Origin of the sequence: Rhodobacter maris, from assembly GCF_900217815.1 — a bacterium.
Lineage (GTDB): Bacteria > Pseudomonadota > Alphaproteobacteria > Rhodobacterales > Rhodobacteraceae > Rhodobacter > Rhodobacter maris.
Genome location: NZ_OBMT01000018.1, coordinates 1 through 51307 on the forward strand (window position 1 = coordinate 1; position 51307 = coordinate 51307).

Below are 51307 nucleotides of genomic sequence, written 5' to 3' on the forward strand. Positions count from 1 at the left end.
CTCGTCCGTGCCCCGCATCATGATCCCCTCTCGCCGTGAGAAGGGGTGAATCATGTTCTGCATCCAAGGTCGAGGCCGACTATTTCAGCGACCTGCTAAGCTGCAGTTGCCACATCCCAACCGCCAGCGCTCCCTTGCCAAAGATCAGGCCAAACCGCCCCACCTCGGCGTCGATCATGTCAATGGATGCAGCGGCTCGCCTTTTGCCGCTGGCAGCGACCGCCTCAATGGTCGCTCCAGCCAGCGGCAATACCCCGCCGCTGCTACGCTCTACGGTAATAAGCATCCGGAAACTGTCGGCGCTATAGATAGTGTATTTCATGCTGCCCATGCGCCTTTAGCCTCCCGGTCTTGCCAGATGGCTTTGGCGACGAAAGCCCACGATCCCGCTCCGGTCTCGGCCCGCCCCTCTGCCGATCCGGAAATTTCGATCTCCCCCGAAGCCTGTCCGGAGACGGAGGAACGACCGATCGCCGTAGCCAAAAGATCGAGCGCGCCGCTTGCCTGCCCGACCGCTGCGCCGGCATCGGTCACGGAGCCGGCGGCGGCGCCCGTGACGTCTATCGTGCCGGATGCTGTGCCCTTGACCAAGGCACCGCCGCTCCCGGTGCCGGTGATGTCGATTGAACCGGATGCCTGTCCAGCTGCATCGACCCGGGCGCTTCCATCAGCTGCGATATCGAACACACCGGAAGATTGTGCACGCACATCTGCACGACCTGCACCTAATCCGCTGAAGTCCAGTGATCCTTCGCCCCGCCCGGAGACAGTCGCGGCACCGCTGCCGCTCCCCGCGATGTCGAGCGCGGCCGAGGCTTGCCCTTCGGCATCCGCATGTCCGGTGGCGGATCCCGTCAGCTCGAGCGCCCCGCTTGCCGATCCGGTCGCTCCGGCAGCAATCGGCGACGCGACGCGCAGGATGACCACGCCGGAGCCGCCGGAATAGCTGACAGCACCCGCGCTGCCACCCGCGCCGCCGCCAAGGCCATTTGTGCCGCCAGACCCAGTAAACGTTGTGCCAGACGAATTGACGTAGCCGCCAGCCCCACCGCCGCCAGCACCGCCCGCGGCGCCTGATGTGGCCTCGCGGCGCCCGCCAGCTCCACCGCCACCGTAATAAACCGCGGTGCCGGTGATGCCGATTGAGACGCCTGTACCGCCCTGAGACCCGGTGCCGCTCAGGCCGCTATCATAGCCTACAGCCCCTGCGCCACCGCCGCCGCCGCCACTGCGGTTTGCGGCGCTCACAAATACCCCGGCACCACCAGCATATCCCTGACCGGTCACGCCAGCGCCGCCAGTCATTGTGCCGCCGTTTCCCGGCGCCCCGCCACCGCCGCAACCGCCATCCGCGCCAGCGCCGTTGTAGTTAACCGCGCCGCCGCCGCCGTAAGCTGTAAGGCCTGCGAAAGACGAATTCTCGCCGTCGCCGCCGTAGACGCCACCTGCGGTAGCAGCCGCGCCGCCCGCGCCGACCGTGATTGGATACGCAGATGCAGTTGCGGATAGCAGCCCGCTCAGCACCCCACCGCCGCCGCCGCCGCCAGCGGCAGACCCAGACCCGGAACCACCTCCACCGCCGACAAGCAGGTAATCAACATCGCCACCAGCGCCGAACGTGATCGATCCGCCACCGGTGCTTGAGAACGTGTAGATATCGTAGGCCGTCCCGCCGATATTGACGGTCGTTTTTGCCGCTCCTGAATAAGCAGAGACAGCGGCGTATGCCATGCTCAGGCCCCCACTGCCTCGAATGCCGCGATCAACGCCGCGAGTTCAGGCGCGGCACGTAGGACAGCGGCATGCTCGTTCGGGATGTAACCGGGCCGCTCGATATGCCACGTGCCAGTGGTGCCGAGCGGACGATACACCATCCCGACCAGGCACGATTGCGGTAGGGTCGCCAGATATGCGGAGAGATAGACGCGCCACGCATCCGTGGCCGCGATGAACCCTGCGAGAGCGGCCTGAAACTCCGCAAGCGTGGTCGGGCCGCCGAGCGACGCCATGAAGGCAGATGCCGCTTCTGGCGCTTTGGCACCTTCCTCGATCGCCGCAAGCGACGCCTCGTAAGCCGGGCGCAGGCTGTCTTGCGCCAGCTCCAGCGCAAGCCAGGTCATGTCTCCTCCAGTATCGCGCAGATACCGGAGCGCTGCCGCCGCCGCGATGATCGCCGTAACCGCGCGCGGCATGACGGTTGGAAACTGCGAGAGCGGCATCACGCACCCCCAGCAGTGAGGGTGAACGCCGTGATCGTGACCTGTTGACCGACCGCCAGCACCGGGTTGTCGAGGGTCATGTCGCCGCCGCCACCGGTGATCGTCACAGTGCCCTGGATATCGCACGCTCCCGCGGCTTTGATGCGGTAGTGGCCGACGGTGCCCGCGGCATCGGCGGCACTGTCCTGCCAGGTGCCCAGGATTGTTTTTGCACCGGCGGCAGCATCGGCCATCCAGTCGGATGGCAGCGTCATCGATGCGAGGAGCGTGCCGGTGTCGGTTGCCGCGGCGCTGGCCGGAGGAGCGCCGGTGCGCAGTTCCAAAGTGGGTGCCGCGCCGATCGTGGTCTCAATCGCGTTGAGCGCGGCATTGCGCACCCGAGTGGAAAACTGAGTTGCCATGGGTCTCTCCTTGATTGTCGGGTCAAACCCCGAGAATTTGTGCTTTGATGGCCTCGGCGGTTTCGGCCGTCATGCCTTTGGCTTTCGCGACGGCGGTCACGGCCTGGTCGACTTTTTTCGCCATGTCGGCCTCGGCCTTCCGGCGCCGATCGGTCGAGATGTTCTGTGCCTGCACCGCATTCTTGAACCCGGCGGCGAGCTGCATGACGCCGAGCGGATCGACGCTGTCCTCGTCCGCCTCGGCCAGCATCTGCAGCACGAGCGCCTTGATCGTTTCGGCGGCCATCACGGTCAGGTTGTCGGCGTCGGCCGGATCGAACCGGTCGGCCAGTTGCGAGACGATCGCCCTGGTCTGATCGAGCCGCCGCGTCAGCCGCGCCATGCGGATGGCGTAGCGGTTGAACGAGCTGAAGGCCGGGATCTTGAATTCGAGCTCGCCACGATGCTCGCGCATCAGCGCTTCGCACTTCTCGACGAACTCGGCGTAGATGTCGGTCTGGGTACGCTCGCGGTTGCCCAGCTCCTGCGCCGCCCAGGCGATGATGCCGTCGCACTCGGACGGCATCAGATCGATCGAGGAGAGGCGCCCGCGCCCACGCGGTGTCTCGGCCATCTCAGCCCCCCGGCCGCGACGGGCGCTGGATGCCCTCGATCGCGATTTCGCGGTTGAGGTGGCGATGACCCTTTTCCGTGAGGGTCGCGACCAGCACGGAACCGACGGCGACGGTGGTGAGAGCTCCCATCTCGCGCAGATAACCGAGTTCCTCATGCACCCACTCGCGCGACTTGCGGATCCCGAACGGGCGCAGCTCGTGGATCAGAAGATCCGAGTTGAGCGTTTCGTCGATCTGCTGCAGCAGGGCCTTGAGAATGATCAGGCGTGCCTGCTCTCGGATCAGGGTTTCCATGTCGGCACTCATTTCCGCCCCTCTTTGGCTTGTTCGAGCATCAGCTCCTGCATCCGCTCGGCGATCGCCGCGACCGGGCGCAAGCGCTCGTCCATCCGGTCGATGTGGCCTTCCATGCGCACGAGGCTCAGTTCGAGCCGGTGCATCATCTCCTGATTGGGCAGCTGGTCGATCTTGTCGCCATGGGTCTGGACCAAGCGCTCCAGCTCATCGACGCGGGCGACCAAACGATCCAGCCGCTCATCGTTCTTGCGCGATCCGGACGTGAGCCAGGCGAAGATCGTCGTGCCGAGCGAGATCAGCGTGGAGAGCCCCGCCGCCCAGACCACGACCGGGCCAATGTCGAGCGCCCCGGTCATTTCGCCCCCGTCCATTTCGTGACGGCGTCCTTGATCGTGTGCCCGCCCATGTAGAGACCCATGTAGAGGCCCGAGATCTGCACGAGCTGATCGAGCGGCACAGGCGGCAACGTCGTGCCCGCCGCGGCGTTGACGATGTGGACCACGATCACCGACCAGAGCCAGAAGAGCCCGAGCAGATACATGCCGGCAGGTCGCCAGGCGCGCATCCAGGCCGGCTCGCCCGCCTCGGCGGCAAGCTGCGCTTTCTGCAGCTCCAGCCCGGCGGCATAGAGCGCGATCAGCTCGGGGCTGCGCGCCTCCACCGCCTGCAGGGCTTGGGTGACGACGGCGGGCTGATCCTCGGCCGCCTGATCGAGCTGATCGACCGGTACACCGACCTGATCGGCGATCGCGCCGAGCACATCGCCCGCCAGTTGCCCGGCGCCGTCTCCGAACTTGTTCGCGATGATTTTCTCGATGACTTTGAGACCGGCGGATCCGGCAAGTGCGGCGAGAGCGGACATTAGAAGCTCCTCAACAGGGCGGCGACGCGCGGCGCGCGGGGGGCGAGTTTGGTGGCGATCACGTCGCGGTATTGCCAGGCGCGCCAGAGCGCCCAGAGCGCGACCACACCTGCGGCGGCCGAGAGCGCCCAGGGCTGCGCGGCGAGCCAATCGGTGATCTCGGAGGTGCCCTCGGGCGCGCCGAGGGTGGAGGAGGCCCCTGCGGTGCTCACCGCAGTCAGAGCGACGGGCTTCGCTTTCGCCGCCGCGTCGATCCGGCGCTGCAGCGTCGAGAGCGTGGCGCGACCGATCACACCGTCGGGGGTGAGTGCGTGGTCGCTTTGGAAGCGGCGCACTTCACCCGCATTCAACGCATCGCCCACGGTGCCCACGTGGTAGCCGAGCGTCGTGAAGGCGGCGATCGCCGTCATTTTCTCGGCCGAGGTCATCTGCAGCGCCCAGCGTGCCGTGCCCACCGATTTCGACGTGGGCTCCGCCAGCGCGGGATATTGAGCATCAAACAGGATCTTCAGCTCGCGGTCGCGGCGCTTGACGAGACCGGGCAGCACCTTGCCGCCACCCTTGTTCCAGAGGCGGAATTTCGTCTCGATGGCAGACCGCGCGGCCTTGCGCGCCCAGAGCGGCACCCAGCTCGCCTTGTGAATCGCCCCGGTGTTCCAGTCGAAGCTGATGGCTGCGTCGAACTCGTGTTGCTTGGCAGACGGCATGACCAACGACACGCGCGGCTCGTAATTTTTCCGCAGCGCCGCCGCGGTCAGTTCGCGCGAGCACGCCTTGGTGATCACCATGCCCGAAACCGGCTTGACCACGCCCGAGGCGGCCGTCAGCCCCATGCCGATCGTCCATTTGCCCGCCGGGCACCGATAGGCCCGCAGCACTTCGCCCTCTTCAAGTGCGAGTGCCTCGATCCCTTTGTCGCTCGTCTGCATCCTGCCCCCAATCTGGATGAGGGCCGTTCGGCCCTCGGTTCGGGCTCAGAATGGGAGATCGCAAATGAGAAAACCGCCCACAACGGTGTGCGGGGCGGCTCTCAGAACAGGCGCAGCTGCCTGTCGTTTTCGTCGCGGGGAGAGTGGTGGCCAGACAGCCAGCGGCGAACAGAAACATCTGACGAATGCAATTTGCGGGCAATATCGGCTTTAGGCAAGCCCCTTGAGGCCAGCACCTGGGCGATCCAGGGCTTCGCCGTGGGAACGCGCTTGGGCAAGGTGTGCGCGATCGCGGCGAGCCGCTCGGCACCCTCACGCCCGATCTCAGCGACCAGACGAGACCGCCCATTCGGCGTGGCGGGGATATAGAGATCCGCACCCCCAAAGGCGAGCAGGAAGTCCAGGGCAGCATCAATGCCCAGGGCGCGCACATAGGGCTCGACATGGGCCGGAGGTCTGGGGCTCTCGGTCATGTCGATGCCTCGGCGAATTTTGTGGTCTCGTCGCCCCAGACGTCATGCCCCGGCCAGGGCTCGCGCGCGAAAAGCTCGCAGCAATAGGCCCGGGGGAGCAGCTGCTCGATCATCTCGCGCATCTCGGCCGGTTTGCGGGAATGCTCGCGCCGTAGCGCCTCGATCGTGTCGGGGATCTCGGCTGCGTCGATCAGGTTGGTGACAGAATGCGACCCCGGGGACGGGCGGCCGATCTTGCCCACCAGAAAGGGTTCGCAGCTGCTACGCAGAAAATAGCCCGTGCCGACCATCGCCTTGCCGGAACGGCCGCGCTTGTTCCAGGAGCCGCCCGTGATGTAGGCGAAACCCCAGTCTTCGAGCAGCTGCTGCGCGATCTTCATGTGCGGCCAGGTCGACCACATGAAGATCAGGCAATCCGGTCCCGCGAGCTGGCCGACCGGCAACGCCGCCAGTTCATCGGGACTCATCGTGCCATAATGCGCCTCGGGCGATTTGGCATGGCCCTTTTCCGAGCGCATCACATAGGCCCAGGGCGGATCGCAGAGGATCGCGCCGTATTTCATGGGCGTCAGGGTCTCGAAGGGCCAAAGACCCCCGAACTCAGACAGCATCGCCGGTCACCTCACTCCAGATGGTGCGGATCAACGCCTCATCCGCTCCGGTATGCGCGCGCACGGCGTTGACGATACCGCGTAGGTCGCTGGGCTGCGGCTCGCCGCCGATCCAGTGCGGGCGGCGGTTTTTCACCTCGACGAGGATCTCTGCGAGGATGGCGGTGCGGACATCATGCGATCCCGCAGGATAGACAACGGGCAGCGCGCGAAACGGAAGGATCGTCATTTCGCCCCCCGGATGATCTCGCCGAGGGCGTTGTTGACAGTGCGCCAGTCGGCGGCAGTCAGGGCGTCGAGATTGGCGCGCTGGCCGCCCATCACCTCCTGCAGCACCACCGCCGAAAACGGCTGCCACTGTGCCAGGCTGGCCTCGGGCCGGATCTTGCGCCATTGCGCCCAGGCAACGCGAGCGCCGGGCAGGCGCAGCCAGCTGAAGCCTTGCGTGTTGCCCCACATCACGCCGCCGTCGCGGGCGGTCCATGCCTTGAGCGCCTCGATCGCCTTGTCGGCCTGTTTCGGGTCGCGCAGCCAACGCGGATGATCGATCCCGGTCTGGCGCTTGATGAAAGCCAGAAGCGCCGCATCGTCGGCCGAGCGGATCAGGCCGAGGTTCCACCCGGCGATCCAGAGCGCCTGCAACTTCTTGGCAAAGGGGCCATCGAGCTGGCGGCGTGGCGAAGCCACCTTGAAGCCGAGGCGGCGAAGTTCGGACACTACGGCGTCCTTTTCGGCCGGGGTCATCTCGCGCAGGCGGCGCTTGCCGGTAATGCGCTGATAGAGGTCGCGGCGGTCATCCTCCTCCTCGATCCCGAGGGCACGGATTCCGGCGTAGATCATCTTGACGGCGCTCATGCTTCACCTCTGAAATACTGGGGACGGCGCGCGAGCTCGTCCGCGATGAACATTTCCGCAAAGAGCGGAAACCGTTTCTCGATCCGGCGGCGGAGGTTCAATTGTCTGACCCGCCCTTTTGCCTCGGCACTCCAGCGGCGGACAGGACGCTGGTCGATCCTTTCCCAGCCGACGGTCCAGCCGGTGCCGGGTGTGTATTCGGTGCCTGGACCAGACATCTGCAGGATCTCGTTCGGTATGGGATGCGGTCGGTCGCACAGCACCGAAAGGGCGATGCGCGGCATGCCATGCGGCGGAGACGTGTGCGGATTTCCCCAAAACAACCGGCAGCGCCATTTTTCGGTCATGCCTCACCGCCTTTCGGGAGCGGCAGCGACTTGGCGGAGGCGGGAAGTGACAAAAGCGCCTGGGCTTCAGCTTTGCGCGATTTCTGCTTGGCAGCCGCCGCCTTTGCCGCGCGCATCGCCTTCGTCTCAGTGTCGAGCTCCCTGAGGGATTGCAGCAGATAGTTGAATTCCCAGAGGTCGGTGCATTCGACCTCGATCTTGACGATCGAGACCGTGCCCTTGGTGGTCGCGGAATAGGACTTCAGACGCGTGTGCTCGGCTTTGGGAGTGATGATCAGCATCACGCCCGCCCTCCGGCTTCACCGCTGACCTCGATCGTCGTCGATTGAAAACCTTCTTCTTCGCGGTTGGTCGATCTGATGGCCTTGCGGGTCGCATCCCCCCTCGCGACACGAAGCTTCGCCATCGCCATCAGGACAGGCTTCACTTCCGGGGCAGCTTCGTCGTAGGCGAGACGACCGCGCTTCCCACCATTGAGCAACGGCAGCAATCGGCGCTCGATCACCTCCCAGTTCGTCGGGTCTGTGTTCTGGCGGTTGCCGTCACGACATTTCAGGCACATGCCGTCAGGGATAGGCCCGTACAGCGCTTCCCAGTTCAGAAGATGCACGAGGCGCCAGCGCGACTGCAACGGCAGGCCATCGTGGATCTTGCGTTCCACATAGCCATCGTGGCTGATCCGCTCGGTTCCGATCGGCTGATAATTACGCGCGGCGCTCGGGCCGCGACCGGGTTTGAACATCGTCGGTGCGCACTTGGCGCGCACTTCTGGGGCCAGCTTCTTGCCCTTGTTCTGCGACGGCGTGCCCTTCTCGAATTGCCCGGTTCGCCCGGTCAACCATCCTCGACGGCTGCAAAGAGCCTTCAAAGCTTCTTTCGTCACGTCCGTGCGGCCAAACCGAGAGCAAAAGCCCGCATACAAGGTGGCTCTGGGCCAGTCCTTATGCGCCTCGATCCACGCCAGTTCCTCCGGCAGCCATTTGATCCATCTGCCTTTCATTTCTCGATCGCCTTTCCAATGGCGGGCAGCATCGGGAGCACTGCGGGCCCGGCGGCATGGAAGAGCTTGGCCGCTTGCAACTGAAGGTTCGCGCCATCGGTAATCTGTTCCGCAACAGCGACGATCGCATTCGTCCGCGCGACCTCCGCCTCCAGCTGTTCGGGCGTAGCGGCATCCTTGAGGCGATCAAGCTGTGCAAACAAATGGTCGGTCAGGTCGGACAATTTTCCGGGCATCTTACGAACTCCCTCCAGCTGCTCATCAGGCCGGGGCCACAACACCCCGACGACGCGCCCGGTTGCCCGGGGGCGTTTCGCTCAGGGTTTCGATTTCGAGGGGCGGAAGGTCAGCTTGCGGCTCTCGGGGATCTGGACCGTCTCGCCAGTGCGGGGGTTGCGCCCGGTGCGGGCGGGCTTGGTTTTCACCTCGAAGCGGCCGAAGCCCGCGATGGCGACGGTCGTGCCCGCATCCGCCTGGGCGCGGATCGCGGACAGGGTGGCGTCGAGAATGTTCAGGACGTTGGTCTTGGCCGTGTCGGTCTTCGCGCTGACCGCGGCGACCAGGTCGGATTTCGAGAATGTCTGCGTTTTGCCCATAGGGGCCTCCTGTCTGTTTCGGTTTGGTCTTCTGGATGGTCCGCGAGTGGCGGGATGGCTCCGGCCGGGTGGGCGGCCGGGAATGGGGTCAGGCTTTGGCGAGGTCGATCGTGACCGAAGTCCAGGGCGCATCCGGCGCGTCGCGCATCTGGATGCGGTAATAGGTCTTCGAGCCGACGATCCGGATCGCTTCCCGGATCGCATCCATGGCGCGGTTCCAGCGCTCATCCTCGACATCGAGGCTAAGCAGCGTGAACAGGAGCGCCCGGTTCACCTGGCCTTCTTTGTCGGTGTTGAAGGTTTTGGTGATCAGCGCGCGGATCTCGGGGCGGCTCTCGGCGGCCCAGTCGTTCAGGCATTCGTCGAGCAGCGTCTTGCCGATCTGCAGCTCGGGGCCGAAATCGATCAGGTCGTTCACCCGGACCTCGATCTTCATCAGCCCGTTGAAGGTCTGGTAAGTGCGGTTGCCCTTCGGCCCGCCCTTGGTCGCGCCATATTCCTGCTCCAGCAGCGCATCGAAGGCGCCGAGATCCTCGTAGGTGTGTTCCTTGAACCGGGTCACCTGCGCCGAGAGCGCCAGTGCGAAGCCCATGATCTTGCGCACCGTCTCGTCCTCAAGGACATGCTGGGGTTTGATCAGCTCGACCGGCATGAGCGCGCCCTTCGCGTCGGTCATGTAGGCTTTGCCGTTGACGTCGATGATGCCCGTGGGCACCGCGGCGGGGGAGAAATCAGACATCTGTCCTGTCCTTGGTGTAGGTGGTGAGGAAGTGGGTTTTAGGGGCGTATCCGGGATAGATCGGAACGAGCCCGAGGCAGGCGAGCAGGCCCGCCATGGCCTCGATTTCTTCGAAGGAGACGAGGGTCACGCCGCGCGGGCCATGCTGATCGATCTTGCCGAGGCCGCGCGCGGCTCTCGTCATCAGCTCGTCGTTGGTCAGGCGCTCGGGAGACCGGATCATTGCCGCCTCCCGCGCGCGGGGCCGGTGCCGAACAAAAGCCAGTCGGCCGAGATCTTCAGGCCGATGCAGATCGCGGCGATCGCCTTGGTGCCGGGCAGGTTTTCGCCGGCGACGTAGCCCTCAAACGAAGTCTTGTTCATCTCGCAGCGGCGCGCGGCCTCCGTGACGGAGAGATTGCTCAGTTCGATCGCCGCGCGCAGGCGCTCCGCCAGACCATCGGTGCCGAGATGGGCAAACATCACGCGCCCTCCTTCTGGTTGCGCGCGCACATCGAACAGGCGCGGAACATCCGGACGCGATGATTGTTCGTGGGGGCGAATTTCTTCGCTCGGCGCCGCCATTCAAGGCAAGTGTCGGAAGGAATCGTGCCCATCGCCGGGCAGGTGACGGTGTCGCCCATCCAGGCGCCGCGCACAGCCTCCTCGACCGCAGCCATGTTGCCCGCATAGCTTTTGCGCAGGACATTGCTGACAAGCCCGGCGGAATAGCCCAGCCGCTCGGCCGCCTTGCGCTGCGTTCCGCCATCGCATTGGCGGGCAAGTTCGGCGATCCAGTCGGGCAGCGGTTTGCCCCAGGCTTTTTCCGCAGTGTCAGTGAAGGACATCAAACTGCCCCCCGTTGATAGACTTTGCCGGTGTTCGGGTCGAACACCTGCTTGACCCGCTGGATCTGCGGCGGCTTCGGGCCATCGTTGCGGATGAGCCGATAGACGGCGAGGCGACCCTTGACCGGATCGGCCTTCTGGATCACGCGCAGGAAACCCGTCGCGAGCAGCATCGCGCAGAAACTCTTTGCCGTTTCGTCGGTCACCGAGACCGTCGGCGTGGTGGAGTGCAGCGCGATGTCACGATAAGTGAACTGCGCCAGAACCCGCATCGAGCGCCACATGTTCAAGGTGCCTGCACCTTGCGTCACGGCCGTGCCGTCGCGCCGCAGGCGAGGAGCATGCACGCCACCATCCTTGCGCAGGATGAAGCGCGGCGGGGTGTCTTGGGTCTGTGCAAGATATTCGGCCGCCACGAGGCAGGCGAAATAGTCCGAGGTCGTCTTGCGATGCAGCCCGGTGCGGTCGACGACGTCCGTCACGGTGAAATGCTTCGCCAGATCCTCGCCTGCCAGCTCCCGGATTGCGTCCCAGATCGTCTGCCGCGGATTCGTCATGCCTTCCTTCTGCATGGTATCGACGCGCCGCCTCATTTCAGCCCCCGCGGGCGGGGCGGTTCGCCGGTGAAGAAGCTGCCGTGCCCCCAATCGGCAGTCGTGACGGTGTTCGAGCCGTTGCGCCGTGCGAGCAGCGAGATTTCGTTCAGGTTCACGCAGATCCGTCGGATCGAGTTGCGCGACTCGGTGAGCAGGCGCTCTTTCAGCGCGTCCTCGATCGCGACACCGGGGCAGTAGATTTCCTGCAGGAGCGTCACATCGGTGATCGTTCCCGGCTCGGCCGCCACCCAGGCGAGCATGCGCCCATGCACCCGCTCCCAGCGCATCAGCTTGCGCGGCAGATCCTCCTCGCCGATCAGAATGATGCTCGCCTCGGACTTCTCGTAGATGTCGCGCACGAGCTCGATCAGGCCGCGGGCGACGATGTGGTCGGCCTCATCGATCAAGAGCGGGCGCCCGGTGGCGCTGATCTCGCGGTAGATCGCCCGCACCATCTGATCGATCCGGCCCTGCGGTTCGATCCCGATTTCGAGCGAGATCGCCTCGCACAGGCTTTTCTTCGTCCAGGTGCTCTCGGCCTGGACGTAATAGGCGCTGAAGGTGTTCATCGCGTAGGTGGCGGCACTCGATTTGCCGTAACCGCTCGGGCCGTAGAAAACCGCCATGCCCGGCAAGGTGGGCGCGCGCGAAATCACGCGGTCCACCAGCTGCGCCATCGCCACCACATTGCGCAGCGGCGCGACGCTGTTGAATTGCCTGTTGCTCTCTGTCATCTTCTCCTCACTTCACTGCTCGCCGCCGCGGGGCCTGCACGCTCCCGGCGGCACCTTCCTCAGCCGAACATCCGTCGACCGTGGATCTCGAAAATCCGCTTTGCGCCCCGGTAATCGGGGTGCTGCTGATAGCTTTTCAGCCAAGCCGCATCGGCCTCGCTGATCGGATCGCCAGCCGCGATTGCCTCCTCAAGGTCGATCGCACGGCGGAACTGGTCCTGCATTTTGTCCTGCTGGATCGGGCGGCGCGGCGCGGGCATCCGCACCACCTCGGCCAGTTGGGTCTGCACCACGACCGGGTCATAAGGCGCCGCTGGCGCGGCCTTCGCGCCCTCGGCCGCTTCTCTGGCCGCTTCCAGCGCGGGCGTGGTGAAGGGCTGTGCCGGGCGCTCGATGAAGGCGAGGTTCGCTCCGCGTTTCTCGCCCTGACGCTGCAGCGCATCGGAAAAGTCGCGCGGCTTGATCTTGCGCATCTCGGCGCGGATCTTGTCGGTTTCCTCCTTGAGGAGGGCTTTCTGCGCCGCCTTGACCTGCATGGTGACCGCCACCGGATCTGCTCCCGCCAGGTGCGGGCAAATGGCATCGCCGAGGTAGGTCTCGCCATCGAGGGAGAATACGATGGCACGGCCAAGATCGGTCGGGTCCATGCGGACGAGCACATCCTGACCGACCGGCGCGGCACTTGTCTGGTAGTATTCGCCGTCGATCTTGATCCCCTGCTTGACCACGCGCCGCACACCGTCCTTGCCCGCGATCGGCGCGAGAAGGATGTCGAGCGCCTGCGGATGGGCGAGGCGCCGGATATCACCGAGCCAGCTCGCCGCGCGCATGAAGGGGGTCATCTTGCCCTTGAGCCCGGAATGGGGACGATGGGCATAGACCTTCTCCGCCCAGTCGTTGCACCACTTCTGGAACTCGGGCAGATCCATCTGCACGTCGAAGAGGTCGGCATCGGACATGCCAAGCCGTTTCGAGAAGGCTTTGCGGTTCTCGATCACCTTGCGGTCGGCAACCGAGTGCCCGATGAAACCCGGACAGGTGGCAAGGTCGCGCTGGAACGTGCCGATCGCGCGCTCGACATGGCCCTTGCTCTTTGGCTCGTAGGGAGCGGAAAGCTCGTGCTCGATGTCGAGCGCCGCGAGCAGGCGGCAGATGGCCCGTGCCTTGAAATCGCTGCCGTTGTCGGTCTTGACCCGCCGCGGAACACCCCAAGCCAGGATGCAGGCCCGCAGCAACATGGCGACGGCCTCGGCGCGCGGCGCCTGGGTGACGAGCACCATCACACGGCGGCTCCAGATGTCGATCGCCAGATAAATCGAATGGCGCCGCTTGCCCGCCAGCATGATGTCTGCCGGGGACGCATCGAACTGCCAGAGATCGTTGAGCCCTGCGGCAAAGGTCGCGTTGGTGGCACTGTGCTCAATCGTCGAGCGGAAGCGGTCGGGATCGCGGATCGCCATCAAGGCATTGCGATGCTCCGCTTCGAACCGGGCGCGTGTGCGCTGGATCGTGCGCTCGGTGATCTCGGGAAGCGCTTCGCCGAACCGATCCCGGAGGTAATCACCCAACTGCTGCGCCGAGAGGAAGCTCTGCTTGGCGATCGCGCCCAAGAGCGCATTGACCACTTCGCCGTCGGCGGCGGTTTCGAGCTTGGCGGGTCTGCCGCGGCGATCCATGCCGAGCGCGTCATCGCCGTCACGGCGGCGGATCGTCCGCCATTCGTACAGAGTTCGAGTGCTTACGGAAGGTATTTGTGAGCGAACGTCGATCGGAGCTTCGATAAGCTCAGAACGCCACGCGTCCGGAAACATGATTGCTGCATCAGACACAGAAAGCCCGTTTGCACTACGAAACTCTTCGAACGCCGCGAGCACATGCAGTCGCGCGTCGCGTCGATCCCGTTCGGCGCCGGTCAACGGGTCATCCTCGCGCAGCGTGATCACATTGACCGGCGCGCCCGGATCGACCTCGCGCCGGATCAATTCCGTCCGCGCGTCCTCCGGCAGGAGTTCGATCGAGAATTCCAGACCGCCGCCGCGACCTTGGCGCTTGCGCGCCTGGGTCGAGCGTTTCGCCCAGCCTTCCGCTTGCGCCCGCTTGGCCACGCCGCGGGGCGAGGCTGGCAGGCCGGGCAGTTTGGCCTCGGCAATTTCGGCGATGGTCATCCAGCGTTTCATGATCGTTCAACGGTGCTTGAAGGTCTCGCGAAGGGGGAATTCAGCGGCTGGAGGGCCAAGCCCCCACCAGGGCCATGCTCTCCTCGATCGCGTCGAGGTGCCCGAGTTCGAGCAGCGTGCCGAGATCCATCACCAGTGCTTCGGCGGCGAGCACATAGGCCTCCGCGGCAACATCCCGCGCGAGCTCATCGTGTCCGTCATAGTCCGTCATGATCGGCGCCTGGCGACGCGCGGCGCGCAGGCTCTCGATCGAGCGGCGCCACAACGCAACTGGGTTGGTCGGGGGCTCCGCATTCTGGCATGGGGCATAGTCGCGCATCGTTCGTCTCCTCAGGAAAGGCCCGGCTGGGCGTTGAAAACGGATCAGATCAGCGGTTCACCGGCACAGTTCGACGATGATCGGGAGAAACAATGGGATCAGGATCATGAAGGCGAGGATCGAGAGCGCGCCGAGCACATCGCCGATCCAGCAATTCTCGATCCGGTCCGCGAGGGACTTGAGGCGCCGGAGCAAGGGGAGGATGCTCCGGCGCCCGCCGCGCCGCCCGTTCGGGGTGGTGGCGTCTGCGGCGCGGTATTCGACGAAGTCGGTCATTGCAGCCACCCTGCGCGCCAGTGCCACAGGACGAACCAGACGCCCATGCCGAGCATCAGCATCGGCACGATCCACCAACCCGAGGGCCACACCCACCCCGGAGCGCGATGTTTCGCTTGCTCCGGGGCAGGGTCGCCCGCACCATCCGAAGCGCAAACAAACGGACGGAGAAGAGGAATGTCGGATATTGCGTCGATAATCGGGTTAGTGGGCACGGCGACCTCCAGCATTGTTGGCGCCACGGAAGCCACCAAGAACCTGAAGCAGATTTTTAGTCGCGCGGAAGTTGACCTCACCGCGTCCAAGCAGCTCATTCTCGAGCTGCTCGACAAGCTCATAGAGGCCAAGCACGATCAGATGGCGATAGAAGAGGGCGTTCTGGCGCTTCAGCGCGAATTGCAGCAGCGGGATGAGTTTCAGGCAGAGCTTGCGCGCTACATCCTGACGGACACCGGGCGCGGCGCTGCGGTGTACCGCCTCAAAGACGGCGATCAATCCGGCGAGCCGCCGCACCAGATATGTCCAAGCTGCGCAGCGAACGCTAAAAAATCTATTCTCCAGCCATCCCTGACAAGGCATAACTGCCTGTATTGTCCGGCTTGCCGGGCAGAGTTTCTCGCCAACATCGGCGACGCCAGCGCAATGATCGTCAGCGTTCAGCGCAGCAGGCGGGATTGGTCTGATTTCTGACCTCTTGTGCGCGGCAAGCCCGTGCTCAGCCAGAACAATCACATTGCTCCCAGCGGGATAGGCCATCACGCTGCCTCCTTCTTGTTCTTCGGGGGGCGGGGGATGTCGCGCGGCCATTCGAGGTCCGCAGGCCAGTTTTCGCTGAACCAGATCAAGACGCGCGCAGCGGTCGCAGTGCGGCAGTCACCGCCGCTCATCAGCTTCTTGAAGAAGTCCCCCTTGGCGAGGGCGCGCATCGAAATCGCATAGTGCGTCACGCCTTGATGGGTGGCGAGCTGTTCTGCGAGATGAATGAGGGCATGTTTCGTTTCCATGCCCGAAAACTAGCTTAGTTAAGCCATCACGGCAAGGCTTAACTAAGCTAATATTGCCGATTTAGCCTAATCTAGCTAACGTATGCCAATGGACCCGATTCTTGACGAGATAGACAAAGCGCTCATAAGAAAGCAGCTTAGCGCCGCGGCAGCATCAAAGCTTGCCGCTGGCCATTTCTCATTGATAAAGAACATGAAGGCGTCGAAAGCAGACGGCAAACGCTATAGCGTTGAAACGCTACAGAAATTGGCCGAAGTTCTCGATCTGGAGTTCTACTTCGGTCCGCCTAGAACATCTGGACCGGTCGAGGCGTTGATCATCGGTAACGAAGACTTTGCACCCGTTCCGCGGCTAGATGCTCGCGCTTCGGCCGGACCGGGGTCTGAGAATGGCGACGTTCAGGTCGTCGAAAAGCTGGCGTTTCGGCGTGATTGGCTGACCCGGATGGGCGTTGACCCGGCAAAGGCAGTTCTTGTTCAAGTGCAGGGTGACAGCATGACGCCCGGCTTGCATGATGGAGACCTCGCCCTGATCGATCAACGTCGCAACACGGTGCGCAGTGGTCAGGTTTACGCGCTGACCGATATCGACGGATCGACGCGCGTCAAGCGTGTGGATGTGCTTCCGACGGGCCTGATATTGCGCTCTGATGCGCCATCTTACCCAACCGAATTCCGGCCGTGTGACGACGCGAACCGCGTGAACATCATTGGCCAAGTCGTGTGGTCCGGTCATACTTGGTAGAGCGTGGTCTGTGGGTCGAGGTGATCACAAAATACCTAGGTCCGATCATAAGCATTTAGAGGAGGACATACTCATGGCTATCTGTGCCGGGTGCGGTGAAAAAGTCTCTCGATTTGATCTATTCCATGGGTATTGCCCGGCTTGCTACGATGCTAAGCGAAAAAAAGACGGGGCAGAACGTGCCGCGACCGAGGAGCGGGAACAGCTTGCTGCGATGGAACGGCAAGCACGTCTTGCTCGTATCATACTGACGACAGAGACCGCGCATGACCTGCCGGTGGTCGAGCGTCTCGGCATCGTGACGGCCGAATATGTCGTTGGGCTGAACATCTTTCGGGACATCGCCGCTGCATTTCGCGACACGTTCGGCGGCCGCAGCGAGACGATGCAACGCGGCCTTCGTGAGGCGCGCGAGGCGGCGCTTGATGATCTTCGCGCCCAAGCGGTGCAGCTCGGTGCCGATGCCGTTGTCGCGGTCGACCTGGACTATTCCGAGATCTCGGGCGGCGGCAAAAGCATGCTGTTTCTTGTCGCCAGCGGTACTGCCGTGAAGCTAAGCCAAGTCTGAGCTATGCACTGAGGGCATAGCGCTCCATCCTTGCTAGTGCAGTTTTTTTGTCGTTTTGCTGCAGTTTTTTTGTCGCGCTACACCCGGCCAGAGACCGCGCAGCTCCACCTTCACCGGGTTCAGCCGTTCCCCATACGATTCGCGATCACGGGGACTTTGGTTCGGCCCATGTCGGGCTGGATCATCGAGAGATACTGCGCCACAAGCCACACCACAAACTGCTACGCAAGTCGCGTGTCGCCTATATACAACTCATTGATTTACTGTGATTTCATGGTGGGTGATGAGAGACTCGAACTCCCGACATCCTCGGTGTAAACGAGGCGCTCTACCAACTGAGCTAATCACCCGACCGACGTTTTCTAGCCTGCCGTTGCAGGGGGCTGCAAGGCGCAAATGGCGCTGTCGGGCGCGCGTTGTGGCTTCTCCGTGCCGTGCTTGCGGCGATGCCCGATTTTCGCAGGGCTCGCTCGGCCATGCAGATCCCGTACGCGCCATCCCCCTGACGCCACGGTTCCCCCTCATTTCAAAAGACCTGTGCCGGATGTCACGCGCGAAGTTGGGTGGCGGGCCAGACGAACCGCTTCAAGATCTTCGGGGAACGGGTCATGTCACGGACCTTCACCGCCAGAGCGCTGAGGTTTAAACCTCGATCGCCCTCATCAACCGCGACCCGGCCCCTGGAAAGGCTGAGATCGAGGCCAAGGTCTGAAGCCACGGGGAGGGAGGCGCCATACGCAGCCCCCGATCAGCGCATCAAGGCCATTGTCAACCGAAGGATGTTCCAATACCTATACCCCTATAGCTATAAGAGAGCGAAAATGTCCCACCTGAACCAGCCCGAAGAAAAAGCCGCGCTTCTGGCGCGCGTCCGTCGTCTCAAGGGGCAGATCGAAGCGATTGAACGGGCCGTCGAGGCCGAGCGGGACTGCGGCAAGATCCTGCATCTGCTCGCCTCGGTGCGTGGTGCGGTCAGCGGTCTGACCGCTGAACTGTTCGAGAGCCACCTGACTCACCACATTCGCGAGATCGATGACCCCGAGGCGCGACGGTTGGGGGCTGAAGAGCTTTCCAGAGCCCTGCGTGTCTATCTGAAATAGAGGTTGCCCATGCATGACCACCCCCACCACGACACTCACGCCTCCCCCCGCCTTGCTGCGATGGACGGGCCTCATGAGCATGTTTTCCTTGGTGAAAACCATGATCGTAATGCGCGGCGCACATGGGCCGTGATCGGTATTACGGCCGCGATGATGGTGGTTGAAATCGCCGCCGGGACCGTCTTTGGCTCGATGGCACTGGTGGCGGATGGCTGGCATATGTCCACGCATGCTGCCGCTCTGCTGATCACGGCGCTGTCATATGGCTATGCGCGTGCCCATGCCCGTGATCCGGCCTTCAGCTTTGGGACCGGCAAGATTGGCGATTTGGCGGGTTTTGCCAGTGCGGTGGTCCTGGCGGTGGTGGCGCTGTTGATCGGGGCGGAAAGCCTGTGGCGGTTGCTTGACCCGGTTGCGATCGATTTCACGCAGGCCACGCTTGTTGCCGTGGTCGGGTTGGTCGTCAATCTTGGCTCCGCGCTTTTGCTGCACGAAGGGGATGAGCACCGGCATGATGATCACGCGCATGAGCATGGTCATGGTCATCACGGCCATTCTCATGCGCAGGACAATAACCTGCGCGCGGCCTATCTGCATGTGCTGGCCGATGCGCTCACCTCCGTTCTGGCGATTGTTGCGCTGATTGCGGGGCGGATCGGTGACTGGGTCTGGCTGGATCCGGCCATCGGCATCGTGGGAGCCTTGGTGATTTCGCGCTGGTCCTGGGGATTGATGCGACAGACGGGGAGCGTGTTGGTGGATCGCTTGCCCATAGGCACCCGCTTGCCGCAGGAGATCCGTGCGGCCCTTGGTCAGGCGGTGGAGATCACCGATCTGCATATCTGGCGGCTTGGGCCGGGCCAGCATGGTGCGATCATCGCCCTGCGCAGCGAAATCGCCGAGCCGGCTTCGGCCTATCGCGCAAAGCTTGCCCGGATCCATGAACTCGCTCATGTGACGATCGAGGTGAACCGGAACGCGGCGCCGGAGCATGGCAATCGCGCTGGTGGAGTTGTTTAGGGCCTTCGGTGTTTGAGGGTCCCCAAATCGGGTTCCGTTTGGTTCAAGCTTGCCAATAGGCAGGCAAGCTTGATCCGCACCGTTCTGAGTGACGTCCATTCGCCTGCGGGGAACGCCAACAGGCCCTCCTTTCCCCCTAAACCACCACCACCTCGCTCACATAGCTGCCCGGCGCGGGGCAGAGGGCGGGGTGATCGGCGTCGCCCACAGGGCGGGCCGGGATCTTCTTGCCGGAGCGCTCGGCGAGCCAAGAGCCCCAGCGCGGCCACCAGCTTCCCTCGTGGTATTCCGCCGCCGCTTTCCACTCCGCCGGATCATCGACCGGGACGGAGGAGGTGTAATGGCCGTATTTCTTTTTCGAGGGCGGGTTGACGATGCCGGCGATATGGCCCGATTCGGAGAGGATGAAGGTCTTGTCCTTCGATCCCATCTGCGCCACGCCGGTAAAGCTCGATACCCAGGGCGCGATATGGTCGGTTTCGCAGGCGATGGCACAGAGCGGCACCTTCACATCGCGCACATGCAGCATCTCGCCGAAAAGCTCGAAACCCGCGCCGGTGAAGGCATCTTCCTGGCAAAGGCCGCGCAGATATTGCATCGCCATCTTGCCCGGCAGGTTTGTGGAATCCCCGTTCCAGTAGAGCAGGTCGAAAGCGGGCGGAGACTCGCCCAGCATATAGGCCCGGATCGCAGGCTGGTAGATCAGGTCGTTCGCGCGCAAAAACGAGAACGTACGAGTCATGAAATAGCTCGAAAGCACTCCGTCGGCGCGGCATTGCGCGGCGATCCCGTTGACGAAATCATCCTGCAGGAAGGTCGTGAACTCGCCCTGATCGGAGAAATCGGTGAGCGTGGTGAAAAAGGTCGCGGAATTGATCGAGCGGTCCTTGCGCTTGTTGAGAAGCGAGAGCGTGAGGGAAAGCGTGGTGCCCGCGATGCAATAGCCCACCGCATTCACCTTCGGCTCGCCAGTGATCTTTTTCACCTCCTCGAGCGCGGTCAGATAGCCCTCGGTGATATAATCCTCCATGCCGACATCGGCATAGGAGGCGTCAGGGTTTTTCCAGCTCACCACAAAGAGGGTGAAACCCTGATCGACGATCCAGCGGATCAGGCTGTTTTGCGGTTTCAGATCAAGGATATAGAACTTGTTGATCCAGGGCGGGAAGATGATCAGGGGCGTTTTATGCACGGTCTCGGTGGTGGGCGCATATTGGATGAGCTCCATCATCCGGTTGCGGTAAACGACCGAGCCGACCGCCGTGCCGATATTCTCGCCCACCGCAAAAGCGTTCTTGTCTGAAAGCGTGACGATCAGATCGCCCTTGTTCGCCTCGATGTCGCGCACGAGGTTTTCAAGGCCGCGCACGAGGCTTTCGCCCTCTGTCGCCACCGCGCGTTCGAGCGCATCGGGGTTGGTGGCCAGAAAATTCGTTGGCGCCATCAGGTCGATAATCTGGCGGGTGAAATAGTCGAGCCGGCGGCGGTTCACCGGGTCTAGCCCCTCGATCTGTGCCGCGCCCTCCTCGATTGCCTTGGAGGCGATCAGATATTGCTGCTTGACGAAGTTGAAATAGGGGTGGCTGTCCCAGAGCGGATTGGCAAAGCGGCGATCCTTTGGCCCCGGGTCGGCGGGGGGCTGCATCGTGCCCTGTGCAAAGGCATGGGTGGCTTCAAGGTAATGCGTCATCGCCTCGCCCCAGTATTTCACCTGGGTCTCGAAGATCTTTGCGGGATGCTCGGCGAGCGCCTTCACATAGGCGGCGGAGGAGGCGACATAAAGATCCATCCCCGGCCCCTCGAGCGCGGGGTTGGGAGTGCGCTTGTGCGTGACGGCATCCAGAAGCCGCGTGGTCAGCGTTTCTATCCTGGCCAGATTGTCTCGCATTTGCTGCGATGCGGCAGATTCGACCTTCTCCGGCGTTGTCATGCGTGGCTTTCCTCCCTATCCTGAGAAATGAGCATAACGTCGCATGCATCAGGGGCAAGCGGGGTTCTGCGCGGTTGCGAGGGAGCGCCATGAAAGGGATGATGAATTACGACCTGATGGAGACCATCAGGAACACCAACGAGTGGATGGGGGCCTCCGCTCGCGCCATGGCCTCCTATCCGGTCTGGGGCCTCGCGCCGCATCCGATGTTCAAGCTGATGTCGGCCTGGGGGCGGGTGACCGAGCGCAGCTTTGCGCGGATGGTGATCAAACCTGACTGGGGGATCCGCTCGATCCCTGCGGCCGATGGCAAGGACCATCTGATCGAAGTCCAGACGCTGCTCGACAAGCCCTTCGGCGCGCTCGTCCATTTCAAGGTTCAAGGCCGCGCGCCGATGCCGCGGCGTGTGCTTCTGGTGGCGCCGATGTCGGGCCATTATGCGACTTTGCTCCGCTCCACGGTGGCCAGTCTGCTGCCCGATGCCGACGTTTACGTGACAGACTGGCACAATGCGCGTGACATTCCGGTCAGCGCGGGCAAATTCGATATTGAGGATTACACGCTCTATCTCGTCGAATTCATGCGCCATCTCGGCTCCGACATCCATGTGATCGCGGTGTGCCAGCCCGCGCCGCTGACGCTCGCGGCAACCGCTTACCTCGCCGAGGAAGACCCCGAGGCGCAGCCGCGCTCGCTCACGCTCATTGGCGGGCCGATCGACCCCGATGCGGCCGCGACCGAGGTGACCGATTTCGGGCGCCGGGTGACGATGGGGCAGCTCGAACATCTGGTGATCCAGCGCGTGGGCTTCAAGTACAAGGGCGCCGGGCGGCTCGTCTATCCGGGGCTGATGCAGCTCGCCTCCTTCATCTCGATGAACATGGACAAGCATGCCCAGGCCTTCTCCGACAAGATCATGGCCGAGGCGCAGGGCGAGGGCTCCGAGCACGATCACCACAACGTCTTTTATGACGAATATCTCGCGGTGATGGATATGACGGCGGAGTTCTATCTTTCGACCGTGGAGCGGATCTTCAAGGGGCTCGAGATCGCGCAGAACCGCTTTACCGTGGCGGGCAAGCGCGTTGACATCGGCAAGATCACCAAGGTGGCGGTGAAAACCGTCGAGGGCGCGAATGACGATATCTCGGCGCCGGGGCAATGTGTGGCCGCGCTCAGGCTCTGCACCGGCCTGCCCGAGGAGATGAAGGCGCAGCATCTGGAGCCGGGCGCCGGGCATTACGGCATTTTTGCGGGCCGGAGCTGGCGCAACAACATCCGCCCGCTGGTGCTCGACTTCATCGACGCGAATTCCGGCAACGGGCCGGGGCGCAACGCGGCGCAGGTCCGCGCGGTATAACGGCTTTCGCCTCGGCAGGCCGAGGCGATCCGGCGGGGGGCTGCCGCCCCCCGCACCCCCCGCCTTTCCGGGGGACTTCGCCCCCCAAGCCCCCCAACTTGTGGCCCAATTCTCAGGCGGACGGAAAAAGTCGTTCCGCCCGAATACGGGGCGGTTTTCCTTTCGCCTTGCTCTAAATATCCCGGGGGTCCGGGGGCGGAGCCCCCGGCGGGTCGCTTCGGCCTTGCCGAAGCGAAATCCTCTACACCATCAGCCCCAGCACGATGATCTGCGGGGCGAGAATGCGCAGGCACATCACCAGCGGGTAAACAGAGGCATAGCCCACCGCCGCCGCCGAAGAGTTCGACATGTTCGAGGCGAAGGCGAGCGCCGGCGGGTCGGTCATCGAACCTGCCAGCACGCCCGAGAGGCTCAGGTAATTCACCTTCCAGATCAGCCGTGCGGCAAAGCCCACGATCATCAGCGGGATCAGCGTGATGAACATGCCGTAGAACATCCAGGCGAGCCCCTCGCCATCGACGAGCGTTTCAAAGAACCGTCCACCCGCCTTCAACCCGACCGCGGCCAGAAACAGCACGATGCCAAGCTCGCGCAGCGCATGGTTCGCCACTGGCGGCATGAAGAACACGAAAGGTCCAAAAAAGCCAATGCGCGACAGGATGATGGCGGCGACAAGCGGGCCTCCTGCGAGGCCGAGTTTCAGCGGCGCGGGCAGGCCGGGCACGGCAATCGGGATCGAGCCGAGGCCGATGCCGATCAGGATGCCGAAGAACACGCCCGCAAATTGCACCAGTTCGAGGCTTTTGGTCTGGTCGCCGAAAAGCGGTTTCACCGCGTCGATATCGGTGGGCGCCCCCACCACGGTGAGAATGTCGCCGAATTGCAGGCTCAGTGCCGGTTCGACCGGCAGCTGTGTGCCCGCCCGCGTGCAACGCGAGATCGAGACCCCGCGCTCCTCCAGCCCGAACTCGCGCAGCCGTTTGCCGAGCGCCTTTTTCGTTGTCACCGCGATCCGCTGCCAGGTGAGTTGACTGCCCTTTGTCGTGGTGATGCTGTGATCGACTTCCTCGCCGAGGATCAGCACCATCGCATGCAGCTTCTCAGCCGGGCCGACGAGATGGAGTACATCGCCCAGATGCAACACCATCTTGCGCGAGGGATGCATCAGCACCTCGCCGCGCTTGAGCCGGGAAACCACCACACCCTGATCGTAGAGATCGGGCACTTCGCCGAGCGTCAGCCCCTCCAGATTGTCGTTGTGCACCAGAACGTTGATCGCCGGAAGCTCGGCGGCCCCCTTGGCGCGGGCGGATTCGTAGGCGGCTTCCTCGGCCTCGACGCGGATCCGCAGCACGGTCCGCACCGCGATCATCGTGAGCAGGATGCCGATGATCCCGAACGGATAGGCGACGGCATAGCCGAGCGAGGCTTCGGAGATGATTTCCGGCGCCACGCCCGCATCTTTCAACACCTGCGTTGCTGCCCCGAGGCCCGGCGTGTTGGTCACCGCCCCCGACATGAGGCCGACCAGCGCGGGCACCGGAATGCCAGCGATGAAGTGTAGCGCCACGGTGGTGGCGACGCCCAGCAGCACGATCGAGGCGGCGATCAGGTTGAATTGCAGCCCCGCCTTCTGCAGCGTGGCGAAAAAGCCCGGCCCGACCTGGATGCCGATCGTGAAAACAAAGATGATCAGGCCGAATTCGCGCACGAATTCGAGCATCTCGGTGGAGAGATGCAGCCCGGCGGACGCGGCAAAATGGCCCGCGAAGAGCCCGGCAAAAAGCACGCCGCCAATGCCGAGCCCGATGCCGCGCCAGTTCACGCCCCCCAGCAAAAGACCCAGTGCGCCCGCAAGCGCCAGCGCCGCCGAAGCGAGCGCCACTTCCGATAACGAATGCAGAAAATTCATCATACCCATGGTCACCCTTCTCCTCTTGGGTGCCCTCCCCGATGGCAGCCTGCGCCGAACCGGGGTATCAGGTCAAGCCTTTGTGAGGTGATGAAAAAAGGCGGCATGAGCCGCCTTTTCAAACCATTCTGCAAAGCGGCTGCGCTCGCGGGGGCTCAATCGAGATAGGGCATCGGATCGACCGAATCGTACCCTTTGCGCACCTCGAAATGGACAAAGCCCGGATCGCCCGTCCGCACCTTTGCGATGCTCTGGCCACGGCTCACACGGTCGCCCTTCTGCACCGCGATGCCCTCAAGATTGGCATAGACGGTGAGCAGCCCGTCGTCGTGGCGCAGCACGAGGATCGGCACCTGTTCGGTATCCTTGGTGATCGCCGCGACCACCCCCGCCTCGGCGGCTTTCACCGCGGTGCCGGGGGCGGCAGAGATGTCGACGCCGTCGTTCTTGCCCTTCACATAGGGGCGCAGGATGCTGCCCGAAACCGGCATCGCGAGCTTGCCCCCCGAGGAGGCGGCGGAGCGGCTCGCGCCCAGATCGGGTGCGGCGGATTTGTCGACCGGGGCAGAGGCCCGGGGCGTGTTGTCGGCGGGGAGCGGGGCGGCGGCCGAGGGCGGTTCCGGCGTGGGCGAGCCCTCGCCCGGTTGGGTCACCGCGGCCGTCGCCGGGGCAGGGGGCTTGCCCGAGGCGACCGGGATCAGAAGATACTGCCCCTCGCGCACGCTCAGATCGGCAGGCAGGCCGTTCCATTCGGCGAGCGCCTTGGCCGAAACATTGTAATAGCGCGCAATCGAATAGGCGGTCTCGCCGCGCGCGACGCGGTGGCGCACCGGTTCCGCGGTGGCGGGTTGGGTTCCACTCGCCGGTGCGGCGGGGCGCGCGACCGGGGCCGTCGCCGTGGCTGCGGGCGCGGCGCGGGGGGCGGCCGCGGGCGGTGCGGCTGGGCTGCTGCTCTGGCCGGCCGCGGCGCGGTCGATCGCGCCCGAGGCGAGCGAGGTGATGTCGATCCGCTCACTGCCTGCCGCGCCGGGAGCCGCGGCCGGTTCGGCGACCCGGTTGGGCAGCGACAGCACCTCGCCGCGGTTGAGAGAGGTGGTGGGTTTGAGCGCATTGTAACGCGCCAGCGCGTCCGGGTCGACACCGAGACGGGTGGCCACGGCGGCGACGGTATCGCCCTGCCGCGCCACGGCGACCTGATAATTGGGGTAGGAGATCACGCCGCGCGCATCGGGGGCGGGGCGGTTGGCCGTGGCCTGGCGGGCGGCGTCGGTGGTGTCGAAGCCAAGATTGCCGAAGCCGCGCAGATCGGCATCCATGCAGCCCGAAAGGGCCAGCGCGGCCACCCCGGTCAGCGCCAGTCGGGTCAGATTGCGGCGGGGGTCTGCCATTGCTCGATCCTCATCTCTCGCCCCGTTCCCCGGGGGCTTCCTCTCAATCGCCCGCCATCCCCTCGATCAGGGGCACGAAGCGCACCGGGCGCAGTTCCTCGTAGTCGAAACCCGTCTCTGTCCGCCGCACCCGGATCAGGCTCTGCACGGTATCGGACTGGCCAACAGGCAATACCATGATACCGCCGATCTTCAACTGCGACAACAGCGGCCCCGGCGGGTCTTCGGCGGCGGCGGTCACGAGAATGCGATCAAACGGCGCCTGATCGGGAAGCCCGCGTGAGCCATCGGCGGCCAGCGAGACGATGTTGGAGAGGTCAAGCGCCTCGAAAACGGCGTTCGCCTCGCGCACGAGCCGGCGGTGCCGGTCGATCGTGTAAACCCGGCGCGCAAGCACAGCGAGTACCGCCGCCTGATAGCCCGAGCCGGTGCCGATCTCAAGCACGGTATCGCGCGGACCCACTTCCAGCGCCTGGGTCATCAGCCCCACGACCGAGGGTTGCGAGATGGTCTGGCCGCAGGCGATGGGGAGCGGCATGTCTTCATAGGCGCGTTCGGCAAAGATCCCGCGCACGAAGGCGCCGCGGTCGATCCGTTCCATCGCCGCGAGCACCCGCGCTTCGGTCACGCCCTTGGAGCGCAGCGCGAAGAGAAAGCGCATCTTGCGCTGCGCGAGATCGTCTCCCTCGGTCATGCAAGACGCCCGGCGAGATCGGACAGCAGGTCATGCGCGGTAAGATCGGCGCGCATCGGCGTGATCGAGGTATAGCCCTCGAGGTTGACCATCGCATCGGTGCCGGGCGCGGTGGCGCTGTGTTGCGGCCCGCCCTTGATCCACAAAAAGCGCCGCCCATTGGGCGAGATCGCCGGGGCGACGGAAAAGAAGCTGTCGGTGCGGTAGCCCTGCGCGGCCACGCGCGCGCCCTTCACCGCCGCGGCGGGAAGCGGCGGAAAGTTCACGCTGTAAAACACGCGGTAGGGGCCGTCGTCCCAGATCCCGTGCTCCCAGATCTGACGCACGAGGCCGGGGCCATGCACCCGCGCGGCCTCGAACGGATCCAGCCCCGGGCCGATGCAGGCAGGGCCGAGAAACTGGCTCAGCGCGATCGCCGGAATGCCCTGAAGGGCCGCCTCCATCGCGCCACCGATCGTGCCGGAATAAAGCGCGTTCTCGGCCGAGTTGTTGCCCCGGTTGACGCCCGAGAGAACGAGATCGGGGCGCGCATCGGTGAGCACGTCGTAAAGCCCCGCGAGCACACAATCGGCGGGGCTCCCCTCGGCGGCGAAGCGGCGGGGGCTGAGTTCGGCGATCGAGAGCGGGCGGTTGAAGCTGATCGCATGGCCGACGCCCGATTGCTCGAAGGCGGGGGCGACGATGAAGACCTCGCCCTCGGGGCCGGCAAGCTCCGTGGCGATGGTCTCGAGCACGGCAAGCCCCGGTGCGTTGATCCCGTCGTCATTGGTGATGAGAATGCGCATCGCTCGTCCCTTTTCGGCCATGAGCCTGCTTAACAAGGCCCCGGCGTGACGACAAGCAAGCGGGGGAGATTGGCGGGCAGGTGTGCCCTTGAGGACTCGGTTGCGCGGATGCGGGCTTTTGTGTTCCATCTTCCCCGTACGCCAAGTCGATGTCGCGCGTTGCACGGTGGCCAGACGGATGCAGGGCGTGGGCCTTCAAGGCACCCTCGGGCAAGCCGCGCAGGGCAACGATCCTGCACAGATCGGCGCCGTGTCCCTTGGAGAAAGAGAACCGCGAGTTCCGCGTCCCGGCGCCCAACAGGCTCCGGGTGAGCGACGTCATCGACGTTGCCACCCGGCAGGCGTTTGGCAGTTTGCCTGCGTCAGCGATGCTTTCGGGGGCTGTCTCATGCTCAGCACTCTGCTGCATCTGAAATGAGCGGATCCGAAATTCTTCCGGCGCACCGGCACGAACCAGTTGCCTCGCATCATCGAAAACTACACATTAGGTTTCGGCGGAGACGATCAGACCTGCGCCGCATCATCTGAGCCTATCACCCAAAGTCATACCTAGCTCTTCGGGGAGCGACACGTGGTTATTTTAAGGCAATTGCGCGCGTCAAAAATGGTTCCAGGCCAAGTCACGGAAATCATCCGGGTGCCGAGACGTGGCGCGACAGATGGCGGATTACATGGATAAGCTGAGCATCCTGATCGTTGCGCCCAATACATCTTCTGCGCTTGGCGGAGAAGCATTCCTTCCGTTCAAGTATTTTCAACTTCTGCGGGCGCGGGGTGTCGACGTCCGGCTTGTGACCCACAGCCGCAATCGCGGAAATCTGCAAGCCGCCTTCCCGGATCATCAGCAGTTAATCCATTATATTGAAGATACTGCGCTGTTACGCACGATTGCCCGCTCTGGCAGAAAAGTTCCCGAGCCGGTGCGTAGCATCGTTTTCGGAACAGCATTGAATTTCGTCTACGAGAACATGCAATCGCGCATGATCCGAAGAGTTCTGGCCGAGAGTTCCGTCGATGTGATCCACCAGCCGATCCCTGTATCCCCTAGGATTCCTTCGTCTTTATATGGATTTGGTATTCCCGTTGTGATCGGCCCGATGAATGGCGGGATGAGCTATCCCGAGGGATATGACGAATTCGTATCCGCCCGGGCGCGAGGCTTCATTTCGGTGACGCGACTGCTCGCGATTGCGCTGAACCGCCTCATCCCCGGCAAACGCAGGGCCGCCGCATTGCTGGTCGCGAACGAAAGAACCCGCGCGGCACTCCCGGTTTCTCATCCAAATGTCATCGAGCTTGTCGAAAACGGGGTCGACCTGTCGATCTGGACGTCTGCGCCGGAGCATCACCGCCCGCGTTTGCCTTCCGATCCATTCCGGCTGGTCTATCTGGGTCGGCTGGTCGGCTGGAAAGCCGTCGATATCACCCTCAAAGCCGTCTTCCTCGCCCGCCAATCCGGGCGCGACGTGCGGCTCGACATTATCGGCAATGGCATCGAACGGGCGGCGCTGGAAGCTTTGACGCAATCCCTCTCGCTTGAAACTTCCGTCCGCTTTTGGGGATTTCAGACGCAAAACGCCTGCGCTTCGATTCTTGGCGAGAGCGACGCGTTGATTCTGAATTCGCTCTATGAATGCGGGGGGGCGGTTGTTCTGGAAGCCATGAGCCTTGGATTGCCCGTGATCGCAAGCGATTGGGGCGGTCCGGTGGATTACCTCGACAAGCGGTGTGGCATTCTGGTGGCGCCGGTACCGCGCGAGAGTTTCGCGCAACGGCTTGCCGATGCGATTGTGCATCTTGCCGATGATCCGGAGCGGGCAAGCGCGATGGGGGAGGCCGGGCGAACGAAGGCCGTCACGCAGTTTGACTGGGACAAGAAGGTCGATAAAATATTGAGCATCTATAATAGCTTGATGTCTTCTGTGTGAGTGTTGCGCGGAGTGTGCGGCGGCTCTGGGCTCTATCTTGTTCCATCAATAACGCTTGTTGCTTGGCATCGCCGGGGTGCTGAGCAAGACGGTCCCGCCGCCGCTGGGCTGTCGATGCGGTGGCGCAGGGCGCGTTTGCCGATGCGGCCACGGACGTTGAGAGGGAAGGTTTCGTGACGCGAAGGTGAGGGGGGGGATCACATCGCTTCGCCTGTGTGATCTGTGTCATGGCCGTGCTGATCTGGTCATGCGCAGATGCGCATAAGGGAGATCGTCGATGATTCTGTCCGTTCTGTCCGCCCTTGCCGAGCCGACGCGCCTTGGCGTGATAACACTGCTGGCAGATGGCTCGGAGCATTGCGTCTGCGAGTTGATGAAAACGCTTGGCGCCACGCAAAGCCGGATGTCGCGGCATATGCAGGTGCTCAGGCACGCCGGGCTGGTGGTGGATCGGCGTGATGCGCAATGGGTGCGATATCGCCTGAACCCGCAGATGCCGCCCGAGACCCATGCCGTGCTCAAGGCCGTTCTGGCCGCCGATGCGGCCGCGCGCGACGAAAGGAATGTTGCATGAGCATCGATACGTCTCATCCGGCCCGCCCCGTCCGCACCGGCGGGTACTGGCATCTGGGCCTTGCGGCTTTCCTCGCCCTCTGGTGGGGCGCCTATCACTACCTTGTGCCATTCTCGGAATGGGTCACGGCGCTGGTCCCGGTGGACCGACACGGCCCTGCCGGCGCGGCTATCGCCTTTTTTGTCTTCGATGTGCCCAAGGTGATGCTGCTGCTGGTGCTCATCGTCTTCGCCATGGGCGTCCTGCGCAGTTTCTTCAGCCCGGAAAAGACGCGGGCGCTCCTCTCGGGCAGGCGCGAGGGGGTGGGCAACCTCCTCTCCGCCGGGCTTGGCGTGCTGACACCGTTTTGTTCCTGCTCGGCAGTGCCGCTGTTCATCGGCTTCGTCTCGGCGGGTGTGCCGCTTGGCGTGACTTTTTCTTTTCTGATCGCCGCGCCGATGGTGAATGAGGTGGCCTTGGTTCTGCTTTTCGGACTTGTCGGCTGGCAGGTCGCGGTAAGCTATCTGGCCTTCGGCCTCGGCATCGCCATTCTCGCGGGTTTTATCATCGGCAAACTGCGGCTGGAGGGCTGGTTGCAAGACTGGGTGCGTGACCTCCATTCGGGCGCGAACATTCCCGCGATGGCCGATGGGGAACGCCTCACCATGCCAGACCGCTACCGGCTCGGGATCGAAGCGGTGCGCGAGATCTTCGGCAAGTTCTGGGTCTGGATCCTTCTGGGGATCGGCATGGGCGCGCTGATCCACGGCTATGTGCCCGAGGACCTGTTGGTCCGGATCATGGGGGCCGAAGCCTGGTGGTCGGTGCCCGCCGCCGTGATCATGGGAATTCCGATGTATACCAACGCCGCCGGGGTGATTCCGATCATCGAGGCGCTGCTGGGGAAGGGCGCGGCGCTCGGCACGGTGCTTGCCTTCATGATGAGCGTGATCGCACTTTCCCTGCCCGAGATGATCATCCTGCGGCAAGTCCTGACCCTGCGCCTGATCGCGGTGTTCATCGGCGTGGTGGCGAGCGGTATCCTTGCCGTGGGGTTCTTGTTCAACCTTATGTTCTGAAAGGATTATTATTATGAAAACCGTCAAGGTCTATGGCCCCGGCTGCAAACGTTGCGAAACCACAGCAATGCTGGTGCAGGAGGTGGCCACGAAACTCGGCATCGCGGTGGATGTCGAAAAGATCACCGACCCGAAGGCGATCGCAATGGCTGGCGTTCTCGCGACCCCCGGCATCGCGATCAATGGCAAGCTCGTTCATGCCGGCGGACTGCCCGACGCAACCAAGCTCGAATCCTGGTTGACGTGTTAAGCGTGCCCGCGGGGCGCAGGGATCCTCTCTTTGCCGGAACGATAGCGCCCAGATGTCGTGGCCGCGCGCCGCAGCCAAACCTGCCAGTTTCCGCCCCGCAGGATTTGGCACGGGATCCTTAACGGCCATAGAAGCGCCGACGCGCTTCCTGTTCGATGTCGAGGCGCAACTGAAGATCGGCGAGCTTCTGCGCCGCCTGCTTTCGGGTGTCCGCATCGGGAGCCGCGGCCAGAAGACGGGTCTGCGCTTCAACCGCTTTGCGCAGCTGGATTTCACGCGGTAATGTCCCGGCTTCGGCCATGATGCGAAAGCCGATGGCATCGGCGCTGCCATCGCCTGCCAGATTCAGAGGTTTTCCCGCCCCCTTGAGGTTGTCCAATTGCCCCTCGGCCTGTGCTTTCAGGATTTGTCGTTCGGCCAAGTCGGAAAATTTCATCATCCTTCTCCTCGGTGAGGGGGGGCGGCCAGGAAGCCGCGTTCAATCTCGTCGAAGACCGGCCAGAACATGGCCAGCCCGTCAGGAGCGCGGGGGCCAAAGGCCGTCAGCGCCCCGGTCAGCGCCAAAGCCGCGGGAAGGGGCTTCAGATCTGCGCGGAACACGCCTTGCGTCAGGCCAATGGTCAGGATTTCAACATAGCGCTGACACCATGCCTGCGTGAAAGTGTCGAGCAGTTCAGCGACTTCGGGCTCTGTCCCGGCAATCTGGCGAAGCTGCGCAAAGCAGGCTGCCAGCTCCGGATGATCCCGGAGGCTGTCATGATAAGCTGTCGTTTCCGCACGCAGCTGCACAAGCGCGGGCCTCGCGGGATCGGGCGCGGGCGGCAGCAAGGCCAGAAAGCTCTCCCGTGTCGTCTCGGCGACAAGTGCAACCAGGCTTGCCTTGGTGGGCACGTGAAAATGCAGCGTGGAGGGGTTGATGCCAACACGTGATGCGACATCGCGGGTGCGGAGCGCGGCATAGCCCTTTTCGAGGATGAGCCCCCGCGCCGCCTCGGCGATCATCGCCCGGCGTTCGTCTTTTCTGAGGTAGGGGTGCTTTTGTTCCATCATGAATCAACCATATGATTGATTTCTGGCGGAGGCAAGGAGAACCATGTCTGAAAGGTGCCGCTTGACCGAAATGAAAAAACCGTCCCCGAACATTTCCGGGAACGGTGCGGGGTCAAGGGTATGCTGTCAGGCTCAGTTGGGCGAGCAGAACTGGTCGTAAACCGTCTGCACCACCTGTGCGGCGCGCGGGTCGGAGAGCGAATAATAGATCGTCTTGCCCTCGCGGCGGCTGGTGACAAGCCCCTCAAGGCGCAGCCTTGCGAGCTGCTGGCTTACGGCCGCCTGCCGGGTCTCGAGCCGGTTTTCGAGCTCGGTCACTGATTTCTCGCCCGAGGCGAGGTAACACATGATCATCAACCGCCCCTCATGCGCGAGCGCCTTGAGCAGGTTCGAGGCAGCGCGGGCGCGGCCGATCATCTCCTCGGCATCGAGCGCGGCACAGCGCTCGTCGGGCAGATCGTCGCCGGTGCCGGGAAGGGGGGTATCGTTCATCTCGTCTTGCGGGCCCTCGCCCGGTTCCGTAACCACTGCAGGCCGTTCCTTGATTGCGCGCATGTCTTCCATAGTCCGGCAATAGCACGGCTGAACGGGGGAATCGAGAGCCGCAAGCCATGACGGACGGAGGGGCGGGCAATTCACCGCGCGCGAGGGCGGACGAAATGCGTTGCAGGGCCGATCAGGGCTTGGTCGCAAGCAGCGTGCCGCGGATCGCGCGGATCCGGCGCAGGCGCAGCAAGGCCTCGCGCAGGCTCGCATAAAGGAGGACGACAAGCGCGAGCGTGTCGAAACCGGGAATGTCCATCTGCCTCTCCTGAGCTTTCTGCCGAGCTGTTCCGGAGCCTACGCGCGAATATGGCCGAAACGAGGCGCGGGCAGGGCAAAACCTTGCTCTGGCCGCCCCGCCGGCGGGCCGGGGTGGGGGCGGCGTGGCGACAGGGCTTGACCTTGGCCCCCGCTCTGCGCTTGCTGGGCCAAAGCCGCAGGACCGCCTATGCTTCACGCCTATGTCACTACCTCGCCGGGTCTTGCCCGGCTCGGCCAGCAAAGCCCGACCGATCCGCGCCCGGATCTGGAGCGCGCGATCTGGGTCGATCTTTATCGCCCGCTCGACAGCCAGGTGGCTGCGGTGGTTGCTCTGGGTGTCGATGTGCCCTCGCTCGCCGACATGGAAGAGATCGAGATCTCGAACCGGCTCTATCGCGAGGAGGGCACCGATGTGATGACGGTGGTGCTGCCGGGCCACCTGCCCGACGGGCGCCAGATTGCCGGGCCGGTGAGTTTCATCCTGAACGGGCGGCGGCTCGTGACCGTGCGCCACCACGAGCCGCGCAGTTTTGCCACCTACCCGGAGCGCGCGGCGCGCACCACGCCCGGCTGCCGCTCGCCCGAGCGGATCTTTCTTGGCCTCGTCGAGGAGATCGTGGCGCGGCTGGCGGATTTGCTCGAAGGGGTGGGGCGCGGGCTCGACACGGTTTCGGCGCGGGTGCTGGGCGAGGCGGGACCGGCCGAGCTCAAGGCATCGCTGGGTGAGGTCGGGCGGCTTGGCGAACTTCTGGGGCAGATCCGGCTGGCGCTGCTGACGCTCGAACGGGCGCTGTCCTTCTATGATCAGACCCTTGCCGGGCATGCGCAGGGCCATGAGCTGCGCCCGATCGCCAAGGCGCTGATGCGCGACATCGCCGCGCTGGCGGTGCACAATGATTTCCTGTCCTCGCGGGTCTCGCTCAGCGTCGACGCCACGCTCGGCATGATCAACCTGCAACAGAACAACACCGTGCGGATCCTTTCGGTTGTCGCGGCGCTGTTCCTGCCGCCGACATTGATCGCCTCTGCCTATGGGATGAACTTTCCGAACATGCCCGAGCTGCGACAAAGCTGGGGGTATCCTTTCGCCCTGGCATTGATGCTCGCCTCTGCGGTGGGGACCTGGGCCTTCTTCAAATGGAAGAAGTGGCTCTGAGAGTGCCGCTTTCGCGGGGCGCCCGGACGGGGGCTTTCGCTTCCGTCAGATGGGGCGCCGCCTCCTCGGATCTCCATCCATAGCTGAGTTCGCGCGAGCCCGGCTTCGATCCGAGCGGTTTCCTTCGGTCCCGCCTCAGCCCCCTTGCGCCCGAGCCTCAGGATCTGCGCAAGGGCGCCGTACAGATCCCGGGCCGGTCGAGGGCGCTTTCCCGACCCGGGGACCGGATATATCGCGACCTTCTCCACGAGGCGTCGGATGTGCTCGCGCATCTCGCCCTCGTCGTCCGGATCGCTCACCGAGGCGACCAGCGCGCGGATGCGGTCGTGCCAGGCGTCGGCCAGATCCGGTCGGGTGGGATTTGCGGGCGGCGGCGTGACCTCGCGCGCCAATTCCGCTTCGAACCCCCTCGGACGGGCTGCGAGGCCCTTCCGAGGGGCCTTCACGCGTTTGGCCGGCACGCCGGAAAGGGGCGCTTCGACCAGCCGATCCTGATCCGCGATGACACCCGCCAACTCCCTCTTCCTGGCGGCGATGTCATCGGGCTTTCGCGCCTCGGAGAGCTTTTCCAATTCCTCCGCATAGGCTTTGAAAATCCGGATGACGATCGCGGCCTGTTTCGGCACGATCTCTCTTGTTCTCCGTTCGAACTCTCCACGCGCGACAATTTCACGGGCCACCCCCGTATCCGTAAGAAATTATCCGTAAGAAATACTGCCGACCGAGCGGCCATTTCGACGCGCCCAACCAATTCCCTGTGTGTCTTTTTCTTGAGATTCATCCAGAGTACCGCATTCATGGTTCCACCGCATGTCTTCTACGGCCGGGATTGGTGCGCGCCTGCACAGATCCCGCGCGCGGGGGGCGCGGACACGCGCGGAATGCGCCCTATATTCTTCCCATCCCACGACAGGAGGCACGGATGAGCTGGAACCCCTCGCAAGCGCATGACGCCCCGGGCCTCGGGCGCGTCGAGACCCTGATCATCCCGCGCGCCCGCGACATCGGCGGCTTCGAGGTCAAGCGTGCGCTGCCCGCGCCCTCCCGACAGATGGTCGGCCCCTTCATCTTCTTCGATCAGGTCGGCCCGGCCGAATTCCTCACCGGCGGCGGCATCGACATCCGGCCTCATCCGCATATCGGCCTTGCCACCGTCACCTATCTTTACAAGGGCGCGTTCGAGCATCGCGACAGCACCGGCGCGCATCAGATCGTGCATCCGGGCGCCGTCAACTGGATGATCGCGGGGAGTGGCGTCACCCATTCCGAACGCACAAGCCTTGAGATGCGGGCGCGCCCCGGGTCGCTCTTCGGCATCCAGACCTGGGTGGCCCTGCCCGAAGCCGAGGAGGACCGCGCCGCGAGTTTCGAGCATCACGGCAAGGAGGCGCTGCCCTTTCTGGAAGACGAGGGCAAAGAGGTGCGGCTGATCCTGGGCCATGCCTGGGGCGCGCGGGCGCCGGTCAGGACCTTCTCAGAGACCTTCTACGCCGATGTCGCACTGGCGCCCGGTGCCCGGCTGCCCTTGCCCGACGAGCACGAGGATCGCGGCGTCTATGTCGTCGAAGGCGCGGTCACAGTGGCGGGGGATACGTTCGAGGCCGGGCGGATGATGGTTTTTCGCCCCGGCGACCGGATCAGCCTGAGCGCCGGTCCGCAGGGCGCGCGGCTGATGGCGCTGGGCGGCGCGACGCTGAACGGTCCGCGTTACATCTCGTGGAACTTCGTGGCCTCTTCGCGCGAGAAGATCGAGGCCGCGAAAGAGGCCTGGGACAAGGGCGACTGGGATCATGGCCGGTTCCGGCTTCCTCCCGGCGACGGGGCCGAATTCATCCCGCTACCGGACGCGCTCCGCCCCAAACCCGCGCCCTGACGGCTCAGGGCGCGCGCTCGAGGCCCTCATGTTCCGGGAGGACACCTGCCGCGCCGCAGGCCTGGAGCGCAGCATCGCGATGGCCTCCGGCGAGGCCCTCGATCTCGCGAGCGAGACCAATTGCGTGCCGACGCGGAGCGCGTCCGGCAGGATCGCCAAGACCCCGGCAGAGCCCAACCCCAAGGCGGCAGGCGACGATCCGCGTCGCCTGCCGCTTTTCTGAGCGAGGTTTGCGCTCGCGCGACTCCATCTCTTCCCGCCGGTCTGCGGCGCGGCGGGGAGAGACACGGGCGCGACCGCCGCTACCACCCCGGGCCTGCTCGCGTTGGGCGGATTGGCCGCAATCAGCGGTGCGGCGGTGTCCCGCCGTTTTTCGCCCGCTCAGGGCATCGAGCCGAAATCGCCGCGCCGGTGGCCCTCGACCAGCGCGCGCAGACCCTCGGGCGCCAGCACCTCGACCGCATCGCCCCATTGGTAGAGGTGCCACGCCATCTCCAGCCAGCCCGCCGCCTCGAAGCGCACGATCAGGCTGCCGTCCTCCTGCCGTTCGAGCACCTGCGAAGGGTGGAAGCGGAACCCCGCCGCGCGCTCGGCGGCGCGGGGGGCAAAGCGCCAGACCACCGGGCCGAATTGCGCCGGATCCTGCCAGACGCCGAAGGATTGCGCGGCAAAGCGTTGCATCGAGAACGCCGGGTCCATCGCGAAACTTTCGTCGAGCGCCTCGGCGGAGAGGATCTGATCGAGCCGGAAGCTGCGGATCAGATCGCCCTTGGCCGGATCGCGGGCCACCAGATAGGTGCGATGGCCAAGGAGCACCCCATGCGGTTCGAGCACCCGCGCGGGCGCATCGGCGGATTTATAGCGCACCCGCAGCCGAAAGGGGCCGCGCAGCGCCTCGGTGATGGTGTCGAGGATCTCGGGCCGGATCGAGACGCGCGGGCCGGGGCGCGTCACCTCGGCCAGGGCCGACAGCACCGCCTCGGCATCGGCCTCGGTGCGGGCGGCCTCGCGCCGCGACAGCCGCGCCAACAGCCCCTCGCGCAGATCGCTGAGCGCCCGGGCGTGACGCAGCCGCCCCTCGGCCCCGGCCTCGCGCGCGGCATAGTCGAGCGCCTCGATCGCGGTCTCGGGGCGCAGCATCAGGGTCTCCTCGCGCGGCCGGGTGATCCGCCAGCGCCGCTTGCGCTCGGCATCGTCGGAGGTGACGACATTGGCGAATGTCGCCTCCAGCGCATCGGTCATGCGCTGCGCAGTGCGGTGCGACACGCCGAATTCCGCAACGATTTCCGCAAGGCTGACACCGCCGTGCCGGGCCGCGGCAATCTCGGCCAGCCGGATCAATTCCTGCGCCTTGGCAAAGGACATCGCGCACCCCGACAGCAATTGACACCCCGCAAGGCTAAGACTGTCCTTGCGGTCTGTCGAGGCGATTCCCCCGAGATTATTTGGCGGAGGACGTCTGGCGAAGGACATCTGGCGGGGGTCTTTGGGGAAGGAGTGTTGGGTGATGGGGGATCGTGACGGCCGCGCCGCGCCGCTGCTGACGCGCCGTGCGCTCGGGGCAAAGCTTGCGGGCGCGGTTGTGGCGGGAGGTGTCGGGGGCGGGGCGGCGCAGGCGGCGGTTTCCGCGCCCGACCTCGATCTGCGCGATGCGGCGCTGCGCGGGCTGGCGCTGGCAGGGCACCGGGGCGATCCGGTGGCGGCGGCGGCGGCGCGGGCGGCGTTGCAGCGGCTGGGCGAAACCGACCCCGAGGCGGCGATCCTGGCGCGGCTTTATCACTTGCTCGACGTGCGCCCCGCCGCCTATTGGCAAGAGGGGATATCAAACGAGCCGTCTGCGCGGCCCGAGGATCTGGCCGTGCTGCACGAGGCGATCCGCGCGTGCCGGCCGGTCGCGTTCGATTACACCGACAGGGGCGGCACCGTGACGGCCCGCCGCGCGCGGCCCTTGGCGCTGGTGCATCCGGCGCAGGGGATCAAGCTTCTGGCCTGGTGCGAGACCCGCGCCGGGTTCCGGCAATTCTTCGTGCGCGCCATGGCCGGACTGCGCGTTCAGCCGGGAGATTTTACGGCGGATCGCCACGCGCTTTTGCAAGGCCTGCTGGCGAAGGAAGAGGGTGGGCCGCTCCAGCTTGGCACTCGAGCCGAGGGGCAGGAGGGCAGGATGTCGGAAAGGACCGGGGAGGGGCGATGACACATTACGCGCATTCGGGCACGCGGGCGGACCGGGCCGACTGGCAGAAACTGCCCGATCATCTGCTTTGGGTCGAGCGACTGGCGCAGGAGCGCAGAGCGGCCTTCGGGCACGGTGCGGCGGCAGGGCTGGCGGGGCGGTTGCACGATCTGGGCAAATAGGATCCCGCCTTCGACCGGGTGCTGCGTGGTGAAACGGGGCCGGTGGTCGATCATTCCGCGGCTGGAGGGCGGGTGCTGCTCGGCCCCGCCTCGGGCTGCCCCAAACCCGTGGCCGAGGCTTTGGCGCAGGCGATCCTTGGCCATCACGCGGGGCTGCCCGACACCGATGGCACGGACGGCGGCTCTCTGGTCACGCGGATCGCGCGGCCGGGGGCGGCGCTCGATGCACAATGGCGGGTGCATTTGCCCGATGATTTCCACGCCGTCGTGCAGGAGGTTTTGCACAAGTTGCGCAAGGTAAAAGCCGGGTTCGACTTTTCCGTCGCGACGCGGATAGTGTTTTCCTGCCTTGTCGATGCGGATTTTCGCGACACCGAAGCCTATTACGATGCGCTCGAAGGCCGGAGCCGCGACCGCGACTTGTCCGCCTTGCAAAGCCTTCTGATCGACAGCCCGATGGTGCCGGTGATCGTGGCGCGCGAGGATGTTGCCCGCGACTGGGTCGAAAAGCTCTCCAATGACTGTGAGAAATCCGGCCCGCTCGCCCGCGCGAGCAGCCCGGATGATCAACTGGTCGAGCAAGATTTTCCCAACCGGGAGACGCGTCAAAAGATAACTGTGACCCGCGAGATCCTCTGGGAGTCCACGACGGCAACCAAGGCTGAGGTTCTGGCGCTGGAGCGGCGGCTGATTGTGGAGCTGCGCGCGAATGACCCGAGCATCGGCTGTAACCGTCGTCCCGTTTTCCGAAGTGTGCCCCGGCAATCTTCCCCTTACGTGACTCAATCCAAGGGATAAGCTGACCGGAATTTCGAGGTGATGCTGGCTTATGGAATTCGTCTGCATCTGCGGGGGCGCAATGCGCTGTTCATCCGCCCGGAATTGACGATGGAGCGGGTCAGTTATGATGTGATGACCCCCTCGGCGGCGCGCGGTATTCTGGAGGCGTTCCACTGGAAGCCCGCGATTGCCTGGGTGATCGACCGCATCCATGTGCTCGAACCGATCCGCTTTCAGCAAATTCGACGCAACGAGGTCGGGCACAAGGCGCCTGCGGGGTCGATCAGGCAGGCGATGAACCGGGGCGATCTGGCGGGGCTGCAAATTCTGGTCGATGAGGACCGACAGCAACGCGCCTCGAGCGTGCTCGTCGCCCCCGCCTATGTGATCGAGGCGCATTTCACCCTGACCGCGAAGGCTGGCCCCTAGGACAGCGAAGGCAAGCATCTCGACATCTTCAACCGTCGCGCTGCGCGCGGCCAGTGTTTTCACCAGCCCTGTCTTGGCACCCGCGAATTCGCCGCCGATTTTGTGCTTCTCGCCCCCGGCGCGGCTTTGCCCGTGCGCAATCTGCTGGCCGAAACGGCGGAGCTGGGCTTTGGCACCCCGTGCGATCTGGGCTGATGCTGTGGGACATCGACCACGCCGCCCGGCCGCCCCTCGATGTTCTTTCGCGCCGACTGGTCGAGGGGGTGATGGAGGTGCCGCCCCCCGGATCGCCGGAAGTGCTGCGATGAGCCTGCTTGCGTCCCAGGTGCGGGCCTACAAATTGAAAGCCGTTCCCCTCGGGTTCCGCCCTCACCCCCGGGATATCTGGACCTGGCCGAAGGGGGCAATCCTGACGGGGCAGCGGGGTCAACGGGTGAGGATCATCCGGCTGCCGTCGAATTCGACCCTGGCGAAGCGGGTGAGGTAGCTCATGCCGAGCAGCGAGCCGCTCAGCTCGCCGCGGTTCACCACGGCGCGGACATTGTCATCCGTGAAGGGGCCGATGGCCACCTTGTCGAGCCGCACCGGCGCAATGGCAACCGTGCCGTTGGCGGTTTGCGCCTGACCGATATAGGCGAGGCGGGCGGTGTCGATGCCGGCGCGCTCGGCGTCGGCGCGGCTGAGCACAATCGAACTCGCGCCAGTGTCTACGACAAAGCGCAGGGGTGTGCCGTTCACCTCGGCGGTGAGATAATAATGCCCGTCGGCGGCAACCGGGGTCTCGATCCGGCCGTCTTCGAGCACCGCCTGCCGCCCGAGCAGCGTGCCGCGAAATTCGGGCCATAGCCCCGCCACGGCGACAAGGCCCAGAAAGATCAGCGCCCAGATCATCATCTGTTGCAGTGCTTCGCCGGGGCGGCGACGCAGGCTGGCCAGGACCGAACCGCCCACGACGAGCAGAAGCAATACGAGATAGATCAGCCGCGAGGTGTCATCGAACATGAGAACTCCTTTGCGTCGATGTGGGGCGCGGGCGCGGGCTTGTCAGCTCTCTGCAGATCACGCCATCGCGAGGAGACCCGCGCCCTTGAGACCGTCGAGGATGAACTGCACCGCAAGCGCGGCAAGGAGCATGCCCAGAAGCCGGGTGACGACCATCGTGCCGGTGCGCCCGAGCGCGCGTTCAAGTGGTGTGGAGAGCAGGAACAGCACGAAGACGCAGGCGAGAACCGCCACCATCACGCCCAAGACGGCAAGCATATGCACCGTGCCCGAGCCGGAGCCGGCGAGCAGGATCATCGTGGCCATCGCGCCCGGGCCTGCCAGAAGGGGCGTGGCGAGCGGAAAGACCGACGGGTCGGGCGGATGCTCGGCCGATTGCCCCTCGCGGCGCTGGGTGCGGCGCTCGAACAGCATGTCGAGCGCGGTGAGGAACAAAAGCACGCCGCCCGCGATACGGAAAGCGGGCATCGAGATGCCCACGCCGCGCAGAAGCGCATCGCCGAAAAGCCCGAAAAGCGTGAGCAGCAGTGCTGCAATGGCGAGTGCGCGCAGCCCCACCGTATGGCGCATCCGCGCGCCCATACCCTGCGTCAGCGCAAGGAAGAGCGGCACGAGGCCGATCGGATCGACCACGACGAAAAGCGTGACGAAGGCGGTGACGAGTTCTGCGGATCCCATGGCGCCAGACTAGCCGCTCGGGCCGGGCGGCGCCAGAGGGGGTGCGTCTTCCTCGGGCTCGGGCGGCATCACGGCGCGGATCTTTGCGGCAAGGCCGCGCGCGCCCGCGCCGATGCGGGTATCGGCATGGGCCTCGGCCAGGCGCAAAAGGTGATGCAGTGCCGCCATCTCATCGGCCGTCAACACCAGCGGCGGCAGCGCCACGGGGCGGCGCAGCACATAGCCAAGCCCGCGTTCCCCCTCGATCGGCACGCCGTAATCGACCAGCGTTTTCATGTCGCGCCAGATCGTGCGCTCGGACACCCCGAGTCGCCCCGCCACGTCACGCGCGCGGATCAGCTCGCCATCGCGCAGCAGCATCAGGATTTGCTCAAGCCTCTCGTTGCGGGTCATGCCGGCCTCCGCCCGCGATCCTAGCGGATCGGGGGGCAACTGACAAATAACTGTCAGTAATCTCGCGGGCCGGGCCGGAGCGCGCGGAAATGGCGCTTTGCCTGTGTCCGCGCGCTTCGTAAAACAGGGGAAACGCAACAGGCGCGGTTGGCGCGAGGAGTGAAAAGATGTTCAACAATATCGGTGTGCCCGGTCTGATCCTGATCGCGGTGGTGGTTCTGGTGCTCTTTGGCAAGGGCAAGGTGAGCTCGCTCATGGGCGAGGTGGGCAAAGGCATCACCTCGTTCAAGAAAGGCATGGCCGAGGGCACCAAGGAAATCGAAGAGGCCAAGGCCGACGAGGTCAAGCCCGAGACGAAAGACAAGGTCTGAGGCCGGCTCGGGGCGCATAGCACATGTTCGATATCGGTTGGAGCGAGCTTCTGGTGATTGGCGTCGTGGCGCTGATCGTGGTGGGTCCGAAGGATCTGCCGGTGATGTTTCGCAGCCTCGGGCGGGTGACGGCGAAGGCCCGCGCGATGGCGCGCGATTTCACCCGCGCGATGGAGGAGGCGGCGAAGGAAACCGGGCTGGAGGAGGCCTCCAAAGGGCTGACCGACATTGCCCGGGCGAAGGCGCCGGGGATTGCCGCGCTCGAACGCGCCACCGAGAAATTCGAGAAATGGGATCCGAAGTTGCCCGGAGGCGCGGCCAAGGCCGGGGCGGCAGCAGCGCCCTTCGTGCCGGACCCGGAGTTGCAGGCCGAGCTTGATGCCGCCGAGCTTGAGGGCGAGCCGGACGATCTGCCCGCACCCAAAACTCCTGCAAAGGCAGCCCCGAAGCCCGCCCCCAAAGGTGACGCATGAGTGCCGAAGACCTCGACGATACCGCCGCGCCGCTGATCGAGCATCTGGCGGAGTTGCGCACGCGCATCCTGATCTCGCTTGGCGCGTTTGTGGTGGCGATGGTGGCCTGCTATGCGGTCTGGCAGCCGGTGTTCAACTTCCTGACCCGGCCCATTTGCCATGCCCTCGCCGATCGTGGCCAGCAATGCGGGCTCTACCTGATCAAGCTGCAGGAAGGGTTCTTCGTTGCCGTCAATATCTCGTTTCTTGGCGGCTTCGCGCTTTCCTTCCCGGTGATCGCCTGGCAGCTCTGGCGCTTTGTGGCGCCGGGTCTTTACCGCAATGAAAAGCAGGCGTTTTTGCCGTTCTTGCTGGCCTCGCCGGTGATGTTCTTTGTCGGTGCTCTCTTTGCCTATTACGGCGTTTTGCCGATGGCATTCCGGTTCTTCCTGAGCTTTCAGCAGGGCGATCTGAGCAGCGCCAACGAGCTTGCCTCGATCGGTTTTCAGGGCTCGGTGCAGGAATATCTCTCGCTCACCACCAAATTCGTGCTCGCCTTCGGGATCTGCTTCCAGTTGCCGGTGCTGCTGACGCTGATGGGCAAGGCGGGGCTGGTTTCCTCTGCCGCACTTTCGGGGGTGCGCAAATATGCGATCGTGGTGATCTTGCTCGTCGCCGCCATCGCGACGCCGCCCGATGTGATCTCGCAGATGATGCTCTTTTGTGCCGTCTATCCGCTTTTCGAAGTGTCGATCCAGCTTGTGAAGCGCATCGAGAAGAAGCGCGAGGCGCGGATGCGGGCCGAGGGCACCTGGTTTGACGAGGATGACGACGAATGACCGATCCGCTGGACCGGATTGCGGCGGCGCTGGAGCGGTTGGCTCCGGAGCCTGCCCCCGTGCCCGATTTTGCCGCGGCAGATGCGTTTTTGTGGCATGCCGCGCCCGACCGGCTTGAGCCGGTCACCGAGGTGTCGCGGGTGGATCTGGCACTTCTGCGCGGTATCGACCGGGCGCGCGACACGCTTCTGGCCAATACGATGCAATTCGCGCAGGGCGCGGCCGCGAACAATGCGCTCTTGTGGGGCGCGCGCGGGATGGGAAAATCCTCGCTCGTCAAGGCCGTCCATGCCGAAGTCAGGGGGCGGGGGCTGGCGCTCAAGCTTGTCGAGCTTGCGCGCGAGGATCTGCCTTCTGTCGGGCGGCTTCTGAACTTCCTGCGCACCGCGCCGGAGGCCCGGTTCATCCTCTTTTGCGATGACCTGAGCTTCAGCCATGACGATCAGCATTACAAATCGCTCAAGGCTGTGCTTGATGGCGGCATCGCGGGGCGGCCCGCCAATGTGATCTTCTATGCCACCTCGAACCGCCGGCACCTGATGCCGCGCGACATGATCGAGAACGAGCGCTCAACCGCGATCAACCCTTCCGAAGCGGTCGAGGAGAAGGTCTCGCTCTCCGACCGGTTCGGGCTCTGGCTCGGCTTCCACCCCTGCGATCAGGACGAATATCTGGCGATGATCGAGGGCTATTGTGCGGCCCATGGGCTCGCGATCGACGCCGAGGTGCTGCGCGCCGAGGCGGTGGAATGGTATCGCACCCGCGGTTCGCGCTCGGGCCGGGTGGCCTGGCAGTTCTTCACCGATCTGGCCGGGCGGCACGGGCTCGCGGTCTGAGGGCTCAGCCCTCGGCCGGAGCGGCTTTTTTCCATGTCGCCTTGAGCGTCAGCGCCGCCTCGGCATCGGCCGAGGCGAGCACCACCCCGCTTGCGGCAGAAAACTTCAGCCCGAAAGTTAGCTCCATCGAATCCGGAGCCACGGTTTTCGCGAAGCCCTGCAAGATCTCCTGGACCGCATCCTGCACGCCCTGGAGTGCGTCGGAGAAGCGCTGCCCGGTCTCCTCGATCACGGCCCCCGGGAGCCGGTCACTGCGGCCGAAACTGTGCATCTGCATCTCGGCGGGCACCTCCACCGCCACCCGCGCGCCGCTTTTCAGCTCGAACAACTGGATATTCGTGGCCATCTCATCCTCCATTCGCTTCGGCATATCCCGTTTGGACAGAATAGCACGCTTTGCGCGTTGGCGAAGGAGCGGCTGGAACGAAAAGGGGGCGCCTAAGCGCCCCCCCGAACTGCTCTGATGTGAACTGCTCTGATGTCCGGTCAGAACCCGGCCTTGATCTTCTCGAACTCGGCCAGTTGCCGTTCGCGCATCACCGGATCGTTCGGCACCTGCGGCAGGATCGGGGCATTGACCGGGCCGACACCCGCCTCGATCTGTTCTTCCATCGGGATCGTTTCCATCGCCTTCAGGCTCGAGTGGCCATAGCCGATATTGTCCAGAAGTGCCCGCGCCGAGGTGGGGGCAAGCCATGAGTTGATGAAATCATAGGCTTTTTCTTCCGAGCCGGGGCCGTCCTTGAGGTTGACATAACCGCATACGAAGGTCGAGGAGCCCTCGACCGGCTCGCGCTGGAAGGCGACCGGATAATTGTCGGCGCGCAGGTTGGTGACACCGTCGTTCCAAGACCACGAAATCAGCACCTCGCCCGAGGCCATGGTCTGCGCCTGCTCGGCCGGATCGGCCCAGTAGCTGAGCACGTTCGGATGCACCTCGCGCAGCCAGGCGGCGGCGGCCTGGAACTGCTCTTCGCTCACATTGGTCCAGTCGGTCACGCCGGTGGCGAGATAGGCGAGCGCCCAGACATCGTCCGAGGAATTCGGCAGCGAGATCCGGCCAGCATATTTCGGATCCTTGAAGACCTGAAGCGTTGCCACATCCTCGGCGGGAACCTGCTCGGGGTTGTAGGCGATGGCGGCTGCGCCCCAGTCGGTCGGGATGAACCAGACCCCCTGGGCGTCCTTGAAGATCGGCGATTGCAGGTATTGCGGGTCGATATCGGCAATGGCCGGGATCTTCGAGGCGTCCCAGGGTTCGATCAGACCGGCGTCACGGTATTTCGACACCATCTGCGAGCAGGGGTGGGCGACGTCCGCCTTGAAGCCCGAAGCAAGCTTCTGATAGGCCTCGTCGTCATCGCCGTAGAAGGAATAGGTGGGTTTGTCGCCATTTTTGGCGACGTAACCGGTGAGCAGCCCGTCGATTTCGAAGCCGGCCCAGTCGAACACCAAAAGCCCCGGATCGGCCGCCCGCACGGGGGCGGAAAACGCCAGCGCAACGGCGGCGGAAGCAAGCAGGACTGAAGATTTCTTCATCTGGAGAGGTTCCCTGTTGGTTGGTTTTGGGCACGCTAGACCGGCCCCCGGGCTCGGACAAGTGAAACTTTGCCCTGCGGTCGCCCCTTGACCTTGCGGCAGGGTTTCGCAACCGGACCTCTTGCCGAACGCCTGCCACAGCCCCAGTTAGGCGCCATGATGACACCAGAACTTCATGCCGGGAAACCGATCCTGCTGTGGCTGCGCCGTGATCTGCGGCTCGCCGACCACCCGATGCTCAGCGCCGCAGCCAGTTCCGGCCGGCCGGTGGTGGCGGTCTTTGTGTGCGACGAAGTCGTCTCTGCCTATGGCGCGGCGCCGCGCTGGCGGCTCGATGCGGGCCTGCGGGCCTTCCTGCCGCGGCTTGAGGCGCTGGGCTGCCCGGTCACGCTCCGCCGCGGTCCGGCGCTCGAGACCCTGCGTGCCCTGATTGCGGAGACGGGAGCGGGGGCGGTCTGGTGGAGCCGCGACATCGATCCACAGGCGATCGCGCGGGACAGCGCGGTGAAATCCGCGCTGAAGGCCGCGGGGGTGGAGGCGCGCTCCTTTCCCGGGCAGGTGCTGTTTCCTCCCTGGGAGGTGCAGACGGGGCAGGGCGGACCCTACCGCGTTTACACGCCTTACTGGAAGGCGGTGCGCGGGCTTCCCGTTGCCCCGCCGCTTCCCGCGGTCACGCGCCTGCGCCCGGGGCCAGCCTTGCGCGGCGAAACGCTCGAAGATCTCGACCTTGGCCGCGCGATGCGCCGCGGCGGCGCCGTGGTGGCCAAATATGCCCGGATCGGCGAGGCCGAGGCCCAGGCGCGGCTGGCAGCCTTTCTTGATGGCCCGATCGCCGTTTACAGGGACCGGCGCGATTTTCTGGCGGAACAGGCAACCTCGGCGCTGTCCGAACATCTTGCCTGGGGCGAGATCTCCCCGGCACAGATCTGGCACGCGGGCGCGCGGGCGCTGGCAGAGGGCGCGGCGGGGGCCGAAACTTTCCTCAAGGAACTCGTCTGGCGCGAGTTCGCCTGGCATCTGATGTTCCACTTTCCCGATCTCGGGCGCGCGAACTGGCGCGCAGAATGGGACAGCTTCCCCTGGGCGGGAGAGAGCGCGTCGGCCGAGCGCTGGCGCCGCGGAATGACGGGGGAACCCGTCGTCGATGCGGCGATGCGCGAGCTTTATGTGACGGGGCGGATGCACAACCGCGCGCGAATGATTGCCGCCTCTTATCTCACCAAGCATCTGCTCACCGATTGGCGGATCGGGCTCGCATGGTTCGAGGACTGCCTGATTGACCACGACCCGGCCGCGAATGCGATGGGCTGGCAATGGGTTGCGGGTTGCGGCCCCGATGCGGCGCCCTATTTCCGCATTTTCAATCCGGCGAGCCAAGCGGAGAAATTCGACCCCGAAAGCGTCTATCGCCGCCGTTGGCTGGCCGAAGGCAACCGGCATGCGCCCGAGACGGCGCGCGATTTTTTCGAGGCGGTGCCGAAGGCCTGGGGGCTCGTCCCCGGGGCGCGCGCGCCCGAGCCGTTGATCGCGCTGGCCGAGGGGCGGGCGCGGGCGCTTGCGGCCTATGGCGCACGCGGGGCGAAAGAGGGCTGAAACAGAGCGTTTCCGTTCCGGCAACGATCCATCCTGATTCGTGCCACATTGCGGCCCGAGACTATCGATGAACGGAATATTGCCGGAGCCTGTGCAGGGTGGAGTAAGCGATGCAAAAGGTTGTTTTGCGCGATACGCAGGTGAAGCTGCCGACCACGGCGAAGCTTTTTGGCGCGCTTGGGCTGGCGGCGACCGGGTTTCTCGCCGCGTTGCTGACCGTGCCGAACCTCCCTTCGAGCGATTCGGTGAGCGGCTTTTTGGGCGTGGCGGCTTCGTTCGGGCTCCTGCTCGGCTGGCGGGTGATCGGCCTCAACCCCGGCCACGGCCTCGCCCGCGCCTGCGAGCGGGGCGTGCACGGGGCGCTTTACCTGCTGATCTGGACAGTGCTCTTTCTGGGCGCGGTGCAGGTGATGCATCGCATGATGCTTGGCCGCTATCACGACCCCCTTGATGCAGTGCTCGACGTGATCACGCAGGGGATGAAAAGCGCCGCGGCGGTGCTGCGTTTCGACGCGATCGCGCTGGTCTTCCTTGGCGGCATGGTTTCGGCTATCCTCTCCGAATGGGCGTGGCGCCGCTGGAAATAGCCTTGCACGCGCCCGCACAAAATGGGGCCAAGGCATTGACGGATCTTTATTTCTTCTATGGCACGCTGTGCCATGAACCGCTTCTGGCGGCGGTTCTGGGGGCGCCGAAACCCCTCGAACCGGCGCGGCTCTCCGCTTATGAAGTGCGCCACGCCCGCGATGCCGATGGCACCGATCTGGGCTATCCGTTGCTCGTCGAGGGGCCGGCGGGTGCCGAGGGCGGGCTGGCCGAGATCACCGAAGCCGAGGCGGAACTGCTTGACTGGTACGAGATTGGTTACGCCAAGGCGCGTCTTGCCGTCACCGATGCGCAGGGGCGGACGCGCGAGGCCTGGGTCTATTTGCCCGAGGCGGGGCGCTGGGGGGTGGGTCAGCTCTGGAGCCTCGCGGCCTGGGCCGCGGAGAAAGGCGCACTCGCCACGCTTGCGGTGGCGGAGGTGATCGCGCTGCGCGGGCAAGTGCCGATGGAGCAGGCGCTGGGCCGCTACCCGATGATCCGCGTGCGCGCTGCCTCGCGGCTGCGCGCGGGCGTGCCGCGCCCCGCGAAGCTGCGCTTTCAGCCCGGCGCTGACGATGTGGAAATCGAGAGCCTGCGCACGCCTTACGCGAAGTTCTTCGCGGTGGAAGATTACCGGCTGCGCCATCGCCGCTTTGATGGCTCGATGAGCGCGACCCTGGACCGCGCCGCTTTCATCTCGGGCGATGCGACGGTGGTCCTGCCCTATGACCAGAAACACGACCGCGTGCTTCTGGTCGAGCAATTCCGTACCGGCCCGCTTGCGCGCGGCGATGCAAACCCCTGGTCGCTCGAAGCGGTGGCGGGGCGCGTCGATGCGGGCGAGAGCCCGGAGGCGGCGGCACGGCGCGAGGCGGAGGAAGAGGCGGGGGTGACGCTCAGCCGCCTCATCGCTGCGCCTTCGCACTATCCATCGCCTGGGGCGAAGTCTGAATATCTCTATTGTTACATAGGTTTGTGCGATCTTCCTGAGGCGTCGCCGCGGCTTGGCGGGCTTCAGTGCGAGGGGGAAGACATCCGCAGCCATCGGCTTTCCTTCGACGAGATGATGGCGCTGATCGAGACGGGCGAAGTGGAGAACGGGCCGCTCATCGTGCTGGCGCTCTGGCTTGCACGGTTGCGCGAGGGGCTGCGGGCCGAAGCGCTCGGGGCTTGAGGGGGGCGGGGTTGCGCCCTAGTCTGGGCGTGACCCTTCCTGACCCAAGGACCGCCATGACCTTCTGCCCTGACCTCGCCGCGATGATCGGCAACACGCCCCTGATCCGGCTGCGCCGTGCCTCCGAGATCACCGGCTGCACGATCCTTGCCAAGGCCGAATTCATGAACCCGGGCCAGTCGGTCAAGGACCGCGCCGCGCTCTCGATCATCCGCGATGCGGTGGCGCGGGGGCAACTCGCGCCCGGCGGCACGATTGTCGAGGGCACGGCAGGCAACACCGGGATCGGGCTTGCACTCGTGGGCGCCTCGATGGGGTTTCGCACGGTGATCGTGATCCCGGTGACCCAGGCGCAGGAGAAAAAGGATATGCTGCGGCTTGCCGGCGCCGAACTCGTGGAAGTGCCCGCCGCGCCTTACAAGAACCCGAACAATTATGTCCATTACTCCCGCCGCCTCGCCGAGGCGCTGGCAAAAACCGAGCCCCGTGGCGCGATCTGGGCCAATCAGTTCGACAATCTGGCGAACCGGCAGGCCCATATCGAGACCACCGGCCCCGAGATCTGGGCGCAGACGCAGGGCGCGGTCGACGGCTTCGTTGCCGCCGTCGGGTCGGGCGGCACGCTCGCGGGCACGGCGATGGCGCTGCAACCGAAGGGCGTGAAAGTGGCGCTGGCCGACCCGGAAGGGGCGGCGCTGCACAGCTTCTACACCACGGGAGAGCTCAAATCCGAAGGCTCGTCGATCACCGAGGGGATCGGGCAGGGGCGGATCACCGCCAATCTCGAGGGTTTCACGCCGGACATGAGCTTCCGTATCCCCGATACCGAGGCGCTGCCGCTGATCTTCGATCTGCTCGCAGAAGAGGGGCTTTGTGTCGGCGGTTCCTCGGGGATCAACATCGCGGGGGCAATCCGCATGGCGCGCGAGATGGGGCCGGGGCACATGATCGTCACCCTGCTTTGCGATCACGGTGCGCGTTACCAGTCAAAACTCTTCAACCCCGCGTTCTTGCGCGAGAAGGGCCTGCCGCTGCCGGGAGGCGCGCCCGGCCCGGGCCGCGGCCTGCCGGAGGTTTTCGCATGAGCCGCACGATCCTGCGCGCGCTTGCGCTGATGCTTGCGCTTGCGCTGGCCCTGCCGGCAATGGCCGAGCTGTCGGCCAATGACATCAAGGCCTTCACCAAGGCCTCGCAGAAGGTCGAGGAAGCGGTTGCCAAGGCGAGCGCCAGCGATGCCACGCTGAGCGAGATGCGCGCCGAGATGGTCAAATGGCGCACCACCTTCACTGCCGAGCAGGATGCCAATGCCGACCAGATCGCCACGGTGAAAAGCCAGATCGCGGCCCTTGGGCCCGCCCCCGAGGACGGCGCCACGGAAGATGCGCTGATCGCCAAGCGCCGCACCGAACTCACCGAGCAACTCTCCAAGCTGCAAGCCCCCGGCATCACCGCGACCGAGGCAGCAAGCCGCGCCGACAGCATCATCCGCACCATCGACAAGCTCGTCCGCGAGCGTCAGGCGGACAAGCTGCTGCGGCTCTCGCCTTCGGTGGCGAACCCGGTGAACTGGCCCGCTGCCGCCTCGTTGATGCGCTGGATGGGGGCCTGGATCTACGACGAAACCCGCTGGCGCTTCACTCAGCCCGTCAATTATGACGAGCTGCGCACCAATGCGCCGCTGATCATCGGCCTCGTGCTCGCCGCGCTCGTGCTGCTCGCGCGCGGACGGCGCTGGATGATGCATGCGACCGACTGGCTTCTGGGCAAAACGGCGATGCGCGGGCGCAACCTGATCTCCGGCCTTGTCTCGCTCGGGCAGGTGGTGGTGCCGGTGCTGGGCGCGAACCTCCTTGTCATCGCGGTCGAGCAGACCTCGCTTTTCGGCCCGATCCTGACCGAGCTCTTCCGCGATGCGCCGGTGTTCCTTTTTACCGTGCTGATGGCCTGGTGGCTTGGCTCGCGGATCTTTCCGGCCCGGCCAGGGGTGGAAAGCGCGCTGAGCCTCGGCGAGGAGGGGCGCGCCGAAGGCCGGATCCATGCCGTTTCGCTCGGCCTCGCCTTCGCCGCGCATCAGCTTTTGCTGCTCTGGATTGCACCCCATGCCGAGGATTTTCTCGGCGGGGCAAGCGATCTGGCGGCAGATCAGGCGCAGGCGGTCGCCGAACGCGCCGATGCCGCGCTTTCGGTGTTGCAGGCGCCCTTGCAGATC

67 protein-coding genes, 1 tRNA gene, 1 other RNA gene and 2 pseudogenes (1 of these 71 cut by a window edge) are annotated in these 51307 nt (G+C 64.8%); 26 read left to right on the top strand and 45 right to left on the bottom strand.

Annotated features, from left to right (window positions below):
* Positions 1-79 precede the first annotated feature (79 nt).
* The 28 genes from CRO22_RS16675 to CRO22_RS16815 all read right to left on the bottom strand — a co-directional run bounded on the left by CRO22_RS16675 (position 80) and on the right by CRO22_RS16815 (position 14872).
* Positions 80-331 (bottom strand): hypothetical protein, encoded by a 252-nt coding sequence (locus CRO22_RS16675; RefSeq protein ID WP_097071295.1) that lies wholly within the window; start codon positions 329-331, stop codon positions 80-82.
* Entirely contained in the window at positions 319-1731 is a 1413-nt protein-coding gene (locus CRO22_RS18955) for a glycine-rich domain-containing protein (protein WP_176518678.1), read from the bottom strand. Before CRO22_RS18955 ends, CRO22_RS16675 begins: the two co-directional genes overlap by 13 nt.
* 2 nt (positions 1732-1733) lie before the next feature.
* Positions 1734-2219 carry a hypothetical protein gene (locus CRO22_RS16690; protein WP_097071297.1) on the bottom strand — a complete coding sequence of 162 codons (486 nt, stop codon included), beginning with the start codon at positions 2217-2219 and terminating at the stop codon, positions 1734-1736.
* Entirely contained in the window at positions 2219-2620 is a 402-nt protein-coding gene (locus tag CRO22_RS16695; protein ID WP_097071298.1) for a hypothetical protein, read from the bottom strand. The genes CRO22_RS16690 and CRO22_RS16695 overlap by 1 nt, the downstream gene beginning before the upstream one ends.
* Before the next feature lie 22 nt (positions 2621-2642).
* Positions 2643-3233: a DUF3486 family protein gene (locus tag CRO22_RS16700; RefSeq protein WP_097071299.1), complete on the bottom strand. Its 591-nt coding sequence runs from the start codon at positions 3231-3233 to the stop codon at positions 2643-2645.
* A 1-nt stretch (position 3234) separates the two neighbouring features.
* A complete protein-coding gene (locus CRO22_RS16705) occupies positions 3235-3528 on the bottom strand; it encodes a VpaChn25_0724 family phage protein (protein WP_217991919.1) in 294 nt (97 codons plus the stop codon).
* A gap of 8 nt (positions 3529-3536) precedes the next feature.
* Complete coding sequence (locus tag CRO22_RS16710) at positions 3537-3902, bottom strand: DUF2730 family protein (protein WP_217991920.1); 366 nt, start codon at positions 3900-3902, stop codon at positions 3537-3539.
* Positions 3884-4393 (bottom strand): hypothetical protein, encoded by a 510-nt coding sequence (locus tag CRO22_RS16715; RefSeq protein ID WP_097071301.1) that lies wholly within the window; start codon positions 4391-4393, stop codon positions 3884-3886. Before CRO22_RS16715 ends, CRO22_RS16710 begins: the two co-directional genes overlap by 19 nt.
* Positions 4393-5322: a lysozyme gene (locus tag CRO22_RS16720; RefSeq protein WP_097071302.1), complete on the bottom strand. Its 930-nt coding sequence runs from the start codon at positions 5320-5322 to the stop codon at positions 4393-4395. Before CRO22_RS16720 ends, CRO22_RS16715 begins: the two co-directional genes overlap by 1 nt.
* 101 nt (positions 5323-5423) lie before the next feature.
* Entirely contained in the window at positions 5424-5795 is a 372-nt protein-coding gene (locus CRO22_RS16725; protein WP_097071303.1) for a hypothetical protein, read from the bottom strand.
* Entirely contained in the window at positions 5792-6406 is a 615-nt protein-coding gene (locus tag CRO22_RS16730) for an MT-A70 family methyltransferase (RefSeq protein ID WP_097071304.1), read from the bottom strand. Before CRO22_RS16730 ends, CRO22_RS16725 begins: the two co-directional genes overlap by 4 nt.
* Positions 6396-6635, bottom strand: a complete 240-nt coding sequence (locus tag CRO22_RS16735) for a hypothetical protein (protein ID WP_097071305.1) — start codon at positions 6633-6635, stop codon at positions 6396-6398. The genes CRO22_RS16730 and CRO22_RS16735 overlap by 11 nt, the downstream gene beginning before the upstream one ends.
* The gene (locus CRO22_RS16740; RefSeq protein WP_097071306.1) at positions 6632-7261 is read right to left on the bottom strand and encodes a regulatory protein GemA; all 630 of its coding nucleotides are present in this window, start codon (positions 7259-7261) and stop codon (positions 6632-6634) included. Before CRO22_RS16740 ends, CRO22_RS16735 begins: the two co-directional genes overlap by 4 nt.
* Complete coding sequence (locus CRO22_RS16745; protein ID WP_097071307.1) at positions 7258-7608, bottom strand: hypothetical protein; 351 nt, start codon at positions 7606-7608, stop codon at positions 7258-7260. Before CRO22_RS16745 ends, CRO22_RS16740 begins: the two co-directional genes overlap by 4 nt.
* Positions 7605-7892: a hypothetical protein gene (locus CRO22_RS16750; RefSeq protein ID WP_141399467.1), complete on the bottom strand. Its 288-nt coding sequence runs from the start codon at positions 7890-7892 to the stop codon at positions 7605-7607. Before CRO22_RS16750 ends, CRO22_RS16745 begins: the two co-directional genes overlap by 4 nt.
* The gene (locus tag CRO22_RS16755) at positions 7889-8608 is read right to left on the bottom strand and encodes an HNH endonuclease (protein ID WP_097071309.1); all 720 of its coding nucleotides are present in this window, start codon (positions 8606-8608) and stop codon (positions 7889-7891) included. Before CRO22_RS16755 ends, CRO22_RS16750 begins: the two co-directional genes overlap by 4 nt.
* Positions 8605-8844, bottom strand: coding sequence for a hypothetical protein (locus CRO22_RS16760; RefSeq protein ID WP_097071310.1), 240 nt, complete (start codon positions 8842-8844; stop codon positions 8605-8607). Before CRO22_RS16760 ends, CRO22_RS16755 begins: the two co-directional genes overlap by 4 nt.
* Before the next feature lie 12 nt (positions 8845-8856).
* Positions 8857-8927, bottom strand: an RNA gene (locus CRO22_RS16765) — hammerhead ribozyme type II.
* A complete protein-coding gene (locus CRO22_RS16770; RefSeq protein WP_097071311.1) occupies positions 8926-9204 on the bottom strand; it encodes an HU family DNA-binding protein in 279 nt (92 codons plus the stop codon). Before CRO22_RS16770 ends, CRO22_RS16765 begins: the two co-directional genes overlap by 2 nt.
* Positions 9205-9292: 88 nt before the next feature.
* Positions 9293-9943: a DUF3164 family protein gene (locus CRO22_RS16775; RefSeq protein WP_097071312.1), complete on the bottom strand. Its 651-nt coding sequence runs from the start codon at positions 9941-9943 to the stop codon at positions 9293-9295.
* Positions 9936-10166 (bottom strand): hypothetical protein, encoded by a 231-nt coding sequence (locus tag CRO22_RS16780; protein ID WP_097071313.1) that lies wholly within the window; start codon positions 10164-10166, stop codon positions 9936-9938. The genes CRO22_RS16775 and CRO22_RS16780 overlap by 8 nt, the downstream gene beginning before the upstream one ends.
* Complete coding sequence (locus CRO22_RS16785) at positions 10163-10405, bottom strand: helix-turn-helix domain-containing protein (RefSeq protein ID WP_097071314.1); 243 nt, start codon at positions 10403-10405, stop codon at positions 10163-10165. The genes CRO22_RS16780 and CRO22_RS16785 overlap by 4 nt, the downstream gene beginning before the upstream one ends.
* Positions 10405-10770 carry a hypothetical protein gene (locus tag CRO22_RS16790; protein WP_097071315.1) on the bottom strand — a complete coding sequence of 122 codons (366 nt, stop codon included), beginning with the start codon at positions 10768-10770 and terminating at the stop codon, positions 10405-10407. The genes CRO22_RS16785 and CRO22_RS16790 overlap by 1 nt, the downstream gene beginning before the upstream one ends.
* Entirely contained in the window at positions 10770-11327 is a 558-nt protein-coding gene (locus CRO22_RS16795) for a hypothetical protein (protein WP_097071316.1), read from the bottom strand. Before CRO22_RS16795 ends, CRO22_RS16790 begins: the two co-directional genes overlap by 1 nt.
* 32 nt (positions 11328-11359) lie before the next feature.
* Positions 11360-12100 carry an AAA family ATPase gene (locus CRO22_RS16800; RefSeq protein WP_097071317.1) on the bottom strand — a complete coding sequence of 247 codons (741 nt, stop codon included), beginning with the start codon at positions 12098-12100 and terminating at the stop codon, positions 11360-11362.
* Between the two features lie 59 nt (positions 12101-12159).
* Positions 12160-14265, bottom strand: coding sequence for a DDE-type integrase/transposase/recombinase (locus CRO22_RS16805; RefSeq protein WP_217991921.1), 2106 nt, complete (start codon positions 14263-14265; stop codon positions 12160-12162).
* Positions 14266-14317: 52 nt separating this feature from the next.
* On the bottom strand, positions 14318-14596 hold the full coding sequence (locus CRO22_RS16810) for a hypothetical protein (RefSeq protein WP_097071319.1): 279 nt from the start codon (positions 14594-14596) through the stop codon (positions 14318-14320).
* A 57-nt stretch (positions 14597-14653) separates the two neighbouring features.
* A complete protein-coding gene (locus tag CRO22_RS16815) occupies positions 14654-14872 on the bottom strand; it encodes a hypothetical protein (RefSeq protein WP_097071320.1) in 219 nt (72 codons plus the stop codon).
* Positions 14873-15049: 177 nt separating this feature from the next.
* Between CRO22_RS16815 and CRO22_RS16820 the strand changes: the two genes are divergently transcribed.
* On the top strand, positions 15050-15562 hold the full coding sequence (locus CRO22_RS16820; protein ID WP_097071321.1) for a cysteine-rich KTR domain-containing protein: 513 nt from the start codon (positions 15050-15052) through the stop codon (positions 15560-15562).
* 65 nt (positions 15563-15627) lie between these two features.
* On the opposite strand, the gene CRO22_RS18960 is transcribed toward CRO22_RS16820, so the two are convergent.
* Positions 15628-15798: a hypothetical protein gene (locus CRO22_RS18960; RefSeq protein ID WP_176518679.1), complete on the bottom strand. Its 171-nt coding sequence runs from the start codon at positions 15796-15798 to the stop codon at positions 15628-15630.
* Positions 15799-15964: 166 nt separating this feature from the next.
* Between CRO22_RS18960 and CRO22_RS16830 the strand changes: the two genes are divergently transcribed.
* Entirely contained in the window at positions 15965-16621 is a 657-nt protein-coding gene (locus tag CRO22_RS16830) for a S24 family peptidase (RefSeq protein WP_176518680.1), read from the top strand.
* A gap of 73 nt (positions 16622-16694) precedes the next feature.
* The gene (locus tag CRO22_RS16835; protein ID WP_097071324.1) at positions 16695-17189 is read left to right on the top strand and encodes a YbjQ family protein; all 495 of its coding nucleotides are present in this window, start codon (positions 16695-16697) and stop codon (positions 17187-17189) included.
* 274 nt (positions 17190-17463) lie between these two features.
* Here CRO22_RS16835 and CRO22_RS16840 read toward each other — a convergent pair.
* Positions 17464-17539, bottom strand: a tRNA-Val gene (locus CRO22_RS16840).
* Between the two features lie 471 nt (positions 17540-18010).
* On the opposite strand from CRO22_RS16840, the gene CRO22_RS16845 reads away from it, so the two are divergent.
* Positions 18011-18289, top strand: coding sequence for a metal/formaldehyde-sensitive transcriptional repressor (locus CRO22_RS16845; protein ID WP_097071325.1), 279 nt, complete (start codon positions 18011-18013; stop codon positions 18287-18289).
* A gap of 9 nt (positions 18290-18298) precedes the next feature.
* Positions 18299-19309, top strand: a complete 1011-nt coding sequence (dmeF, locus tag CRO22_RS16850; RefSeq protein ID WP_097071326.1) for a CDF family Co(II)/Ni(II) efflux transporter DmeF — start codon at positions 18299-18301, stop codon at positions 19307-19309.
* Positions 19310-19445: 136 nt separating this feature from the next.
* Here the strand turns inward: dmeF and phaC are convergent, their stop codons facing one another.
* On the bottom strand, positions 19446-21239 hold the full coding sequence (gene phaC, locus CRO22_RS16855; protein WP_097071327.1) for a class I poly(R)-hydroxyalkanoic acid synthase: 1794 nt from the start codon (positions 21237-21239) through the stop codon (positions 19446-19448).
* 89 nt (positions 21240-21328) lie between these two features.
* On the opposite strand from phaC, the gene phaZ reads away from it, so the two are divergent.
* Positions 21329-22600: a polyhydroxyalkanoate depolymerase gene (gene phaZ / locus CRO22_RS16860; RefSeq protein WP_097071328.1), complete on the top strand. Its 1272-nt coding sequence runs from the start codon at positions 21329-21331 to the stop codon at positions 22598-22600.
* 241 nt (positions 22601-22841) lie between these two features.
* On the opposite strand, the gene CRO22_RS16865 is transcribed toward phaZ, so the two are convergent.
* The 4 genes from CRO22_RS16865 to surE form a co-directional block, all read right to left on the bottom strand.
* A complete protein-coding gene (locus tag CRO22_RS16865; RefSeq protein ID WP_097071329.1) occupies positions 22842-24521 on the bottom strand; it encodes a putative transporter in 1680 nt (559 codons plus the stop codon).
* Between the two features lie 146 nt (positions 24522-24667).
* Positions 24668-25900 carry a M23 family metallopeptidase gene (locus CRO22_RS16870; RefSeq protein WP_097071330.1) on the bottom strand — a complete coding sequence of 411 codons (1233 nt, stop codon included), beginning with the start codon at positions 25898-25900 and terminating at the stop codon, positions 24668-24670.
* Between the two features lie 43 nt (positions 25901-25943).
* Positions 25944-26594: a protein-L-isoaspartate(D-aspartate) O-methyltransferase gene (locus tag CRO22_RS16875; protein WP_097071331.1), complete on the bottom strand. Its 651-nt coding sequence runs from the start codon at positions 26592-26594 to the stop codon at positions 25944-25946.
* Positions 26591-27379 (bottom strand): 5'/3'-nucleotidase SurE, encoded by a 789-nt coding sequence (surE, locus tag CRO22_RS16880; protein WP_097071332.1) that lies wholly within the window; start codon positions 27377-27379, stop codon positions 26591-26593. The genes CRO22_RS16875 and surE overlap by 4 nt, the downstream gene beginning before the upstream one ends.
* Positions 27380-28038: 659 nt before the next feature.
* Between surE and CRO22_RS16885 the strand changes: the two genes are divergently transcribed.
* From CRO22_RS16885 to CRO22_RS16900, 4 genes are all read left to right on the top strand, one after another.
* Positions 28039-29307 (top strand): glycosyltransferase family 4 protein, encoded by a 1269-nt coding sequence (locus tag CRO22_RS16885; protein WP_097071333.1) that lies wholly within the window; start codon positions 28039-28041, stop codon positions 29305-29307.
* 277 nt (positions 29308-29584) lie between these two features.
* A complete protein-coding gene (locus CRO22_RS16890; RefSeq protein WP_097071334.1) occupies positions 29585-29881 on the top strand; it encodes an ArsR/SmtB family transcription factor in 297 nt (98 codons plus the stop codon).
* Positions 29878-30939, top strand: coding sequence for a permease (locus CRO22_RS16895; RefSeq protein WP_097071335.1), 1062 nt, complete (start codon positions 29878-29880; stop codon positions 30937-30939). The genes CRO22_RS16890 and CRO22_RS16895 overlap by 4 nt, the downstream gene beginning before the upstream one ends.
* A 13-nt stretch (positions 30940-30952) precedes the next feature.
* A complete protein-coding gene (locus CRO22_RS16900) occupies positions 30953-31189 on the top strand; it encodes a thioredoxin family protein (protein ID WP_097071336.1) in 237 nt (78 codons plus the stop codon).
* 118 nt (positions 31190-31307) lie between these two features.
* Here the strand turns inward: CRO22_RS16900 and CRO22_RS16905 are convergent, their stop codons facing one another.
* The 4 genes from CRO22_RS16905 to CRO22_RS19355 all read right to left on the bottom strand — a co-directional run bounded on the left by CRO22_RS16905 (position 31308) and on the right by CRO22_RS19355 (position 33041).
* Entirely contained in the window at positions 31308-31625 is a 318-nt protein-coding gene (locus CRO22_RS16905) for a DnaJ family domain-containing protein (RefSeq protein ID WP_097071337.1), read from the bottom strand.
* The gene (locus CRO22_RS16910; protein WP_097071338.1) at positions 31625-32239 is read right to left on the bottom strand and encodes a TetR/AcrR family transcriptional regulator; all 615 of its coding nucleotides are present in this window, start codon (positions 32237-32239) and stop codon (positions 31625-31627) included. Before CRO22_RS16910 ends, CRO22_RS16905 begins: the two co-directional genes overlap by 1 nt.
* A 132-nt stretch (positions 32240-32371) precedes the next feature.
* On the bottom strand, positions 32372-32731 hold the full coding sequence (locus CRO22_RS16915; RefSeq protein ID WP_097071361.1) for an ArsR/SmtB family transcription factor: 360 nt from the start codon (positions 32729-32731) through the stop codon (positions 32372-32374).
* A 184-nt stretch (positions 32732-32915) separates the two neighbouring features.
* Positions 32916-33041, bottom strand: a complete 126-nt coding sequence (locus CRO22_RS19355) for a hypothetical protein (protein ID WP_281254759.1) — start codon at positions 33039-33041, stop codon at positions 32916-32918.
* Between the two features lie 189 nt (positions 33042-33230).
* On the opposite strand from CRO22_RS19355, the gene CRO22_RS16920 reads away from it, so the two are divergent.
* From CRO22_RS16920 to CRO22_RS16935, 3 genes are all read left to right on the top strand, one after another.
* The gene (locus CRO22_RS16920; RefSeq protein ID WP_097071339.1) at positions 33231-34199 is read left to right on the top strand and encodes a magnesium transporter CorA family protein; all 969 of its coding nucleotides are present in this window, start codon (positions 33231-33233) and stop codon (positions 34197-34199) included.
* 922 nt (positions 34200-35121) lie between these two features.
* On the top strand, positions 35122-36072 hold the full coding sequence (locus CRO22_RS16930) for a pirin family protein (protein ID WP_097071341.1): 951 nt from the start codon (positions 35122-35124) through the stop codon (positions 36070-36072).
* A 28-nt stretch (positions 36073-36100) separates the two neighbouring features.
* On the top strand, positions 36101-36295 hold the full coding sequence (locus tag CRO22_RS16935; protein WP_097071342.1) for a hypothetical protein: 195 nt from the start codon (positions 36101-36103) through the stop codon (positions 36293-36295).
* A 158-nt stretch (positions 36296-36453) separates the two neighbouring features.
* Here the strand turns inward: CRO22_RS16935 and CRO22_RS16940 are convergent, their stop codons facing one another.
* Entirely contained in the window at positions 36454-37437 is a 984-nt protein-coding gene (locus tag CRO22_RS16940; RefSeq protein ID WP_097071343.1) for a helix-turn-helix transcriptional regulator, read from the bottom strand.
* A gap of 142 nt (positions 37438-37579) precedes the next feature.
* Here CRO22_RS16940 and CRO22_RS16945 point away from each other — a divergent pair, with 142 nt between their 5' ends.
* From CRO22_RS16945 to cas5c, 4 genes and pseudogenes are all read left to right on the top strand, one after another.
* On the top strand, positions 37580-38266 hold the full coding sequence (locus CRO22_RS16945; protein ID WP_097071344.1) for a helix-turn-helix transcriptional regulator: 687 nt from the start codon (positions 37580-37582) through the stop codon (positions 38264-38266).
* Positions 38263-38427, top strand: coding sequence for a hypothetical protein (locus CRO22_RS19245; RefSeq protein ID WP_245861013.1), 165 nt, complete (start codon positions 38263-38265; stop codon positions 38425-38427). Before CRO22_RS16945 ends, CRO22_RS19245 begins: the two co-directional genes overlap by 4 nt.
* A 15-nt stretch (positions 38428-38442) precedes the next feature.
* Positions 38443-39225 (top strand): annotated as a pseudogene (locus CRO22_RS16950) (CRISPR-associated endonuclease Cas3''); the annotation flags it as partial.
* A gap of 90 nt (positions 39226-39315) precedes the next feature.
* Positions 39316-39831: pseudogene (gene cas5c / locus CRO22_RS19450) on the top strand (type I-C CRISPR-associated protein Cas5c).
* Positions 39832-40062: 231 nt separating this feature from the next.
* On the opposite strand, the gene CRO22_RS16960 reads toward cas5c, so the two are convergent.
* Genes CRO22_RS16960 through CRO22_RS16970 form a run of 3 tightly spaced genes read right to left on the bottom strand, consistent with a single transcriptional unit; the run spans position 40063 to position 41709 of the window.
* Positions 40063-40638: a retropepsin-like aspartic protease family protein gene (locus CRO22_RS16960; RefSeq protein ID WP_097071345.1), complete on the bottom strand. Its 576-nt coding sequence runs from the start codon at positions 40636-40638 to the stop codon at positions 40063-40065.
* 57 nt (positions 40639-40695) lie between these two features.
* Positions 40696-41316: a MarC family protein gene (locus tag CRO22_RS16965; protein WP_097071346.1), complete on the bottom strand. Its 621-nt coding sequence runs from the start codon at positions 41314-41316 to the stop codon at positions 40696-40698.
* A gap of 9 nt (positions 41317-41325) precedes the next feature.
* Positions 41326-41709: a helix-turn-helix transcriptional regulator gene (locus CRO22_RS16970; RefSeq protein ID WP_097071347.1), complete on the bottom strand. Its 384-nt coding sequence runs from the start codon at positions 41707-41709 to the stop codon at positions 41326-41328.
* Positions 41710-41876: 167 nt separating this feature from the next.
* On the opposite strand from CRO22_RS16970, the gene CRO22_RS16975 reads away from it, so the two are divergent.
* From CRO22_RS16975 to CRO22_RS16990, 4 genes are read left to right on the top strand one after another with little or no spacing between them, the layout of a single operon-like run.
* Complete coding sequence (locus CRO22_RS16975) at positions 41877-42080, top strand: twin-arginine translocase TatA/TatE family subunit (RefSeq protein ID WP_097071348.1); 204 nt, start codon at positions 41877-41879, stop codon at positions 42078-42080.
* Between the two features lie 23 nt (positions 42081-42103).
* Positions 42104-42553, top strand: coding sequence for a Sec-independent protein translocase protein TatB (tatB, locus tag CRO22_RS16980; protein WP_097071349.1), 450 nt, complete (start codon positions 42104-42106; stop codon positions 42551-42553).
* A complete protein-coding gene (tatC, locus tag CRO22_RS16985) occupies positions 42550-43371 on the top strand; it encodes a twin-arginine translocase subunit TatC (RefSeq protein ID WP_097071350.1) in 822 nt (273 codons plus the stop codon). The genes tatB and tatC overlap by 4 nt, the downstream gene beginning before the upstream one ends.
* On the top strand, positions 43368-44207 hold the full coding sequence (locus CRO22_RS16990) for an ATP-binding protein (RefSeq protein ID WP_097071351.1): 840 nt from the start codon (positions 43368-43370) through the stop codon (positions 44205-44207). Before tatC ends, CRO22_RS16990 begins: the two co-directional genes overlap by 4 nt.
* A 4-nt stretch (positions 44208-44211) precedes the next feature.
* Here CRO22_RS16990 and CRO22_RS16995 read toward each other — a convergent pair whose 3' ends face one another.
* Complete coding sequence (locus tag CRO22_RS16995) at positions 44212-44553, bottom strand: CU044_2847 family protein (RefSeq protein ID WP_141399468.1); 342 nt, start codon at positions 44551-44553, stop codon at positions 44212-44214.
* A 140-nt stretch (positions 44554-44693) separates the two neighbouring features.
* Positions 44694-45746: an ABC transporter substrate-binding protein gene (locus CRO22_RS17000; RefSeq protein ID WP_097071353.1), complete on the bottom strand. Its 1053-nt coding sequence runs from the start codon at positions 45744-45746 to the stop codon at positions 44694-44696.
* 159 nt (positions 45747-45905) lie between these two features.
* On the opposite strand from CRO22_RS17000, the gene CRO22_RS17005 reads away from it, so the two are divergent.
* The 5 genes from CRO22_RS17005 to CRO22_RS17025 form a co-directional block, all read left to right on the top strand.
* Positions 45906-47339 (top strand): cryptochrome/photolyase family protein, encoded by a 1434-nt coding sequence (locus CRO22_RS17005; protein ID WP_097071362.1) that lies wholly within the window; start codon positions 45906-45908, stop codon positions 47337-47339.
* A gap of 110 nt (positions 47340-47449) precedes the next feature.
* Positions 47450-47926: a TrgA family protein gene (locus CRO22_RS17010; protein WP_097071354.1), complete on the top strand. Its 477-nt coding sequence runs from the start codon at positions 47450-47452 to the stop codon at positions 47924-47926.
* 35 nt (positions 47927-47961) lie between these two features.
* Positions 47962-49098, top strand: a complete 1137-nt coding sequence (locus CRO22_RS17015) for an NUDIX domain-containing protein (RefSeq protein WP_176518681.1) — start codon at positions 47962-47964, stop codon at positions 49096-49098.
* A gap of 56 nt (positions 49099-49154) precedes the next feature.
* Positions 49155-50183, top strand: coding sequence for a cysteine synthase A (locus CRO22_RS17020; RefSeq protein WP_097071356.1), 1029 nt, complete (start codon positions 49155-49157; stop codon positions 50181-50183).
* Positions 50180-51307 carry the start of a DUF3772 domain-containing protein gene (locus CRO22_RS17025; protein WP_097071357.1) on the top strand. Its footprint extends 1401 nt past the window's final position, so the window shows 1128 of its 2529 coding nt (coding positions 1-1128); its start codon is at positions 50180-50182; its stop codon lies off the right edge, out of view. The genes CRO22_RS17020 and CRO22_RS17025 overlap by 4 nt, the downstream gene beginning before the upstream one ends.

Excerpts from the sequence above, each read along its gene's own strand:
- CRO22_RS16675 (WP_097071295.1), bottom strand. The coding sequence starts at position 331 with ATGGGCAGCATGAAATACACTATCTATAGCGCCGACAGTTTCCGGATG.
- CRO22_RS18955 (WP_176518678.1), bottom strand. The coding sequence starts at position 1,731 with ATGGCATACGCCGCTGTCTCTGCTTATTCAGGAGCGGCAAAAACGACC.
- CRO22_RS16690 (WP_097071297.1), bottom strand. The coding sequence starts at position 2,219 with ATGCCGCTCTCGCAGTTTCCAACCGTCATGCCGCGCGCGGTTACGGCG.
- CRO22_RS16695 (WP_097071298.1), bottom strand. The coding sequence starts at position 2,620 with ATGGCAACTCAGTTTTCCACTCGGGTGCGCAATGCCGCGCTCAACGCG.
- CRO22_RS16700 (WP_097071299.1), bottom strand. The coding sequence starts at position 3,233 with ATGGCCGAGACACCGCGTGGGCGCGGGCGCCTCTCCTCGATCGATCTG.
- CRO22_RS16705 (WP_217991919.1), bottom strand. The coding sequence starts at position 3,528 with ATGGAAACCCTGATCCGAGAGCAGGCACGCCTGATCATTCTCAAGGCC.
- CRO22_RS16710 (WP_217991920.1), bottom strand. The coding sequence starts at position 3,902 with ATGGACGGGGGCGAAATGACCGGGGCGCTCGACATTGGCCCGGTCGTG.
- CRO22_RS16715 (WP_097071301.1), bottom strand. The coding sequence starts at position 4,393 with ATGTCCGCTCTCGCCGCACTTGCCGGATCCGCCGGTCTCAAAGTCATC.
- CRO22_RS16720 (WP_097071302.1), bottom strand. The coding sequence starts at position 5,322 with ATGCAGACGAGCGACAAAGGGATCGAGGCACTCGCACTTGAAGAGGGC.
- CRO22_RS16725 (WP_097071303.1), bottom strand. The coding sequence starts at position 5,795 with ATGACCGAGAGCCCCAGACCTCCGGCCCATGTCGAGCCCTATGTGCGC.
- CRO22_RS16730 (WP_097071304.1), bottom strand. The coding sequence starts at position 6,406 with ATGCTGTCTGAGTTCGGGGGTCTTTGGCCCTTCGAGACCCTGACGCCC.
- CRO22_RS16735 (WP_097071305.1), bottom strand. The coding sequence starts at position 6,635 with ATGACGATCCTTCCGTTTCGCGCGCTGCCCGTTGTCTATCCTGCGGGA.
- CRO22_RS16740 (WP_097071306.1), bottom strand. The coding sequence starts at position 7,261 with ATGAGCGCCGTCAAGATGATCTACGCCGGAATCCGTGCCCTCGGGATC.
- CRO22_RS16745 (WP_097071307.1), bottom strand. The coding sequence starts at position 7,608 with ATGACCGAAAAATGGCGCTGCCGGTTGTTTTGGGGAAATCCGCACACG.
- CRO22_RS16755 (WP_097071309.1), bottom strand. The coding sequence starts at position 8,608 with ATGAAAGGCAGATGGATCAAATGGCTGCCGGAGGAACTGGCGTGGATC.
- CRO22_RS16760 (WP_097071310.1), bottom strand. The coding sequence starts at position 8,844 with ATGCCCGGAAAATTGTCCGACCTGACCGACCATTTGTTTGCACAGCTT.
- CRO22_RS16770 (WP_097071311.1), bottom strand. The coding sequence starts at position 9,204 with ATGGGCAAAACGCAGACATTCTCGAAATCCGACCTGGTCGCCGCGGTC.
- CRO22_RS16775 (WP_097071312.1), bottom strand. The coding sequence starts at position 9,943 with ATGTCTGATTTCTCCCCCGCCGCGGTGCCCACGGGCATCATCGACGTC.
- CRO22_RS16780 (WP_097071313.1), bottom strand. The coding sequence starts at position 10,166 with ATGATCCGGTCTCCCGAGCGCCTGACCAACGACGAGCTGATGACGAGA.
- CRO22_RS16785 (WP_097071314.1), bottom strand. The coding sequence starts at position 10,405 with ATGTTTGCCCATCTCGGCACCGATGGTCTGGCGGAGCGCCTGCGCGCG.
- CRO22_RS16790 (WP_097071315.1), bottom strand. The coding sequence starts at position 10,770 with ATGTCCTTCACTGACACTGCGGAAAAAGCCTGGGGCAAACCGCTGCCC.
- CRO22_RS16795 (WP_097071316.1), bottom strand. The coding sequence starts at position 11,327 with ATGACGAATCCGCGGCAGACGATCTGGGACGCAATCCGGGAGCTGGCA.
- CRO22_RS16800 (WP_097071317.1), bottom strand. The coding sequence starts at position 12,100 with ATGACAGAGAGCAACAGGCAATTCAACAGCGTCGCGCCGCTGCGCAAT.
- CRO22_RS16805 (WP_217991921.1), bottom strand. The coding sequence starts at position 14,265 with ATGACCATCGCCGAAATTGCCGAGGCCAAACTGCCCGGCCTGCCAGCC.
- CRO22_RS16810 (WP_097071319.1), bottom strand. The coding sequence starts at position 14,596 with ATGCGCGACTATGCCCCATGCCAGAATGCGGAGCCCCCGACCAACCCA.
- CRO22_RS16815 (WP_097071320.1), bottom strand. The coding sequence starts at position 14,872 with ATGACCGACTTCGTCGAATACCGCGCCGCAGACGCCACCACCCCGAAC.
- CRO22_RS16820 (WP_097071321.1), top strand. The coding sequence starts at position 15,050 with ATGTCGGATATTGCGTCGATAATCGGGTTAGTGGGCACGGCGACCTCC.
- CRO22_RS18960 (WP_176518679.1), bottom strand. The coding sequence starts at position 15,798 with ATGCGCGCCCTCGCCAAGGGGGACTTCTTCAAGAAGCTGATGAGCGGC.
- CRO22_RS16830 (WP_176518680.1), top strand. The coding sequence starts at position 15,965 with ATGGACCCGATTCTTGACGAGATAGACAAAGCGCTCATAAGAAAGCAG.
- CRO22_RS16835 (WP_097071324.1), top strand. The coding sequence starts at position 16,695 with ATGGCTATCTGTGCCGGGTGCGGTGAAAAAGTCTCTCGATTTGATCTA.
- CRO22_RS16845 (WP_097071325.1), top strand. The coding sequence starts at position 18,011 with ATGTCCCACCTGAACCAGCCCGAAGAAAAAGCCGCGCTTCTGGCGCGC.
- dmeF (WP_097071326.1), top strand. The coding sequence starts at position 18,299 with ATGCATGACCACCCCCACCACGACACTCACGCCTCCCCCCGCCTTGCT.
- phaC (WP_097071327.1), bottom strand. The coding sequence starts at position 21,239 with ATGACAACGCCGGAGAAGGTCGAATCTGCCGCATCGCAGCAAATGCGA.
- phaZ (WP_097071328.1), top strand. The coding sequence starts at position 21,329 with ATGAAAGGGATGATGAATTACGACCTGATGGAGACCATCAGGAACACC.
- CRO22_RS16865 (WP_097071329.1), bottom strand. The coding sequence starts at position 24,521 with ATGGGTATGATGAATTTTCTGCATTCGTTATCGGAAGTGGCGCTCGCT.
- CRO22_RS16870 (WP_097071330.1), bottom strand. The coding sequence starts at position 25,900 with ATGGCAGACCCCCGCCGCAATCTGACCCGACTGGCGCTGACCGGGGTG.
- CRO22_RS16875 (WP_097071331.1), bottom strand. The coding sequence starts at position 26,594 with ATGACCGAGGGAGACGATCTCGCGCAGCGCAAGATGCGCTTTCTCTTC.
- surE (WP_097071332.1), bottom strand. The coding sequence starts at position 27,379 with ATGCGCATTCTCATCACCAATGACGACGGGATCAACGCACCGGGGCTT.
- CRO22_RS16885 (WP_097071333.1), top strand. The coding sequence starts at position 28,039 with ATGGCGGATTACATGGATAAGCTGAGCATCCTGATCGTTGCGCCCAAT.
- CRO22_RS16890 (WP_097071334.1), top strand. The coding sequence starts at position 29,585 with ATGATTCTGTCCGTTCTGTCCGCCCTTGCCGAGCCGACGCGCCTTGGC.
- CRO22_RS16895 (WP_097071335.1), top strand. The coding sequence starts at position 29,878 with ATGAGCATCGATACGTCTCATCCGGCCCGCCCCGTCCGCACCGGCGGG.
- CRO22_RS16900 (WP_097071336.1), top strand. The coding sequence starts at position 30,953 with ATGAAAACCGTCAAGGTCTATGGCCCCGGCTGCAAACGTTGCGAAACC.
- CRO22_RS16905 (WP_097071337.1), bottom strand. The coding sequence starts at position 31,625 with ATGAAATTTTCCGACTTGGCCGAACGACAAATCCTGAAAGCACAGGCC.
- CRO22_RS16910 (WP_097071338.1), bottom strand. The coding sequence starts at position 32,239 with ATGATGGAACAAAAGCACCCCTACCTCAGAAAAGACGAACGCCGGGCG.
- CRO22_RS16915 (WP_097071361.1), bottom strand. The coding sequence starts at position 32,731 with ATGAACGATACCCCCCTTCCCGGCACCGGCGACGATCTGCCCGACGAG.
- CRO22_RS19355 (WP_281254759.1), bottom strand. The coding sequence starts at position 33,041 with ATGGACATTCCCGGTTTCGACACGCTCGCGCTTGTCGTCCTCCTTTAT.
- CRO22_RS16920 (WP_097071339.1), top strand. The coding sequence starts at position 33,231 with ATGCTTCACGCCTATGTCACTACCTCGCCGGGTCTTGCCCGGCTCGGC.
- CRO22_RS16930 (WP_097071341.1), top strand. The coding sequence starts at position 35,122 with ATGAGCTGGAACCCCTCGCAAGCGCATGACGCCCCGGGCCTCGGGCGC.
- CRO22_RS16935 (WP_097071342.1), top strand. The coding sequence starts at position 36,101 with ATGTTCCGGGAGGACACCTGCCGCGCCGCAGGCCTGGAGCGCAGCATC.
- CRO22_RS16940 (WP_097071343.1), bottom strand. The coding sequence starts at position 37,437 with ATGTCCTTTGCCAAGGCGCAGGAATTGATCCGGCTGGCCGAGATTGCC.
- CRO22_RS16945 (WP_097071344.1), top strand. The coding sequence starts at position 37,580 with ATGGGGGATCGTGACGGCCGCGCCGCGCCGCTGCTGACGCGCCGTGCG.
- CRO22_RS19245 (WP_245861013.1), top strand. The coding sequence starts at position 38,263 with ATGACACATTACGCGCATTCGGGCACGCGGGCGGACCGGGCCGACTGG.
- CRO22_RS16960 (WP_097071345.1), bottom strand. The coding sequence starts at position 40,638 with ATGTTCGATGACACCTCGCGGCTGATCTATCTCGTATTGCTTCTGCTC.
- CRO22_RS16965 (WP_097071346.1), bottom strand. The coding sequence starts at position 41,316 with ATGGGATCCGCAGAACTCGTCACCGCCTTCGTCACGCTTTTCGTCGTG.
- CRO22_RS16970 (WP_097071347.1), bottom strand. The coding sequence starts at position 41,709 with ATGACCCGCAACGAGAGGCTTGAGCAAATCCTGATGCTGCTGCGCGAT.
- CRO22_RS16975 (WP_097071348.1), top strand. The coding sequence starts at position 41,877 with ATGTTCAACAATATCGGTGTGCCCGGTCTGATCCTGATCGCGGTGGTG.
- tatB (WP_097071349.1), top strand. The coding sequence starts at position 42,104 with ATGTTCGATATCGGTTGGAGCGAGCTTCTGGTGATTGGCGTCGTGGCG.
- tatC (WP_097071350.1), top strand. The coding sequence starts at position 42,550 with ATGAGTGCCGAAGACCTCGACGATACCGCCGCGCCGCTGATCGAGCAT.
- CRO22_RS16990 (WP_097071351.1), top strand. The coding sequence starts at position 43,368 with ATGACCGATCCGCTGGACCGGATTGCGGCGGCGCTGGAGCGGTTGGCT.
- CRO22_RS16995 (WP_141399468.1), bottom strand. The coding sequence starts at position 44,553 with ATGGCCACGAATATCCAGTTGTTCGAGCTGAAAAGCGGCGCGCGGGTG.
- CRO22_RS17000 (WP_097071353.1), bottom strand. The coding sequence starts at position 45,746 with ATGAAGAAATCTTCAGTCCTGCTTGCTTCCGCCGCCGTTGCGCTGGCG.
- CRO22_RS17005 (WP_097071362.1), top strand. The coding sequence starts at position 45,906 with ATGACACCAGAACTTCATGCCGGGAAACCGATCCTGCTGTGGCTGCGC.
- CRO22_RS17010 (WP_097071354.1), top strand. The coding sequence starts at position 47,450 with ATGCAAAAGGTTGTTTTGCGCGATACGCAGGTGAAGCTGCCGACCACG.
- CRO22_RS17020 (WP_097071356.1), top strand. The coding sequence starts at position 49,155 with ATGACCTTCTGCCCTGACCTCGCCGCGATGATCGGCAACACGCCCCTG.